The organism is Hymenobacter antarcticus (genome assembly GCF_039539545.1).
GTDB classification, from domain to species: domain Bacteria; phylum Bacteroidota; class Bacteroidia; order Cytophagales; family Hymenobacteraceae; genus Hymenobacter; species Hymenobacter antarcticus.
This window is the reverse complement of record NZ_BAABDI010000017.1, coordinates 56,592-106,620: the sequence shown is the minus strand read 5'-3', so window position 1 is coordinate 106,620 and position 50,029 is coordinate 56,592. Positions and strand designations below refer to the sequence as shown.

At 62.4% G+C, this 50,029-nt stretch carries 40 protein-coding genes; 15 read left to right on the top strand and 25 right to left on the bottom strand.

Features of this window, described 5'->3' with window-relative positions; genetic code table 11:
• Positions 1-85: 85 nt before the first annotated feature.
• From ABD819_RS13145 to ABD819_RS13135, 3 genes are all read right to left on the bottom strand, one after another.
• Positions 86-649, bottom strand: coding sequence for a uridine kinase family protein (locus ABD819_RS13145; RefSeq protein ID WP_345125068.1), 564 nt, complete (start codon positions 647-649; stop codon positions 86-88).
• Positions 650-763: 114 nt separating this feature from the next.
• Positions 764-1,357 carry an RdgB/HAM1 family non-canonical purine NTP pyrophosphatase gene (gene rdgB / locus ABD819_RS13140; protein ID WP_345125065.1) on the bottom strand — a complete coding sequence of 198 codons (594 nt, stop codon included), beginning with the start codon at positions 1,355-1,357 and terminating at the stop codon, positions 764-766.
• A 158-nt stretch (positions 1,358-1,515) separates the two neighbouring features.
• Positions 1,516-1,974 carry a hypothetical protein gene (locus ABD819_RS13135; protein WP_345125063.1) on the bottom strand — a complete coding sequence of 153 codons (459 nt, stop codon included), beginning with the start codon at positions 1,972-1,974 and terminating at the stop codon, positions 1,516-1,518.
• Positions 1,975-2,177: 203 nt separating this feature from the next.
• Here ABD819_RS13135 and ABD819_RS13130 point away from each other — a divergent pair, with 203 nt between their 5' ends.
• From ABD819_RS13130 to ABD819_RS13100, 7 genes are all read left to right on the top strand, one after another.
• Positions 2,178-2,447: a type B 50S ribosomal protein L31 gene (locus tag ABD819_RS13130; protein ID WP_168672421.1), complete on the top strand. Its 270-nt coding sequence runs from the start codon at positions 2,178-2,180 to the stop codon at positions 2,445-2,447.
• 170 nt (positions 2,448-2,617) lie between these two features.
• Complete coding sequence (locus ABD819_RS13125) at positions 2,618-3,838, top strand: GlmU family protein (protein ID WP_345125061.1); 1,221 nt, start codon at positions 2,618-2,620, stop codon at positions 3,836-3,838.
• A 2-nt stretch (positions 3,839-3,840) separates the two neighbouring features.
• A complete protein-coding gene (locus tag ABD819_RS13120; protein WP_345125059.1) occupies positions 3,841-4,269 on the top strand; it encodes a hypothetical protein in 429 nt (142 codons plus the stop codon).
• Positions 4,269-5,405, top strand: a complete 1,137-nt coding sequence (locus ABD819_RS13115; RefSeq protein WP_345125057.1) for a DNA polymerase III subunit — start codon at positions 4,269-4,271, stop codon at positions 5,403-5,405. The genes ABD819_RS13120 and ABD819_RS13115 overlap by 1 nt, the downstream gene beginning before the upstream one ends.
• Before the next feature lie 76 nt (positions 5,406-5,481).
• Positions 5,482-6,414 carry a hydroxymethylbilane synthase gene (gene hemC, locus ABD819_RS13110; RefSeq protein ID WP_345125055.1) on the top strand — a complete coding sequence of 311 codons (933 nt, stop codon included), beginning with the start codon at positions 5,482-5,484 and terminating at the stop codon, positions 6,412-6,414.
• Positions 6,415-6,532: 118 nt separating this feature from the next.
• Positions 6,533-7,183, top strand: a complete 651-nt coding sequence (locus tag ABD819_RS13105; protein WP_345125053.1) for a peptidylprolyl isomerase — start codon at positions 6,533-6,535, stop codon at positions 7,181-7,183.
• A 35-nt stretch (positions 7,184-7,218) separates the two neighbouring features.
• Positions 7,219-8,127 (top strand): SDR family oxidoreductase, encoded by a 909-nt coding sequence (locus ABD819_RS13100; protein WP_345125051.1) that lies wholly within the window; start codon positions 7,219-7,221, stop codon positions 8,125-8,127.
• 164 nt (positions 8,128-8,291) lie between these two features.
• Here the strand turns inward: ABD819_RS13100 and ABD819_RS13095 are convergent, their stop codons facing one another.
• The 5 genes from ABD819_RS13095 to ABD819_RS13075 all read right to left on the bottom strand — a co-directional run bounded on the left by ABD819_RS13095 (position 8,292) and on the right by ABD819_RS13075 (position 13,138).
• Positions 8,292-8,495 (bottom strand): hypothetical protein, encoded by a 204-nt coding sequence (locus tag ABD819_RS13095; protein WP_345125049.1) that lies wholly within the window; start codon positions 8,493-8,495, stop codon positions 8,292-8,294.
• Positions 8,496-8,865: 370 nt separating this feature from the next.
• On the bottom strand, positions 8,866-9,843 hold the full coding sequence (locus tag ABD819_RS13090) for an ABC transporter permease (protein ID WP_345125047.1): 978 nt from the start codon (positions 9,841-9,843) through the stop codon (positions 8,866-8,868).
• The gene (locus tag ABD819_RS13085) at positions 9,831-10,898 is read right to left on the bottom strand and encodes an ABC transporter permease subunit (protein ID WP_345125046.1); all 1,068 of its coding nucleotides are present in this window, start codon (positions 10,896-10,898) and stop codon (positions 9,831-9,833) included. Before ABD819_RS13085 ends, ABD819_RS13090 begins: the two co-directional genes overlap by 13 nt.
• A gap of 3 nt (positions 10,899-10,901) precedes the next feature.
• Complete coding sequence (locus ABD819_RS13080; protein WP_345125044.1) at positions 10,902-12,665, bottom strand: ABC transporter substrate-binding protein; 1,764 nt, start codon at positions 12,663-12,665, stop codon at positions 10,902-10,904.
• 62 nt (positions 12,666-12,727) lie between these two features.
• Positions 12,728-13,138, bottom strand: coding sequence for a hypothetical protein (locus ABD819_RS13075; protein WP_345125041.1), 411 nt, complete (start codon positions 13,136-13,138; stop codon positions 12,728-12,730).
• Between the two features lie 414 nt (positions 13,139-13,552).
• Between ABD819_RS13075 and ABD819_RS13070 the strand changes: the two genes are divergently transcribed.
• The gene (locus tag ABD819_RS13070) at positions 13,553-15,031 is read left to right on the top strand and encodes a hypothetical protein (protein WP_345125038.1); all 1,479 of its coding nucleotides are present in this window, start codon (positions 13,553-13,555) and stop codon (positions 15,029-15,031) included.
• A gap of 14 nt (positions 15,032-15,045) precedes the next feature.
• On the opposite strand, the gene ABD819_RS13065 is transcribed toward ABD819_RS13070, so the two are convergent.
• The 4 genes from ABD819_RS13065 to ABD819_RS13050 all read right to left on the bottom strand — a co-directional run bounded on the left by ABD819_RS13065 (position 15,046) and on the right by ABD819_RS13050 (position 20,219).
• Positions 15,046-15,381, bottom strand: a complete 336-nt coding sequence (locus ABD819_RS13065) for a hypothetical protein (RefSeq protein ID WP_345125037.1) — start codon at positions 15,379-15,381, stop codon at positions 15,046-15,048.
• Positions 15,382-15,699: 318 nt separating this feature from the next.
• Positions 15,700-17,763, bottom strand: coding sequence for an OmpA family protein (locus tag ABD819_RS13060; protein ID WP_345125034.1), 2,064 nt, complete (start codon positions 17,761-17,763; stop codon positions 15,700-15,702).
• 141 nt (positions 17,764-17,904) lie between these two features.
• Complete coding sequence (locus ABD819_RS13055; RefSeq protein ID WP_345125031.1) at positions 17,905-18,978, bottom strand: tetratricopeptide repeat protein; 1,074 nt, start codon at positions 18,976-18,978, stop codon at positions 17,905-17,907.
• Positions 18,979-19,175: 197 nt separating this feature from the next.
• Entirely contained in the window at positions 19,176-20,219 is a 1,044-nt protein-coding gene (locus ABD819_RS13050; RefSeq protein WP_345125030.1) for an acetamidase/formamidase family protein, read from the bottom strand.
• Positions 20,220-20,582: 363 nt separating this feature from the next.
• On the opposite strand from ABD819_RS13050, the gene moeB reads away from it, so the two are divergent.
• The 7 genes from moeB to ABD819_RS13015 all read left to right on the top strand — a co-directional run bounded on the left by moeB (position 20,583) and on the right by ABD819_RS13015 (position 32,221).
• Positions 20,583-21,686, top strand: a complete 1,104-nt coding sequence (moeB, locus tag ABD819_RS13045; protein ID WP_345125027.1) for a molybdopterin-synthase adenylyltransferase MoeB — start codon at positions 20,583-20,585, stop codon at positions 21,684-21,686.
• Positions 21,687-22,231: 545 nt separating this feature from the next.
• Complete coding sequence (locus ABD819_RS13040) at positions 22,232-24,478, top strand: ATP-binding protein (protein WP_345125025.1); 2,247 nt, start codon at positions 22,232-22,234, stop codon at positions 24,476-24,478.
• Between the two features lie 2 nt (positions 24,479-24,480).
• Positions 24,481-26,715, top strand: coding sequence for an ATP-binding protein (locus ABD819_RS13035; RefSeq protein ID WP_345125024.1), 2,235 nt, complete (start codon positions 24,481-24,483; stop codon positions 26,713-26,715).
• Between the two features lie 153 nt (positions 26,716-26,868).
• A complete protein-coding gene (locus tag ABD819_RS13030) occupies positions 26,869-28,263 on the top strand; it encodes a sensor histidine kinase (protein WP_345125022.1) in 1,395 nt (464 codons plus the stop codon).
• A 287-nt stretch (positions 28,264-28,550) separates the two neighbouring features.
• Positions 28,551-30,554: a tetratricopeptide repeat-containing sensor histidine kinase gene (locus tag ABD819_RS13025; RefSeq protein ID WP_345125020.1), complete on the top strand. Its 2,004-nt coding sequence runs from the start codon at positions 28,551-28,553 to the stop codon at positions 30,552-30,554.
• Positions 30,555-30,683: 129 nt separating this feature from the next.
• Positions 30,684-31,061 carry a response regulator gene (locus tag ABD819_RS13020; protein ID WP_345125019.1) on the top strand — a complete coding sequence of 126 codons (378 nt, stop codon included), beginning with the start codon at positions 30,684-30,686 and terminating at the stop codon, positions 31,059-31,061.
• A 113-nt stretch (positions 31,062-31,174) separates the two neighbouring features.
• Positions 31,175-32,221, top strand: coding sequence for an adenylate/guanylate cyclase domain-containing protein (locus ABD819_RS13015; RefSeq protein ID WP_345125017.1), 1,047 nt, complete (start codon positions 31,175-31,177; stop codon positions 32,219-32,221).
• A 152-nt stretch (positions 32,222-32,373) separates the two neighbouring features.
• Here the strand turns inward: ABD819_RS13015 and ABD819_RS13010 are convergent, their stop codons facing one another.
• The 13 genes from ABD819_RS13010 to ABD819_RS12950 form a co-directional block, all read right to left on the bottom strand.
• Entirely contained in the window at positions 32,374-35,679 is a 3,306-nt protein-coding gene (locus ABD819_RS13010; RefSeq protein ID WP_345125016.1) for a cyclic nucleotide-binding domain-containing protein, read from the bottom strand.
• 241 nt (positions 35,680-35,920) lie between these two features.
• Positions 35,921-38,461: a DUF5686 and carboxypeptidase-like regulatory domain-containing protein gene (locus ABD819_RS13005; protein WP_345125014.1), complete on the bottom strand. Its 2,541-nt coding sequence runs from the start codon at positions 38,459-38,461 to the stop codon at positions 35,921-35,923.
• 274 nt (positions 38,462-38,735) lie between these two features.
• On the bottom strand, positions 38,736-39,035 hold the full coding sequence (locus ABD819_RS13000; protein WP_345125011.1) for a hypothetical protein: 300 nt from the start codon (positions 39,033-39,035) through the stop codon (positions 38,736-38,738).
• 85 nt (positions 39,036-39,120) lie between these two features.
• The gene (locus ABD819_RS12995) at positions 39,121-40,455 is read right to left on the bottom strand and encodes a family 1 glycosylhydrolase (RefSeq protein ID WP_345125009.1); all 1,335 of its coding nucleotides are present in this window, start codon (positions 40,453-40,455) and stop codon (positions 39,121-39,123) included.
• 163 nt (positions 40,456-40,618) lie between these two features.
• Complete coding sequence (locus tag ABD819_RS12990; RefSeq protein ID WP_345125006.1) at positions 40,619-42,313, bottom strand: GMC family oxidoreductase; 1,695 nt, start codon at positions 42,311-42,313, stop codon at positions 40,619-40,621.
• A 98-nt stretch (positions 42,314-42,411) separates the two neighbouring features.
• Entirely contained in the window at positions 42,412-43,017 is a 606-nt protein-coding gene (locus ABD819_RS12985; protein WP_345125004.1) for a gluconate 2-dehydrogenase subunit 3 family protein, read from the bottom strand.
• 259 nt (positions 43,018-43,276) lie between these two features.
• Positions 43,277-44,800 (bottom strand): M20/M25/M40 family metallo-hydrolase, encoded by a 1,524-nt coding sequence (locus tag ABD819_RS12980; protein WP_345125003.1) that lies wholly within the window; start codon positions 44,798-44,800, stop codon positions 43,277-43,279.
• A 123-nt stretch (positions 44,801-44,923) separates the two neighbouring features.
• The gene (locus ABD819_RS12975; RefSeq protein ID WP_345125000.1) at positions 44,924-45,070 is read right to left on the bottom strand and encodes an MFS transporter small subunit; all 147 of its coding nucleotides are present in this window, start codon (positions 45,068-45,070) and stop codon (positions 44,924-44,926) included.
• Positions 45,071-45,105: 35 nt separating this feature from the next.
• A complete protein-coding gene (locus ABD819_RS12970) occupies positions 45,106-46,512 on the bottom strand; it encodes an L-lactate MFS transporter (protein WP_345124998.1) in 1,407 nt (468 codons plus the stop codon).
• 290 nt (positions 46,513-46,802) lie between these two features.
• The gene (locus ABD819_RS12965; protein WP_345125074.1) at positions 46,803-47,648 is read right to left on the bottom strand and encodes an SDR family oxidoreductase; all 846 of its coding nucleotides are present in this window, start codon (positions 47,646-47,648) and stop codon (positions 46,803-46,805) included.
• Between the two features lie 349 nt (positions 47,649-47,997).
• On the bottom strand, positions 47,998-48,780 hold the full coding sequence (locus ABD819_RS12960) for an aquaporin (protein ID WP_345124997.1): 783 nt from the start codon (positions 48,778-48,780) through the stop codon (positions 47,998-48,000).
• A 108-nt stretch (positions 48,781-48,888) separates the two neighbouring features.
• A complete protein-coding gene (locus ABD819_RS12955) occupies positions 48,889-49,329 on the bottom strand; it encodes a putative signal transducing protein (protein WP_345124995.1) in 441 nt (146 codons plus the stop codon).
• A 113-nt stretch (positions 49,330-49,442) separates the two neighbouring features.
• Positions 49,443-49,994, bottom strand: a complete 552-nt coding sequence (locus tag ABD819_RS12950; protein ID WP_345124993.1) for a hypothetical protein — start codon at positions 49,992-49,994, stop codon at positions 49,443-49,445.
• Positions 49,995-50,029: the final 35 nt, after the last annotated feature.

Below are 50,029 nucleotides of genomic sequence, written 5' to 3'. Positions count from 1 at the left end.
CGCCAACTCACCCGCCCCGCTGCCAAAACCGGAACCAAAATAGCCCGAATGGTCGATGCTTTATTGAACTGGCTGATTAGGCAAGTTACTCACCATCAAATAACTGTAAAAATCGTGGGGTAGAGTAGGGGGCAATAAACTGCTCGTAGGTGGGCGCTACGTGGTGGGTGTAGCGGTAGAGCACATCGGCCAGGTCGTAGCCCCGCTCGTCGCGGTCGCGGATAATGCGGCGGTGCAGCTTCACATGCTCCTGGGCATCGATGTAGACCTTGAGGTCGAGCAGCTTGGCGATTTCCTCGAAGTGAAACACGAAAATGCCCTCCACCACCACAATGGGCGCGGGCCGAAACACCAGCTCCTGCGGTACCACGCTGGCGTTGTTGAACGTGTATTCCTGGCGGCGCACCTCGCGGCCCTGGCTAATGCTGAGCACGTCGGCCGCGTAAGCCGCCGCATCGATGCTGGCCGGCAGGTCGAAGTTTTCCACGCCCATGTCGTCGCGCAGCTGCTTCTCGCGGGGGTGGTAGTAATTGTCCTGCGAAATCAGGCAAATCTGCTCTTCGGGGAAGGCCGCCAGGAGCCGGCGCAGAAAGGTGGTTTTGCCAGAGGCGCTGCCGCCGGTGATGCCAATTAGATACGGGGTGTGCATAGCAGGCAAAGGTAACGCTTCGCTTAATGAAGAATTAATAATGAGGAATGAAGAATTGGAAAATCAGCCAACCGGTTCGAACTTCCTCATTCCTCATTCCTCATTCCTCATTCCTCATTCCTCATTCAAAAATGCCAGCAGCCCCGCCACGGCCCGCCCCCGGTGGCTGATGGCGTTTTTCTCGGCCCCGGTCATCTCGGCGAAGGTGCGGCCGTCGCCCTCGGCAGGGGCAAATACGGGGTCGTAGCCGAAGCCGCCCGTGCCGCGCAGCTCCTCGGTGATGCGCCCGGCCACCTCGCCCGCGAACTCGCGTACCGGGCCATCGGCCCCGGCCAGGGCCACCACCGTGCGGAAGCGGGCCGAGCGGTCGGCCGCGCCGGTCAGCTCGTGCAGCAGCTTGGCCACGTTGTCCTGGGCCAGGCGCTGGGGGCCGGCGTAGCGCGCCGAGTACACGCCGGGGGCCCCGCCCAGGGCCGTTACTTCCAGGCCGGTATCGTCGGCGAAGCAGGCCACGCCGTAATGGTGGAGCACGTATTCGGCTTTCTGGCGGGCGTTGCCGGCCAGCGTGTCCTGGGTTTCGGGCAGCTCTTCGTGGCAGCCGATATCGGCCAGGCTCAGCAGCGTGAGGCCGGGCGGCAGCAGCGGGCGGATTTCATCGAGCTTGTGGGCGTTGTTGGAAGCGAAGCAGAGCTGGGCGGGAAGCGGCATTTTCAGGCGGGAGAATGATGACGTAAGGTATCCAACAAAAAGAACGTCATGCTGAGCTTGCCGAAGCATCTCTACCGCGCAACTAATCAGATTTAGTGTCGCGGTAGAGATGCTTCGGCAAGCTCAGCATGACGTTCTTTTTGTTGAGCGGCGCGCGACTACCGGAACATCGACTTAATGGTGCCCCACGAGCGCTGCACGGCGCTGGGTGTGCCGGTCAGGATGGTGAGGTAGGCCTGGTCGCCGTTGGGGCCGCGCACCAGGAGGCGGTAGGTGTAGGGGCCGCTGCCGGCGGCCGGCGTGGGCACGGTGTTGGTGCCGGGCAGGGCGCGGTACACGTTGATGTCGGTGAACTGGTAGCGGCGCTGGCCGGTGGGCATCACGGTGGTGACGGCCGTGTAGCTGGTTTCGTTGGACGCCTTGCGCGACAAGTCAAAACCACTCACGTCGACCTCCGAATTGACTTCCCAGTTCACCCGCACGGTGGTGCCATCGTAGGCGGCCGTGAAAAGGGTGAGGGTAGTGGCCACGGCTACGGCTACGCTACAGAGTACCAGCACCAGCGAGGCGAGGGCCGAACGGCAAAAAATACGGCGGACGAGTACAGGTTTCAGCACGCGCGACGGTGCGGCCCCAAGTGTGGGCCGGATTCAAATGTACAACGTTTTTGGAAAGCCAACAAGCTCAGGCGCACGGGGTGAGAGCGCCCGTTAGCGGGAAAATGTTGGGCCCGGGGTTGGGTATTTCCGAGCTAAGCTGTACTTTTGCAGTCCCTTCCGCAAAATCGGCAGGGTTCAACCGGTAAAACCGCACCCTCGATATGAAAAAGGACACCCACCCCGAGTACCAGGAAGTCGTTTTCCAGGACTCTTCTTCGGACTTCAAGTTCATCACGCGCTCCACGATGAAGCCGACCGACACCATTGTGATGGAAGACGGCAAAACGTACCCGCTGGTGAAAATCGAAGTTAGCTCCGCTTCGCACCCCTTCTACACCGGCAAAAACATGTTCATCGACACGGCCGGTCGCGTGGAGAAATTCCGCAGCCGCTACGCCAAGAAAGAGCAGGCCAGCGCCAACAAAGAATAGCTGCTTTCTAGCTTTTAGCCTTTAGCTAGTAGCTGTTAGCTTTTGAAAACTCCTTTCGGCACTACCGGAAGGAGTTTTTTTGTGGCCCTTGGCCACTCAAGACGCCGTAAATTTGCCCTGTTCCACAAGAAGCTAACAGCTAACGGCTAGTAGCTAATAGCTCAGAAAACATGCACATTCTGCTTTTCGACGACCCGGCCATCCGGCCGCACCTGCTGCCGTTCACCTTCACGCGGCCCGTGGCGGCGCTGCGCTGCGGCATTCTCACGCTGGCCGAGAAGTGGCAGCGGCACCTGGCCGCGCCCACTGTGGGCTACCTCACGCAGCCGTATCTGCAGGCCAAGTTTCCGGTGTGCGCCGATGGCTTTGTGACCGGCCCGGCGTTGGTTATCAACGGCGCGGTGTGCCCCGATGAGGTGCTGGTGAAGCAGGTGCAGGCGCTGAAACCCGGCCAGGGCCTGTATTGCGACGAGCTGCTGGTGGCCGCCCACCTGGCCGATGCCACGCACATTGCCGAACTGGTGCAGGATGGATTGACGGAGGAAATTCAGGTAGCGGAGCCGGTCACGGTGATAAGCCGGCCGTGGCACTTGTTTCTGCGCAACGGCGTGGAAATCCGCCGCGACTTCGCGCTGCTCACCAAAGGCCGCACTTCGCAGCCGGTGAATGACGTGCACACCATTGTATATGGGGCCGAAAACATCTTCATTGAATCCGGCGTGAAAATCCGCGCCGCGATTCTCAACGCCGAGGACGGCCCGATTTATCTGGGTAAGAACTCGCAGGTGCACGAGGGGGCTATTATCAAAGGCCCGCTGGCACTGTGCGAAGGTTCGCACATCAACGCGGGGGCCAAAATGCGCGGTGATAATACGGTGGGGCCGTTTTCGAAAGTGGGCGGCGAGGTGGGCAACAGCATCTTGCTGGGCTACGCCAACAAGGGCCACGACGGCTATCTCGGCAACTCGGTCATTGGCGAGTGGTGCAACCTGGGGGCCGACACCAACACGAGCAACCTCAAGAATAACTACGCGCCCGTCAAAATCTGGAGCCACGTCGAGAAACGCTTCGTAGATACCGGCCAGACCTTCTGCGGACTGATGATGGGTGACCACAGTAAGTGCGGCATCAACACCATGTTCAATACCGGCACTGTCGTGGGCGTGGGGGCCAATATTTTCGGGGCCGGTTTCCCGCGCACCTTCATCCCGAGCTTCAGCTGGGGCGGCGCGGCCGGGTTCGAAACCTTCAAGCTGCCCAAAGTAAATGAAGTGGCCGAGCGGGTAATGGCCCGGCGCAACCTGCCGTACGATGCGGTGGAACAGAAGATTATGAAGGTGGTGTTTGAGGCGACGGCAGATGATAGAATTTGGGAAAAGGTAAAAGGGTAGATATGCAACTCTCCGAAGAAAACCGTCACACATTTCTACTTGCAGTTCATCAGTTGATTGAGGAATACGCATCCGGCAGTGCCAATGACTTGTTGCAAGGTCGAACCGACCAGCTTGACTATCCGCCGAACGGTGGCTTTACTACTGAAGAACAAGAGTCGCTAAAGCAGCTGCAAGACAACGTGGTGCTCCAATCAGCTATGCGTAAGGTGCTTGCTAGCTGCGCTGGCGGAGTGGTTTTCGGTTTGCTGAATTTAATTGATGGAACCAATGAACCGGAACACGGCGATTGGAGTGGGGTTATGCTCGTTGATGAAGCGGAAGCTGCAGGAGGTAGCGAGTTTCTACACGATGACTTCTTCGAATCCTATTGGGACTGGAGAGAAAAGCGAAAGAATAAGGACTGGCGTTTGGACTTATTACCTGAATAATGACCTTCGCCGAAATCCCCAACCAAACCGCCGTCAAGAACCTGCTGCGCCAGTCGGTGCAGCGGCAGCATGTGGCGCACGCCCAGCTCTTTCGGGGCCGGGAGGGCGGCGCGGCGCTGGCCCTGGCCCTCGCCTACGCCCAATACCTGAACTGCGAGGCCCGCGCCGCCGATGCCGACGACAGCTGCGGCCACTGCCCGGCCTGCACTAAAAACGCCAAGCTGGCCCACCCCGACCTGAACTTCATCGTGCCCGTGACCACCACCAAAACGGTGAGTAAGGATGCGGTGAGCAGCAAGTTCATGGCCGAGTGGCGAGCATTTATTCTCGACAACCCCTACCAGGGCCTCAACGACTGGATGCAGTACATCGGGGCCGAAAACAAGCAGGGCAACATCAGCAAGGATGAGGCCGTGCAAATCCTGAAACTGGTAAGTTTGAAAGCCTTCGAGGCGCGTTTCAAAATCGTGATTCTCTGGCTGCCCGAGCTCATGCACCCCGCCGCCGCCAACGCCGTGCTGAAGCTGCTGGAAGAGCCGCCGCCCGCCACCATTTTCCTGCTTGTCTCGCACGCGCCCGAGCAGCTGCTGCCCACCATTATCAGCCGGGTGCAGCCGGTGGTGGTGCGCCCGTTTTCGGAGGACGACATCACCGCCTACCTGCGCGACGAGTACCACGTACCCGAAGTCAAAGCCCGCCAGGTGGCGCAGCTGGCTGAGGGCAGCCTGGGGGCCGCTCTGGCCAGTCGCGACTCTAACGCCGACCACAACTACTTTGAGTTTTTTCGCGACTGGATGCGCCTGTGCTTCAACTACGGCAGCAAGGCGGCTGATATTCTGAAGAAAAGCGAGGAGTTCCAGAAGCTGGGCCGCGAGAACCAGAAGGAGCTGCTAGCGTATTCCCTGGGCTTGATACGGAAGGTGTTACTGTTCGGAATCGACCCGAAATTCGTGCCGCATCTGGCCAATGGCGAGCAGCAGTTTGTTACTGGCTTTGCCAAGTTTGTGACGCCGCGCAATGCCGACCTGCTCACCAAAGAGCTGACCGATGCCCACTACCACATCGAGCGCAATGCCAACGCCAAAATGGTGTTCGTGGACAGCTCGCTGCGGCTGGGCGGTTTTTTGAAAATCTGACTGTCATGGATTAAGAACGTCATGTCGAGCGTAGCCGAGACATGACGTTCTTAATCAAGTAAAATATCCTTTTCTTATGACCCCCATTCGCCTCGCCACCCGCGCCAGCCGCCTCGCCCTCTGGCAAACGGAGCACGTTGCCAGCCTGCTGCAAGCGGCCGGTTTCGAAACTGAAATCGTGCCCATGCAAACCACCGGCGATGCAGTGCAGGACCGTAGCCTGGCCAAAATCGGCTCGAAAGGCGTTTTTACCGAAGAGCTGGAAGCCAGTTTGTTAAGGGGCGAAACGCACCTGGCCGTGCATTCGGCCAAGGATGTGCAAAGCAGCATCCCGCGCGAGCTGGAGCTGCTGGCTTTCCTGGAGCGCGAGCAGGCGAATGACGTGGTGCTGAGCTACGACGAAAACTTTTCCCTCGATAAACCCGGTATCGTGTTGGGTACCAGCAGCACCCGCCGCAAGGCCCAGCTGCGCCGCTTCTACCCCAACGCCAGCACCGCCGAAGCCCGCGGCAACCTCCAGACCCGCCTGCGCAAGCTCGAAGAAGGCCAGTTTGACGCCCTGGTGCTGGCCTACGCCGGCGTGCACCGCATGGGCTACGAGCACCTGGTGCGCCACACGCTGCCCGCCGACCAGTTTGTGCCCGCCACCGGCCAGGGCAGCATCGCCATCGAGTGCGCCGCCAGCCTGGGCGACGACCTGAAAGCCCGCCTCAAAGCCGCCCTCGACCACGCTGATACCCACACCTGCCTGTTGGCCGAGCGCGCCTTTCTGCACACCATGGAAGGCGGGTGCAGCATTCCGTCGTTTGCACTGGCCAGGCTGGATGGCCACGGCCGCCTGCGCCTGCACGGCGGCCTCATCAGCCTGAGCGGCGAGGAGTACGTGGAGGAAATCCAGACGGTGGAAACGGCCGCCGAAGCCCATGCACTGGGCGTATCGGTGGCCGATGCCGTGCTGGGGCGCGGGGGGCGCGAAATCCTGGCCAGCATCCGCGAGCACCGGGGCTAGAACTCGCCGGCGGCGGTGCGTTCCGGCGGCCCGCAGCCTGCCCGTGCCCGGAGCGGGTTGCCGCCTCAGGACAAATAACGCTATTTTTGTTTTCCACCCGCTCCAAAATATACCCGCAATGACTCCAAAAATTAGCCGCGCCGGGCTGTGGCTCCTGGCCTTGTTATGGCTGGCTGGCCCCGTATTCGCCGCTGCCAAGCCCGATAAGCCCGCCAAAAAAAGCAGCAAGGACGAAGTCGTGACCATCAGCACGCCCCAGGGCACTATTCGCCTCATCTTGTTCGATGACACGCCGTTGCACAAGGCCAATTTCCTGAAGCGCGCCCAAAGCGGGGGCTACAACGGCACCACCTTTCACCGCGTCATCGATGGCTTCATGATTCAGGGCGGCGACACCAACACCAAGGATGCCGACCCCAGCAACGATGGCCTGGGCCAGCCCAGCGAAGGCACTACCCCGGCCGAGCTCGGCCCCGGCCACCAGCACAACTACGGCGCCGTGGCCGCCGCCCGCATGGGCGGCCCGGCCGGCACGCCCAGCAGCAGCACCCAGTTTTACCTGGTCGAAAACCACGATGGCACCCACTTCCTCGACGGCATGTACACCGTTTTCGGTCAGGTAATTCAGGGCCTGGATGTTATCGACAAAATAGTCAAAGTGCCGAAAGACGGCCGCGACCGCCCCACCGCCGACGTGAAAATGACCGTGAAGGTGGAAAAGCTCAAGCGGAAAAAAATCACCAAGCTCTACGGCTACAAATACCAGTAAGGCCCGGCCAACGGGGCCCAGCGCCCACCTGAAAAATGAAGATTCTGCTCACCGGTTCCAATGGCTTGCTGGGCCAGAAGCTGGTGGCGCTATTGCGCGAGCAGCCGGGCGTACGCCTCGTGGCCACCTCGCGCGGTACCAACCGGCTGGCTGAGCTTTATCCCGACCTGCATTTCGTAGCGCTCGATGTGACCGATGCTGCCCAGGTGGAGCAGGTGCTGGGCTACGAGCGGCCCACCCACGTTATCCACACCGCGGCCATGACCAACGTGGACGAGTGCGAGCTCGACCACGCGGCCTGCTGGCTCCAGAACGTGACGGCCGTCGCCAACCTGGTGGCCGCCTGCGCCCGGCACGCTATTCACCTCACGCACCTCAGCACCGACTTTATCTTCAGCGGCGCGGCGGGCCCGCTGGCGGAAGATGCCGTGCCCGCGCCCATCAATTTCTACGGCGAAAGCAAGCTGGCCGCCGAGCAGCTGGTGCAGGCCAGCGCGGGCCGCTGGGCCATTGCCCGCACCGTGCTGGTGTATGGCGTGGCCCACCGCTACGGCCGCACCAACCTCGTGCTTTGGGTGCGCGATTCACTGCGCGCCGGCAAGCCCATCAAAGTAGTGAGCGACCAGTGGCGCACGCCTACCCTGGCCGAAGACCTGGCCCAGGGCTGCTGGCTGCTGGCCCGGCAAGCCGCGCGGGGCATTTATCACCTCAGCTCCGAGGAGCTGCTCACGCCTTATGCTATGGCCCTGCGCGTGGCCGACTACTTTGGTCTCGATGCCGGGCTGATTGAGAAAGTCGATGCCAGCACGTTTTCGCAGCCGGCCCGGCGACCGGCCCGCACCGGGTTTCTCATCGATAAAGCCCGGCGCGAACTAGGCTACCAGCCCCACACTTTTGCCGAAGGCATTGCCCTCGTCGGAACTCAAAGTGACACCAAGGGGTAAAAAAAAACCCACCGGGATAGACGGCGGGTTAAACTCAACGAGGGTAGCTAGTGAGTAGTAGATACTGAATGGGGTAGCTATAGTATACTGAATTGGTAGATGGGGTTAGAGCAGCTGTGGGGTTTAAGGAATTGGGACGGGAAATAGTGGAAGGAAAATAACAATTACGATTGGGGCCAGATACCTACCAGCAGGCCGCCTACCAGCACGGCCGTGTGGCCCAGCAGGGCTGCCTCGCCCAGCGCGCGGGGCACTATCATACCATCGGGCGTTACGAAGTCAACTCCCACAGAAATGGGGCGAACAGCCTGATTGGATGTTTTGGGGCGGCGCGGCGCGCTCAGGGATGGATAAACTAAGAGGTACATGACTACGGGTAGGTAAAAGAGCATGCCAGCCCGTCATGAAATGGGGGGTTCCTGGAAGCCAATGCAATATTACTGTCGTGTCATACCCCAAAAAAGGACACTATAGCTGAAATTGCGACATCGAAAAAAAGCTATTATTGACAAAAAAGTCTAATTGCTCATGTAAAAATAATATTTATTTTAGCGTATTATTGCCTCTTGATTATAGTAAATCATTGGTTTTAAATTGCTTGCATAATATTGCTTCAGTGAATTTGTAAAAATCCATACGCAAAAAAACAGGTGATTTGCGACATCTGTAATATCGGAGGGATTGAATAAAAGCTGGTACCTAAGCGCTGCCTTTATCAAGGGGAATAATCCGGTGGTATCAGGCCGAAACGCTTGGCCGGCGGCTCAGTTGAATAAGGCTTATAATGGTGAATGTGAGACAAATGCCCGGTAAAAAAAACAGCCACCAGGCAGTAGGCTCTTCGCGCACCGTCCCGAGTAGTCGCCCCCAGCTGGCTACCTCCGGAGACAAGCCAACGCCCAAAAACGAGAGCGTACTTTCCAGGCCCAGCAGACCGGCTACGCTGAGGGGCATGGCCGTGCGCAGGGGCTGCGACGCGTGGGGCAACGCGTGCCGGAACCAGACCCGAAAAGCTGGCAAGCCGGCCGCGTGAGCCGCTTCCACGAAGGGCAATTCCCGGGTTCGCAGCATCTGAGCCCGTACCAGCCGGGCCGGGTGCGGCCAGGCCGTGAGCGTGAGCAGCCCCAGCAGTGCCCCGGATGACAGCCCCGCCCCGGCGGCCACGGCTACCACCAGTATCAAGCGGGGAATGGTGTCGAGGGTGGTGGCTGTGCCCATGACTACGGCATTGATGGGCACGGGCCAAGTAGGAAAAGCGCGTTGTTGCAATCTGGCCAGTGCCGCCACGCCCAATCCTCCGGCAGCTAGTGCCAGGGCTACGCCCGGCATGGGCAGGCGCAGGGCCCACCACGCGCCACTGGCCGCCAGCAGCCAGTAGGGCACGGGCAGGCGGGCCTTATTGCCCCAAAACCCGGCCGCCCCGCCCGCCAGGGCCCCCAGCAGCGCCGACAGTACGGCGGCGGGCAGGGTTAGCAGCACGGCCGTGCGGGCCCCAAATACGAGTACGCTCAGTACATCGCGCCCCTGGGGGTCGGTGCCCAGCCAGTGCCCACTGGCGGTACCGGGCGGCTGGGCCACGTGGGCCAGGTCGGGCACGCCGGGCAGGTAGGGCAGGGGCAGCACCCCGGCCAGCAATGCGGCCAGCGCCACCAGCGCCAGCCAACCGCAGGCCGCCCGGTGCGGCCATGGGTGCGACGCGGAGCCTAAGCGTGCCAACGGATGCGCGGGTCGGCCCAGAAATAGAGTAAGTCGGCCAGCAGCAGCGCCAACAGCCGCGCCGTGCCCGTGAGCAGCACGCCACCTACCAGCACCGGATAGTCGCGGGCGGCGGCGGCGGTGGCCAGCAGGCTTCCCATGCCCGGCAAGGCAAACACGACTTCGACAACTACCGCCCCCGCTACCAGCGCCGGCAGCAGCTCAGCCACTTGCGTGAGGGTGGGCAGCAGGGCATTGCGAAAGGCGTGGTGCCGAATAACGGCCTTTTCGGCTAAGCCCTTGGCGCGGGCGGTGGTGGCGTAGTCGGTGCGTAGCTCGTGGCGGAGCGCGGCGTCGAGCTGTAGCGTCAGCTCCGGCAGGGCGGTAATAACCAGCGCCGTGACGGGCAGGGCCAGGTGCAGCGCATAGGTAGTGACGCGGGTCCAGAAGCCGGAATCAGCCTCCAGCGCCTGGTCGAAACCATAAGCCGGAAACCAGTCCAAGGCTTCCGGATTGGCCAGCAATAGGAGCAAGACCAGCGCCACCAGAAATAGCGGCAGCGCATGCAGCGCCGCCAGCGCGGCCCGCACGGGCCGCTGCCACCAGGGGCCAGCCGCCAGGCGGCGGGCCAGGAAAATTGCCGCCAGCACCGCCAACACCGCCGCCGTGCCGGTGAGGGGCAGCGTCAGGGCCAGGGCCTGGCCCAATTGGGCGGTCACGGCTCGGCCCGTTCGGAAGGAGGTGCCCAGGTTGCCATGCAGCAGCGCGGTAGCCCAGCGGTGGTACTGGTTGCGCCGGCCGTTCCAGTGCCATTGCCGCGGGTGCGCGGCCGGGGGGCGGCTCACGTAGAAAAGCGGCAGGCCCGCGCCAAGGCGCTGGCGAATGGCCAGGATGGTAGCCTGCTGCTGAGCGGCCGTAGTGGGTGCGCCGCCACTCAGGGGCAGGTCGGCCGCGTCGGGGGCAGCGAGGCGGGCGGCTACGCCCAGGTCGTGGTGGCTCAGCAGGAATACGCCCGAGGCCAGTGCCCACACCGCCAGCCCCGTCCGGGCCAGACGCCACAATACCAGCCAGCTCATGCGCTAAGGAAGTGGGGTGTTGGTGGCCCGCTCAATAGTAGCAGCCGTGTAGCCGGGCTTGAGGCTGTTGACGTGCAGGCCGGTGAGGCCGCGGCCGGCCGCTACGCGGGTGGGAAGAAAGAAGAGTGGAACCAAGGGAGCTTCCTGCTGCATGAGGGCCTGAAAGCGACGTAGCAACTGCGCCCGGCGACTGTCACTGTCGGCTTTCGCAATGGCTTCGATGAGCCGGTCGGCAACGGGCGAGCTGTGGCCCGTGGCGTTGCCCGCCCCGACACCCAGGGTATGTAAAATCGGTATAAAATTGAATACAAACGGGTTGCCTTTCAGCATTCGTACGTACACATCGAAGTCGCCTTCCTGCAGCGCCTGCGAAAAAGCGCCCGCCTCCGTGGGCTGAAGCAGCACCGGGATGCCCAGTTCCGCCGCTGCTGCCCGAAACTGCAGCGCCACGGTGGCATATATCTCTTCGCTGGTGCGGTAGCGCACCCTCAGCTGCAGGTGTTGCTGCGTGGTGCGGGGCCCCGGCCGGTACCAGCCCCCGGCCGGACCGGTGGTGCGGCGCCAGCCCGCCTGGCGCAACAGGCCGGCGGCGGCTTTCAAATCGAAGGGGATGAGCGGGAGGCTGTCGTTGTAGTTAATCCGGTCGGAAGGGCTGATGATGCCCACCGTGCGCTGGCCGTCGCCCAGCTGCGTGGCGCGCAGCAGGGCCGCCGCGTCGAAGCACCGGCTCAAAGCCTGGCGGGTGAGGGCATCGGCCAGCACCGGCCGGCGGGTATTGAAGCCCGCCGTGACCACATCGTGGGAAAGCGCCGTGTAAAAACGCAGCTCGGCCCGGGCCGCCGTTGAGGTGCGCAGCCGGGCAAACTCCCGGGCCGGTATGTGCGGGTACACATCGAGCTCGCCGCTCCGCAGCGCCAGCGTAGCCGTAGCCGCATCGGGAATAATGGCAAAATCGAGCTGCTTAGGCTGCGCCCGCAGCACAAAGGGCACGGGCTGCAATTGGTCGGCCCACCACTTAGCCTTGCGCCGAAAGCGCAGGTACCGGTCTTTTTTCCACTGCGTGAGCTGGTAGGGGCCGCAGCCCGGCCAGGCTCCCGGTGCCGTGGTGCCCATGGCCAGGTAGCGGTGCGCCACGGCTTGCAGGCCCGAATCGGCCGGAGCGGCAGCGGCGCGGCGCTGCAGCTCCGCCAGCGAGTAGCGTCGCAATTCCCCCTGAGGGTCGATTGCTGCTTCAGACTGCACAAAGAAGTCGCCCGAGGCGTGGACGTATTCCGGAGCCTGCCCTTGGCAAACCATCGTAAAGTGTTGCGGCGACTTAGGGTCTGCGAGCACGGCCTGCACGAAACGGTAGTGGTTTCGGATATTCTCGTTGGGCAGGCCCGGGCAGAACATGAGCTTGAGGCTAAATTCCACATCGCGGGCCTGTACCGGCCGGCCATCATCCCAGGTAGCCGCCGGCCGGATGCGATAATTCAACCGCATCAAAGAGTCGCCAACCAATTGAACCGATGGCAATGATTCGGCCAGCGCGGGAGCATAGGCGTGCTTCGGTGCATCGACCTGAAGCAGGCTGAGGGCGAGCAGGTTATTGGCATCGAAAGCCGCCGGATTGGGCTGCTGCATCGGGTCCAGCGTTTCCGGGTCGTGGGCCCAGCGTATGCGAATAGCTTCGGCTTGGCTATCCTTGGATTTACAGCCTTGCAGACAGCTGATTACCGCGGTAAAAAGCAGCGTGATAATCAGAAAATGGTGCTTTGGTCGGGACACTTATCTGGAGCCTCCTTAATCGTGGGTCGGCAGCAAGATAAGTACAAAGCATTGACGGATATCTAAGCGGCAATGTCGCCACCCCAGCCGCTGCTGCCGCCAACGGCAATGTCGCCGCCCCAGCCGCTGCTGCCGCCAGCGGCGATGTCGCCACCCCAGCCGCTGCTGCCGCCAACGGCGATGTCGCCGCCCCAGCCGCTGCTGCCGCCAGCGGCGATGTCGCCACCCCAGCCGCTGCTGCCGCCAGCGGCGATGTCGCCACCCCAGCCGCTGCTGCCGCCAACGGCGATGTCGCCGCCCCAGCCGCTGCTGCCGCCAGCGGCGATGTCGCCACCCCAGCCGCTGCTGCCGCCGATAAGGTTGGTCGTCGTGCTGATTTCAGTTGTTGGTACCTGTGCAGTACCGGTTTTGTGAGTCGCGTTGGCGTTGAGGCTAGCGAACTGGAGCAGAGCGAAGGCGAGGATATTTAGCACGATTGAGAAGGGTTAAACTGTGTGTCAGGTGTTTGATTGACACAAAGTTGAAGCCTTCTCCAGGCGCATAAAAGGACAATGTTGCGTTAAAAGCGACTTGTATATAAAATATAATTTGAGTAATTAAAAAAAGAAATAAAATATTAATCAGCCTTCGTAGGTTATTAGTAGACTTTATTTTTTGAGAGTTTCGAAAAAACGAGTCAAATTGTGACATTAAACGCCCAAAACGGGCATTCTTTGCCACAATACAAAGGTCGCGACGACACCAGGACTAAGAAAAGGAAAGAATGCCTGGTTTTGTGACATCGGTTTTTGCAGGTTATTTTTTGAAGATACCCCCATACGTGCCGCTTTACGCTTTTTATAATGAATGAAATTGCGAATTTGGCGCGAATTGTGACATCGCGTAGCTTGGCTGTTTTGCCGGTACTGGACCTGCACGGCCGGCAATCGAACAAGGAAAGTCAATTTGTGGAGGCGCTGGTGAAGGCCCCGGAGGCTACGCTGCTCCAGGTGGTGAAGACACTATATGGCAAAGCCACGACCACCAACGTGCGCACGCTCCAGAAACTGCAGTCGCGGGTGCGGGTCAAGCTGCTGAACCACCTGTATTTCCTGGACCATTCCGACCCGCGCCACCTGGTGTCGCGCCGCTATGAGCTGGAGTGCCTGGACTTGCTGCACAAAGTGAGTATTCTGTACGCCGAGCGCGAATACAAGCTCTCGGAACGGCTGCTGCTGCGGTGTCTGCGGCTGGCCGAGGCGGGCGAGTTCACGCAGTATGCCGTGCAAAGCGCCCGCATGTTGCGCAACCTCTACATGGAGCAGCGGCAGCCCATTCCGTATAAGAAGGTAACTAAAGTGCTGGTGCGGGCCCAGCAGGTGCTAGCCTGGGAGGACGAAGCCGAGCAGCTGTTTGCCGATACGCAGCTGACCCTCAGCGGGACGGTGGCTGCCCGCCGGGCCGTGCTGGCGCTGCTCCCCGACCGCATCGCGCAGGTTGAAACCCTGAACCGGCGGGCGCGCAGCTTCACCACCTTCAATATTCTGTACCGCCTGCGGCTGGCGTATGAGGAGCAGCAGGGCAACTACCAGGAAATTATAAAGGCTACGGCGGCGGCCTCGCGGCGCCTGCGCGATGGCAAGCTCAACGCCCGGCGGTTTGATATCCGCTTCAACCACTTCATGAGCATTTATGCCTACCTGCGCGGCCGGCAGCCGGTGCAGGGCCTGCACCTGGCCGAGCAATACGTGCGGGATTTTCATCAGTCGTCCATCAACTGGCTCTACTTTGAGGAGCACCATGTGCTGCTGGCCCTGCACGCTCAGCAGTATGAGCGGGCCCAGCTGCTGCATTTGGCAATCAGCAAAAACCCGGTTTACCCAATGCAGCGGGCGGCCGCGCTGGAGCGCTGGGACTTGTATAAATCATACATCGATTTTGTGCTGCCCCCCCAGCGCGTGCTCACGCCCCGGCAACGCCAGATGGCCCAGTGGGTGCTGCAATTGCCCGAGTACAGCCGCGACAAGCGCGGCCACAACGTGGCTATTTTGGTGCTGCAGGTGCTGTATTTCCTGCGCGAGCGCCGCCTGGAAGAAGTGCTGATGCGCCTCGAAAGCCTGCGCAAGTACCAGCAGCGCCACCTCAACGAAGCCACCATGCTGCGCAGCCGCTTGTTTCTGCGCCTGTTGCAGGTGATTGTGGAAAAGAACTTCGACGCGGGCAAGGCGGCGGCGCGCGGCCAGACCCTGCTGCAACAGCTGAAGGACACGCCGCCCCCTGGCGAAGCTTTCGCGGAAGTCGAAATCATTCCCTACGAGCACCTGTGGGCGCTGGTGCTGGGCCTGCTGCGCGACGGCCCACCCGTGGCCGCTGAGGCCGGTGAGTAGCCCTGCCAACAGCTTTAGGAGAAAAAGCCAGCGGCTGCCATTTTCACCGATATACCGCCCTGGTAATGACCTACCCACAGCTGGCCGGTGGCGGGCTCTTCGCGCAGCGACACCACAAAGTCCTCGGCCAGCCCCTCTTTGGTGGTGAAGGTGACGAAGCGGGAGCCGTCGTAGCGCACCAGCCCATCGCCGGTACCCAGCCAAGGGTAGCCCTGCCGGTCCTGCAGCAGCGCGTACACAAACGGCGGCTGGAAACCCTCCGTCGGCCCAAACTGGCGTAGGTACGCCTGCTGCGCAGCGGCGGGCCGCGCCCAGAACAGCAGCAGCGCCAGTAGCGCCAGCAGCAGCAAGCCCAGGCGGCGAAGGTGTAAGTAGCGGAGAAGTAGTTTCCAGCAGCAGAGCACGTCCGACTAACTCAGCAGTCGGTTGGTGCCGCAAGGTAGAGTGCCTGATTTACTGGCGGCTGGTATTCCGATTATCGCGGCCGACGGCGCGGTGAAATCGGGGTTTTGCTCGACAATAATGTCTTCTCTAGAGCAGTTTCCGAGTCGGCGTACATTTTTGAAAACAGTTAAAAGTTGAGAGTTAAAAGTTAAAACCCCCTATGTCTGAGCTTTAACTTTTAACTCTCAACTCTGTACATAGACCTGGAAACCGCTGTAATGCTTCTACTTAGCCGTTACTTTAAACTCGGTGCGGCGGTTGAGCTGGCGGTTGCCCTTGGTGGTGTTGGGTACCTCCGGCTTCGTTTCGCCGTAGCCGGCCGCCGTGAGGCGGGCCGCCGCGACGCCGTGCTGCGTGAGGTAGGTGACCACGGCCTGGGCGCGGCGCTGGCTGAGGTCCTGGTTCATGGCGGCTTCGCCCACGTCGTCGGTGTGGCCGGCCATTTCCAGCTTCAGGGCGGGCGTTTCGGTGAGGAGCTTTTGCAGGCGCTCCAGTTCGGCGGTGCTTTCGGGGCGCAATGTCGCCTTGCCGGTATCGAAGAAAATATTACGCAGCACGATGGTGGTGCCTATTTCCAGCCGTTTCAGCGGAATGTCTTTCACCACTTCGGCAAAGGCCGCGCCGGCGGGCAGGTCGAAGTTCTCGGAGTGGAACAGGTAGCCGTCCTGCCGCACCACAATGCCGTAGTTGGTGCCCGAAGGCAGACTCACGAGGTATTTGCCCGAAGTCGCGTTGCTGCGAAAGTTGGCAATAGTCTGGCCGCTGGTGTTGTCGACGAGGTCGATGGCCGCGTCCAGCGGCTGGTGGGTGGCATCGTCGGTCACGGTGCCTTTCAGGATGGTGACCTGGGCGGTGGCCACGGCCACGGCGGGGGCCAGCACGGTTTGCTTCACCGGAGCCAGGCGCGAGGCCAGTAATTGGTCCTCCTCGCTCAGCACGGGCTGTTTTTCGGGGCCGAGGAAGGTGATGCGGTAGATGTCCTTCGCGCCCAGGCCGCCAGGCCGGTCGCTGGAGTAGTAGCCATGCCGCCCCGAGGCCGAGGTCACGAAAAACACGTCATCGTCGGGCGTATTGATAGGCCAGCCGAGGTTCTCCGGCTCGCTCCACTTGCCGTTTTCCAGCACCGATTTGAAGATGTCGTAGCCGCCCATCGAGTTGTGGCCTTCCGAGGAGAAAAACATATTTTTGCCATCGGGCTGCATAAAAACGCCCTCTTCGCCATAGGCCGTGTTGATGGCCGGCCCCAGATTCACGGGCGTGTTTTTGCCGGCCAAATCCACCTTGTAAATGTCGGAGCCGCCCGCACCGCCTGCCCGGTCGCTCACGAAATACAGATACCGGCCATCGGGCGAGTAGCTGGCCGACGTTTCGTGGCTGTTGGTGTTGATGCGGCTGTTGAGGCGGCGGGGCTTGTCCCAGGTCGTGCCGCCGAGGGTGGCTTCGAGCAAATCGCCGCCGTTGGTGCCGGCGTACACCAGCATGCGCTGGCCATCGGGGGCCAGGCCCACGGTGGCATTGTGGTCGTCGGTGTTCACGGGCGTGCCCAGGTTGGTAGCCGCGCTCCAGGCCTTGCCACGCCAGGTGGCCTGGTAAATATCTTCGAAAAAGCCGTTGCCCTCGGGGTCCTTCTTGCCGCCCGTCGAGCCCGCCCGGCGCGAGGTGATGAGGATGGTCGACTCGTCGGCCGATACCACCGGGCCGTAGTCCGAAGCCGAGGAATTTAGCTCCGGTCCGGCGTTGTCGATGAACACGCGGGTGGGGCGGGCCATCAGCTTCTGACCGTTGCGACACTCCAGAATACGGCGCTGCAAGTCGTTTGCGGTGAGGGATTGGGCGTCGCCGTTGCGGGTGTTGCTGCCCACCGGCTGGGCCTGCTGGTATTCGGCAATGGCTTCGGCCCACTTGGCGCTCAGGTGCAGGGCGCGGGCCAGCAGGTAGTGGGTGCGGGCATCGGCCGTCACGTCCAGCTTGGCAGCTTTGCGCAGGTAGGGCAGGGCGGCGGTTTTGGTGGTGGAGTTAAGGTAGCAGTCGCCGATTTTCACGTTCAGCGCCGCGTTGTTAGGGTTGAATTCCTGGGCGGCCAGAAAGTGCGGCAGCGCCTGGGCGTAGCGCGGCGGGTCGGCGCGGTATTCTTCGTCGCCGGCCTTCAGCTCGCGCATGGCTTCGCGTAAGCCTTCTTTGTTGTCGCCAAAGTTGTCTTTGGTGAAGGCCGTGCTTTGCGCGGCGGCGGGCAGGGCCGGGGTGGCGAATAGCAGGAATAGGAACAGCAGACGGATAGGTAAGGACATAATCATCGAGAAAAGAACGTCATGCTGAGCGTAGCCGAAGCATCTCTACCGCTTCGTTGCAACTGGTTTGATTACTTGTGCAGTAGAGATGCTTCGACTACGCTCAGCATGACGTTCTTATAAAATCTGGTTTGACAAAAACTACTCCGCTGCCTCGCCCGCGCAGCCGGCGGCGGCGGCGTAGCTATTGCCCACGGTCAGGCCCAGCTCGGCGGCTTTGCGCCAGTCCTGGCAGGCCTCATCGGCCTGGCGGAGCATTTCGCGGGCGTGGCCGCGGTTGAGGTAGGCTTCGGCATAGTCCGGTTTTAGCTTGATGGCGGCACTGGCATCGGCGGCGGCATCGGCGTACTTTTCCAGCTTGAGCTGGGCGGCGGCGCGGTTGTTCCAGGCGTAGGCGTACTTCGGGTCGAGCTGCACGGCCTGGCTGAAATCGGCGATAGCGCCCGCGTAGTCCTTGTTTTCGAAGCGGGCGCTGCCCCGGTTGTTGAAGGCAAGCGCGTTGTCGGTTTTCCGGGCGAGGTAGGTATCATAGTCCTTCAGGGCCTGAGGCAGCTGGCCGGTGCGGCGCTCGGTGGTGGCGCGGTTCAGCAGGGCGGGCAGCAGGTCGGGCTGCAAAGTCAGGGCTTGGGTATAATCCTGCGTGGCGGCGGCGTAGTTGTTGAGTTTCTGCTGGGCGCTGGCGCGGTCGTGGTAGGCATACGCCAGCTTGGGGTCGGCCTTGATGGCCCCGTCGAAATCATCGCGGGCGGCCTGATAGCTGCCTTTCTCGAAGCGCAGCACGCCGCGGTTGTACCAGGCCGGCGCGTAGTCGGGCCTGGCTTTCAAGGCTTCGGAATAGTCCTGCTCGGCTTCGGCGAGGTGGTCCTGGGCCTCGTGGGCGCGGGCCCGGCCGAAATACCCGGCGTAGTTGCCGGGCTCCAGCTTCAGGGCCTGGTCGTAGTCGGCCAGGGCCTGCGGATATTCTTTCAGCTCGTAGCGGGTGGCGGCGCGGTTGGTGTAGGCGGCGGCAAAATCGGGCCTGGCGGCAATGGCCTGGTCGAAGCTGCGGAGCGCCGCCGGGTAGCTTTGGGCGTTGAAGCTGGCCAGGCCGCTGTTATAGGCTTTCTCGGCCAGCTGCGGGCCGGGCAGGGTGCTGGCCCGCACGGTATCAACCTGCGCCTGCGCGGCGAAGGACGTGCCCAGCAACACGAGAAAAAGTAGAGTATTTTGCATCATAGCCAGAAGATACTTCGAACAGGCAGCGTAGATAACGAAGATATTGGATTTTTTGATTTCAACTGACAAATAAGATAGAACGTCAGGCCGATATATAATAACGTCATGCTGAGCGCAGCCGAAGCATCTCTACGGCAGCAGTAATTATTTACTCTCGCGGTAGAGATGCTTCGGCTGCGCTCAGCATGACGTTCTTTTTACTTCTCCTTCTTTGCCGTCTTCACCTTCCCAAAAAGGCTCTTGGGCAAAATCATGTGCGCCCCGCGGGTGCCGTCTACCACCTGGGTTACTTCGAGGTCGCCGGCCGCGCTGCACAGCATGTAGGCATCGTCGCGGCTCAGGTGCTTTTCCGTTACCAGAAAGGCAATCATTTCGCGCACCGCGTCCTTGGCGGCCAAGGTCAAATCCTCGTTCAGGCCCATGCTGATGTAGGCGGTGGGGGTTTCGGCGCGGGGCAGGGTGAGGTGCAGGTCTTTGCGCACGATGAACTGCAGCGTGCCCGTGAGCGAGGTTTCCAGGGCCGTGATATCGACTTCGCCGTTGCCCTGCGCGGCGTGGCCGTCGCCTACAAAAAACAGCGCTCCCGCCGCGTGTACCGGCAAATACAGCGTGGTGCCGGCCACCAGCTCTTTGTTGTCGAGGTTGCCGCCGTGGATGCCGGGCGGCGCGCTGTTGATGCGGCCCGCGGCGGCCGGCGGAGCCACGCCCATGCTCCCAAAAAACGGCCGCAGCGGAATGTCGATACCCGGCAGGAAGTGCGCCACCATCTTCTTTTCATCGAGCGGAATGATGCGCATTTTGGCGTAGCCGAAATCCTCCGGAATGAAGCCGCTTTTGGCCCCAAAGGCGTTGTAGGCGTAGGGAATGGCTAGTTTGACGGATTGAATCCGAACTTCCAGCACGTCGCCCGGCTCGGCCCCTTCCACGAAAATGGGACCGGTTAGGATGTGCCCGCCCGGCCCCTTATTGGTGACGTGCTCGGTGATGTCGCGCAGGGCCGGCTCGACCTGCGCGGCGGGCAGGCCCGCGCCTTCCAGCCGGGCCGGGGTGGAGGTGATGAGCGTGTGCACCGTCACGGTTTCGCCCGACTTGATGCGCAGCACGGGCGGCGCGGCGGCATCATAGTAGCCCCAGGCGGCCGTGGCGGGCGTGATGGGCAACTGGTGCTGGGCCCGGGCAGCAGGCGCGAGGCCAAGTACGAGCAGCAGATAAACGATGGCAGGAGGCAGATGGCTTTTCATGCCGACAAGGTCGCACCGGTTACCGCAAATAGGTGGTGAAGTGGGTGAATCAGTATTCCCGCAAGCTCATTAGTGGCGTAATTGCGCTTTGAGAGCACTAATTAAAACCATTTTATTATTATGTTAAATCGTAAAAGACGCGTAAACGCGCTATGGTTCTGTTTGATTTTACCAGCCCAGACCGGCAAATATAGTGCGTTGGCAGTGCTGGCAATGCGGGCTGTCGTCTCATTTTTTGGCTGCAAGCCCGGCAGCGGGCAGTTGTTGAAGCCAGGTGGGCGTATTTAAAATGAAATTGCCGCTTGTCTGCATCAAGCCGCTTCCAAAACTGTTTAGCCATCGCCATTCTGCTGCCAAATCCACATGCTTCCCGTCGAACCAACCCTCTCCGCCGCCGAAACCAACCGCTACAGCCGGCACCTGCTGCTGCCCGAAATCGGCCTGGCCGGCCAGCAGAAGCTGAAAGCGGCCCGTGTGCTGGTAGTGGGCTGCGGCGGCCTGGGCAGCCCGGTGCTGCAATACCTGGCCGCTGCCGGGGTAGGCACCCTGGGCCTGCTCGATTTTGATACCGTAGACGACAGCAACCTGCAGCGCCAGGTGCTCTTCGCCACCGCCGACGTGGGCCAGCCCAAAGCCGCGGTAGCCGCCGAGAAGCTGCGCGCCCAAAACCCGTTCATCACGCTGCACACGCACCAAATACTGCTTTCGGCGGCCAACGCGCTGGCCCTGTTTGCCGGCTACGACCTGGTGGTGGACTGCTCCGACAATTTTGCCACCCGCTACCTCGTCAACGACGCGTGCGTGGTGCTGGGCAAGCCGCTGGTGTTCGGGGCCATCTTTAAGTTTGAGGGCCAGGTATCGGTATTCAATTACCAGAATGGGCCTACCTACCGCTGCCTGCACCCCGTGCCGCCCGCCCCCGGCGATGCCCCCAACTGCGCCCAGATTGGCGTGTTGGGCGTATTGCCCGGCCTCATTGGCACTATGCAGGCGAATGAGGCGCTAAAAATCATTCTGGAAATAGGGGAGGTGCTGAGCGGCCGCCTGCTGTTGGTCGACGCTCTGAGTATGCGCTTCCAAACCATTCGTTTCCGGGCGGCGGCGGCCAACCAGCAGCTCACCGCGCTGGCCGATGACTACGCGGCTTTCTGCGGCGAGGCCCCGATGGCAGCACTGGCAGCGCGCGCCCCCGAAATCAGCGCCGACGACCTGAAAGCGTGGCAGCACAGCGGTCGGCCGCTGCTGCTGCTCGATGTGCGCGAGCCGCACGAATATGCCCGGCGCAACATTGGCGGGCAGTTAGTGCCTTTAGGCCAGCTGGCGGCGCACCTGGCCGGGCTGCGCCCCGAGGTGCCCGTGGTGGTGCATTGCGCCAGCGGTATGCGCAGCCAGCAAGCCGCGCAGCTGCTGCTGGCCAATGGTTTTGCCGAGGTGTACTCGCTCCGTGATGGCCTGGCCGATTTCTAACCGCAGGGGCCTGATAATGAGCTACTGGAAGTGTGCTGCCCGCAATGAAAGTAAGCAAAATCTGTGTCCTAATACCCTGAGTATAATTTGCTGAATAATTCATAAAATGGTAGTTGCAGCGCGACTTCATAACTGCTAGCTTTGCAAGGAAAGGACTAAATAATATGAATTCCATACAAAAATTCAAATTAACAGTTCAGATTATCATTTAAACGTCCGTTTTGCCGCTGGTTGCTCATTTTCACAATGCTCATTGGTCTGCTTATCTGCTGCTTACCTGCCTGGCAGGTAAGCGCCTTTGGCGAACTGACATCACCAATATTGATATTAAGCCATCTTTGCGCCGCAAAAGAATCGGCTTGCTACCAACTTGAGGCGATTGCGGGAACTGTCGGTACCGAATTTTCTCTAAAGCCAAGCGCCTTCCACCTCTCGCCAGTCATGACTTTCTACCACCCACATAATTGGCGCGAGCAGGCGCGCGAAATGCTGTGGGGTAGCGGGGCTGGCGTACGGCATGGCCATCCTGTAGCGTTGGTTTGCTCATGAAATGGATTTTCACAGCTCTGGCTTTTTGGCTGTTGAATGGGCCATTGTTGGCGCAGCGGCGCTACTGGGATGCGGATTACGATTCGCTGGCCCGGGTGCTGCCGCAGCAGCGCGCCGATACGGCCCGGCTGCGCACCGTGCTGCACCTGCTCGACCTGCACCCCACCAACCCCCAGGCTCTGCCGCTGCTCGACCAGCTGCTGGCCCTGAACCAGCGCCTGCAAACCGTGGACGAGGCACCCTACCGCCGCCTGCGGGCCGGCCTGCTGCTGCGGCAGCGCGGCACGGCCGATGTCGCGGCCCTGGACACCATGAAGGCCGCCGTGGCGGCCTTCGACCGGGAAGGTCGGCCCATTCCGTGGCTGCTGATGGACCTGGTGGTGTTCTACAACCGCCTGAACCAGATGGCGGCCCGCAAGCAGTACTACGAAGAAAAACTCGCCTATTACCAGCTACGCCGCGCCACCGAGAACATCGCGGCCTGCTACGTATCGCAGGCGGCCTACTACCGGCGGATGGGCGACTACAACCGGGCCATCAACCAAAGCCTGCGCGCCGTGGATACGGCTGAGAAATTTAGCCGCACGGTCTACATCAACGAGCTACTGGTGACCGGGTCTATTTACGCCGACTGGGGCAACATCGGCAAAGCCGTGCAATACCTGAATCAGGCCCGCGCCCTGCCCGAGTTCCGGCGGGTGCAGGGCACCAACCGCGTATTTACGTTTCTGGCGTTGTCGGACCTGTATTTGCAGCAGCAGCAGTACCCGGCGGCGCTGCGCTCGGCCGATTCAGCCCTGGCGGCCCGCTTCACCGATGGCTATGAGCGCCGCATGAACGAGGCCTGCGCGCTGGTGCGCAAGGCGGCGGTGCTGCTGCAAATGCAAGTGCCCGACGGGGCGTTGCCCTTGCTGCGCCGGGCCCAGCACATTGACGATTCGCTGGACCTGCCCATGTCGGCCAAGCCCGGCGAGTTTGAGCTGGACGCGACCTGGGCCCAGTACTACGAAGCCCGGCAGGACTACGCCCGCGCCGAGCAGCACTGGCTGCTGGCCTACCAAAAGGCCAACGTGGCCCGCCTCGACAAGCTGCGCCCCAGGTACCTCAAGCAGCTGGCCGCTTTCTATGATGGCCGGGGCAATCCCGCGCTGGCCCAGCGCTATGCCAAGGCCTTTATCGCGCACACCGACACGTTCAATACCGCCCAGCGCACCTTTTACGTGGCCCAGTACGAAAGCGAGCGGATTGAGCAGGCCCAGCTGGCCCAGATTAACAACCTGCGCCAGGCCCAGGCCGTGCAGGCCGTGCGCCTGCGCCTGGGCCGGCGGCTGCTGCTGGGGGCGGTGCTGGCGGTGCTGCTCATCTCGGGCCTGGGCGTGTTTATCTACCGGCAGCTGCAGGTGAACCGGCGCACGCTGGTGCGGCTCCGTCAAACCCAGGGCCAGCTGGTGCAGGCCGAGAAAATGGCGTTTCTGGGCGAGCTCACGGCGGGCATTGCCCACGAGCTGCAAAACCCGCTCAACTTCATGAAAAACTTCGCCGAAGTCAGCACCGGCCTGGTCGACGATATGCACGGAACGGAGCGCCCCTCTGGTGCTGGCAGCGACGGCCTGAAAGCCGAAATCCTGGTTGGCTTGAAGCAGAACCTGCAGCAAATCAGTCAGCACGGCCAGCGGGCTTCGTCCATCATCAAGGACATGCTGGCCCACTCGCGGGCCGGCACCGGCGAGCGCCAGCCCACCGACCTCAACGCCCTGGCCGACGAGTCGCTCACGCTGGCCTACGAGGGCCTGCAGGCCCAGGACAAAGCCTTTCATGCCACCCTAAGCAAAGACTTTGACGTCCAGTTGGGTGCGGTTTCGGTGGTGAGCCAGGACCTGGGCCGGGTGCTGCTCAACATTTGCACTAATGCGCTGTATGCCGTGCGCGAGCGCCAGCTGGAAGCCGCCCTGGCAACCACCGGCACATTGGCGGCTGACTACGAGCCCACCGTGAACGTGAGTACCCGGCGGCCCGGCGGTAAGACCGTAGAAATCCGGATACGTGACAATGGCAACGGTATTCCCGCCCACTTGCAAGCCCGTATCTTTCAGCCCTTCTTCACCACCAAGCCCGCGAATGAGGGCACGGGCCTGGGGCTGTCCCTGAGCTATGATATCGTGACCAAGGGCCACGGTGGCACCCTCACGGTGGCCAGCCGCGAAGGCGAAGGCACCGAATTTCTCATTACCCTGCCCGCCTAACTGTGGTTCATCTACTTGTTCGAACGCTGGTAGTGCTGGCGCTGCTACTGGGCCTGGCGCCGCGCCACGCCGCCGCGCAGGCCGCGCCCGACACCGCCAACGCCGTGCTGCGCACCGTGCCGGCCGCCGGCACCGTGCTCGACCACGGCTGGAAATTCAAGGCCGGCGACGACCCGGCCTGGGCCCGCCCCGATTTCGACGACCGCGCCTGGGCGTCCATCAACCCCAACCAGCACCCGCAGCTGCTGACCCAGGTGCGGGCGGCCCGCATTGGCTGGCTGCGCCTGCGCCTGCAGGTGCCGGATAGCCTGCGTACCCGCGCACTAGTGCTGCTTTTTCAGCAAACCTGCGCTTCCGAGGTGTACCTCAATGGCCGCTTGCTGCACCGCTACGGGCGGGTGAGTGCCGTGGCCGGCCAGGTGCGCCCCGCCGGCTTCACCGCCGACCCGCTGGAAGTGCATTTCAGCGGCCCTACTGAGCAGGTGCTGGCCATCCGGTTTGCGCCCTGGCCGCCGCTGGCGTGGTTTAAGGACAACATCAACTTTATGCGCGTGCGCATCACGGGCCTGCCCGGCTTGCTGAAGCGCAACGTGGAGCGGGCAGTGGGCCCGGTGGCCAATTTTGCCACCTTCGCGGTGTTTTTGCTGCTGAGCTTGCTGCATTTATCGTTTCTGCGCTACAACCCGGCGCAACGGGCCAACTTCTATTTTTCGCTGTATGCCGGGGCCGGGGCGCTGGGTTTTCTGGCGCTGTACGGCGGGTGGCAGGTGCAAGGCATGGCCAGCACGCTGGCGCTGGGCATGGTGGGCGATGTTTTTCTGCTGATGAGCTATGTGTGGGCGGTGCGGGCGCTCTACGCCCTGTTTGAGTACAAGCCGGGCCGCACCTACACAGGCCTCTGGGTGGGGCTGGTGGTCTGCCTGGCGTTGAGCGAGTTCACCCAGCTCACCTCGTATTCGGTGCTGACGAGCTATTCGTTCGCGTTTTTCGGCTTCGTGGCGCTGGCCAGCGCCGAGCAGCTGCGCCTCACCATGCGGGCGCTGCGGCAGCGCAAGCGCGGGGCGGGCATCATCGCGGCCGGTTTTGTGGGGGCGCTGGTGTTTGCCTTCATCTACGCGATGCTGATTATCACGCAGGCCCAGATTTCCTTCCGGGTATCGTCGTCGCTCGTGGCCCTGATGGCGCTGGCCCCGGCCCTGAGCATTTCGCTGTTTCTGGCCCGCGAGTTTGCCCTGAACAGCGAGCTGCTGCTCGTGAAGCTGCGTCAGGTGCAGGACCTATCGGCCCAGACGCTGGCCCAGCAACAGGAAAAGCAGGCGCTGCTGGCCGCCCAAAACGAAGTGCTGGAGCAGCAGGTAGCCGCCCGCACCGCCGAGGTAGCCGGCCAGCGCGACCGCGCCGAACAAGCCCTCGGCGAGCTCAAAACCACCCAGCACCAGCTGGTGCAGGCCGAGAAAATGGCTTTCCTGGGGGAGCTCACGGCGGGCATTGCGCACGAGCTGCAAAACCCGCTCAACTTCATGAAGAACTTCGCCGAGGTGAGCACTGATTTGGTCGATGGCATCGACGGCGAACGGCACGACCCAACCCAGGGCGCGGGCCTGGAAGCCGAAATTCTGGTTGGCCTGAAGCAGAATTTGCAGCAAATCAGCCAGCACGGCCAGCGGGCTTCGTCCATCATCAAGGACATGCTGGCCCACTCGCGGGCCGGCACCGGCGAGCGCCAGCCCACCGACCTCAACGCCCTGGCCGACGAGGCGCTCACGCTCGCTTACGAAGGCCTGCTGACGACCGACAAGTCCTTCCGGGCCACGCTGGCCCGCGAGTTTGACCCGGGCCTGGGCCCGGTGCCGGTGCTGCCGCAGGACCTGGGCCGGGTGCTGCTAAATATCTGCACCAATGCGCTGTACGCCGTGCGCGAGCGCCAGCTGGAAGCCACTTTGATGATAACCGCTGGAACGCCAGCAGCTGACTACGAGCCCACCGTGACCGTGCGTACCGGCCGTGCCGACGGCCCCACGGTGGAAATCCGGGTGCGCGACAATGGGGTGGGTATGCCGGCCCATGTTCAAGAAAAAATATTCGAGCCGTTCTTCACCACCAAGCCTACCGGCGAGGGCACGGGCCTGGGCTTATCCATGAGCCACGACATCGTGACCAAGGGCCACGGCGGCACGCTCACGGTGCGAAGCCGCGAGGGCGAGGGTACCGAATTTCTCATCACGCTGCCCGCATAATGAGGCATTAATGGTACATTTCGTGCAGATGCCCGGAGCCGGAATTTCTTCCGGCGAAAGGTTTCGGCGGAAACAGTCAAATTTGCGGCCTGTGCCGCATTCTCGGAGATGTTTTCGAGGCTGAAATAATCTACCCATACTTTCTATTCTGCTATGAGTCAATCGGCTGGTTACGGCGAACTGATTATTTCAGCTTTGGTGGCCGTGGGCATCGTGCGGGGGCTGAGCAAATTTCTGGACCTGCCCCAGCGCCTGCCCCGCTGGCACCGGCTGCTGAACTATATCTGGGTGCCGGCGGCGGCGCTGTTTCTGGTAATGGCCGTTTTCAAGCTCCGTTCGCCGCTGATTGGCGAGGGCTACTGGCTGCTGGTATTGTTTCTGCTGTTGGCCGTGCTGCTGGCCTTGCGCCACTACCGGCCGGCCCGCACGCTGCTGTTTGCCATGGCCCCATTCGTGGTTTATAAGGCGCTTGAGCTGCTGCTCGATGATAGCAACGGCAAATTACCCAAAGCCTACGACGCCTTCATGGACACCACCCAGGGCTTCGTGCTTATCTGGCTGGTTACCTTTATTTTCATTGCCCGCAGCCAGAAAAAAGCCCTGGAAAAGGAGCGGCTGCTGCGCGAGGAAGACGAAAAAGCCAAGCACCTAATCGAGGCCCAGAACGTGGAGCTGGAGCGGCTGGTGGCCGAGCGCACCGCCGCCCTCACCACCCAGGCCGAGGAGCTGCGCGGAGCCCTCACCGAGCTGCGCACCACGCAGGCCCAGCTGGTGCAGAGCGAGAAAATGGCCAGCCTCGGCGAGCTCACGGCCGGCATCGCCCACGAGATTCAAAACCCGCTCAACTTCGTCAACAACTTCGCCGATGTGAGCGTGGAAATGCTGGACGAGCTGCGCGAAGAACAGGCCCGCCCCGAGCGCGACCTCGACCTGGAAGCCGAGCTGCTGCGCGACATTTCCCAGAACCTCCAGAAAATTCATCACCACGGGCAGCGGGCGGCCAGCATCGTGAAGGGCATGCTGGAGCACAGCCGCGCCAGCACCGGCGAGCGCCAGCCCACCGACCTCAACCACCTCGCCGACGAGTACCTGCGCCTGGCCTATCAGGGCCTGCGGGCCAAGGATAAATCCTTCAACGCCACACTGGTAACCGATTTCGCGGCCAACCTGCCCCAGGTTGAAGCCGTGGGCCCCGACCTGGGCCGGGTGCTGCTCAACCTGTTCAGCAACGGCTTTTATGCCGTGCGCCAGCGCCAGCTGCGGGGCGAGGCCGGCTACGCGCCCACCGTGAGCGTGAGCACCACCAGCCAGGGTGATGAGGTGGAAATCCGGGTGCGCGACAATGGCCTGGGCATCCCGGAGGCGGTGCGGCAGAAGATATTCCAGCCCTTCTTCACCACCAAGCCCAGCGGCGAAGGCACCGGCCTGGGCCTGTCGCTGAGCTACGACATTGTGACCAAAGGCCACGGCGGCAGCATTACCGTCGACTCGGAGGAGGGCAAATACACCGAGTTTCTGATTAGCTTGCCTATTAATCCGGCCGGGTAGCTGTTGAGTCTTTATAAAGCGGATTCCAGGCCATTTAAGGCATTAAAAATGAATAATTGAAAATGAGATAATCAAGTTCTTAATTTTTAATTATTCATTTTTAATTCCTTGAATAAGCGGGCCCTCCACTTGCCTGCTTATCGGACTACCACTGTTGCTAAATTGGTGCCCGAAGCTGCCAGCGCCCCCTGCCAGCGCAAACCTGCAGCACAGCCACCCGGTTGCGGTGGCGCGGGCGGGTGCCGACAGACTGTGAATGTCCAAGCATGTATCTAAAAATTAGTGTGTTGATAAGCTGCACTCATCCCCTGTTCGCCTGGCGGATGGTGCGGCGGGTGGGTTTACTAGTGGTGCTGGCCGGGCTGCTGGCCGGGTCGGTAGCGGCCCAGCCAGCTTCCATCCCCGCCCAGAGCCGGGCCGTCGATAGCCTGACACACCTGCTGGCGCGTGCCCAGCCCGATACTACCCGCGTGCTGCTGCTCTGCCAGCTCAGCGACCAGCTCTGGACCCAGCGCACCGACTCGGCGGCCGTGTATGCCCGCAAGGCGCTGGCGCTGGCCCGCCGCACGGGCTACCGCCGGGGCGAAGGCGCGGCCCTGAACCGCCTGGGCGCGGCCCTGCGCGAAAGCAATCTGGCCCGCGCCCTGGAGCTGTTTCAGCAGTCGCTCCGCATTGCCCAGGTCACCCACGACCGCGCCCTCGAAGCCCAGAACCTGCGCAGCATCGGCATTATCTACGTGTATTTGCGCGACAAGCGCCAGGGCCTGGCGTACTATTTCCGGGCCCTGAAAATTGGCGAGCGGCTGGGCCATGAGCGCCGCATCGTCATCGAGCTCAGTAACATTGGCCTGGCCTACGACCTGTTCAATCAGCTCGATTCGGCGCGGCTGTACCAGGAGCGGGCCTACGCCCTGGCCCGCCGCCTGCACACGCCCACCAACTACATTCTCTACGGCCTGGGCAACGTGGCCCGCAAGGAGGGGCAGTGGGCGCAGGCCCGCCAGTTCTACCAGCGCAGCATTGCCGAATCGAAGGTGGTGCACCACCTGCGCAGCAGCAATTTTGCCTACGTGGGCCTGGCCACGCTCTGCCAGCAGGCCGGCCAGTCCGATTCGAGCATCTACTACGCCCGCCTGGGCTGCCAGGCGGCGCAGGTCAACGGTTTTCTGCGCGGCGTGCTCAACGCCAGTACCTTATTGACCCGGAATTTCAAAGCCCGGGGCCTGGCCGACAGCGCCCTGAAGTACCAGAGCCTGATGCTGGTGATGAAGGACACGCTGTTTGGGCAGGAAAAGGTGATGCGCCTGCAAAGCCTCAACTACCGCGAGCAGCAGCGGGCGCAGGCCGCCGCCGCCAGTCAGGCGGCCCTGCGGGCGCGCTACCGCACCTATGCCCTGGTAGCGGGCCTGGTGGGCCTGCTGGCCCTGGCGCTGCTGCTGGGCCGCCACGCCCGCCAGCAGCAGCGCGCCCGCGAAGCCCTGGAACAGTCGCTGGCCGAGCTGAAAACCGCGCAGGACCAACTGGTGCAGCGCGAGAAAATGGCCTTTCTGGGCGAGCTCACGGCGGGCATCGCCCACGAGCTGCAAAATCCGCTCAACTTCATGAAAAATTTCGCCGAGGTGAGCACCGACCTCGTCGACGACATCAACGGGGAGCGGCGGGGGCCCGCCCGGGCCGCCGGCCTGGAGGCCGAGATTTTGGCCGGCCTGAAGCAGAACCTACAGCAAATCAGCCAGCACGGGCAGCGGGCCACCTCCATCATTAAAGACATGCTGGCTCACTCGCGCTCCGGCACCAGCCAGCGCCTGCCCACCGACCTCAACGCCCTGGTCGGGGAGAGCCTGCGCCTGGCCTACCAGGGTTTGCTGGCCAAAGACAAGCAGTTTGAGGCCCAGCTGGAGACCTTGCTCGCCCCGGACCTGCCCGCCGTGGCCGCCGTGCCGCAAGACCTGGGGAGGGTGCTGATAAATCTGTTTACCAACGCTTTTCATGCCGTGCAGGAGCGCCAGCGCCAGCTGCCCAACGCCGCCTACCGCCCCGAAGTGAGCGTGACGACGCGCACCGTGCCAGCCGGGGTCGAAATCCGGATTCGCGACAACGGCACCGGCATGCCCGATGCCGTGCGGCAAAAAATCTTCCAGCCCTTCTTCACTACCAAGGCCCTGGGCGAGGGCACGGGCCTGGGCCTGTCGCTCAGTTTCGACATCGTGACCACCGGCCACGGCGGCACCCTGAGCGTAGAAAGCGCGGAAGGCGTGGGCACCGAATTTGTGGTTACGCTGCCGACGTAGCGCGAAGCGGTGCTTCGCGTCCCCGCGCCGTTGAAGCCGCCCGAGTGGCGCGTGAACGCGAAGCGGTGCTTCGCGCTACGGCCCGCCGCACTTAACTTTGGTGCTATTCGCTTACTGAAAACATTTTTCATGCAAATTCTGGTTGTTGATGACGAAACGGACGTGCGTGACTTGTTCATGCAGCGGTTTCGGCGTGAAATCCGCAGCGGCGAGCTGAAGTTCAACTTTGCGTTTTCGGGCGAGGAAGCCCTGTTTTTTTTGCGGGCGCACCACTCCGAGGTCCTCATCATTCTTTCCGATATCAACATGCCCGGCATGAGTGGGCTGGAGCTGCTGGGCCACGTAAAAGAGGAATTCGAGATGCCGCCCACCACCATGATGATGATTACGGCCTACGGCGACGATGCCAGCCACCGGCAGGCCATGGAGCTCGGAGCCAATGACTTTTTAGTTAAGCCGCTGGATTTTTCCGTACTCAAGAATAAGTTATTGCAATTGAAATCCTGACATGCCACGTCCGGAGTATTCCAGTAAGTAAGTGGTTCGGATTGATGCCGTCGCACGCCATCCGCCGGGCGTGAAAACGCGCCAACCGCCCTGCTTCCTCAACACTCGCTGCTATGAAAACGAAAATACTGGTGGTCGACGACGAAGCCGACCTTGAGCTGCTTATCCGCCAGAAGTTTCGGCGCAAAATCCGCGAAAACGTCTATGAGTTCGTGTTCGCCACCAACGGGCAGGAGGCCATCGAGCGCATTGGCGAACACCCGGATATCGACATCATCCTCAGTGACATCAACATGCCGGTGATGGACGGGCTCACGCTGCTTTCGCTCACCCATGCCCAGCACCCGGCCATGAAAACGGTGATTGTGACGGCCTACGGTGACCTAGCCAACCTGCGCACGGCCATGAACCGCGGCGCGTTCGACTTCGTGATTAAGCCCGTCGATTTCACCGATTTGGAGCTCACCATTGAGAAAACGGCCGACCAGGTGCGCCAGCTCCGCGACACACTCCGCGCCATTCAGGAAAACAATATCCTGAAAATGTACGTCGACGAAACGGTGCTCAACTTCATGACCCGGCCCGACTTCAAGAACCGCCTGCTGGCAAGCGAAACGGTGGACGTGACGGTAGCCTTCATCGATATCTGCGGCTTCACGTCGATGTCGGAAAAACTGAGCCCGACCGACGTAGTGGGCCTGCTCAATAACTACTTCGACCTGATGGTGAAGGAGGTGATTGCCCAGGGCGGCTACGTGGATAAGTTTATGGGCGATGCCGTGATGGCCGTGTTCCGGGGCGAGCACCACCTCGACCGGGCCATCGACGCGGCGTTGTCGGCACGGGCAGTGCTCCAGCAGGATACCACCCCGCTCCCCGCCGGCTTCGAGTACCGCCCCGAGGTTAGTATTGGAGTGAATACCGGCGAAGTCGTGTCGGGCAACATCGGCTCGGTATCGCTCAAGCGCTTGGATTACACCATTATCGGCGATGTGGTGAACCTGTGCCAGCGCCTGCAGTCCTCGGCCAAACCCGGTCAGATTATCATCAGCGAAGCCGTGTATCTCAAAGTGAAAGAGTCCTTCAAAGGCCAGTACGTGAGCGAGGTGACCCTAAAAAACAAGGCCGAGCCCGTGAAAATCTACGAGGTGATGGAGTAGCAGCGGTGAGGCATTTTCTTAATGACTAAAAGAACGTCATGCTGAGCGAAGTCGAAGCATCTCTACCGCGCAAGTAATAATTACTGCTGCGGTAGAGATGCTTCGCTGCGCTCAGCATGACGTTCTTTTTCGTGCCCATCAGGGCAACTGTGCTACCGCGCCAGCGCGCGCATCTTCTCATTCTGCTGGCGAATGCGCTGGCACAGCATCCGCAGAATGTTGCGGAGCACCTCGCCCCGCTCCTCCATCAAATCGTAGAAATCCTCCTGGTCGAGGCGGAAGGCCAGCACCTTGCTTAGCGCCGCCGCCGAGGCCGACCGCGGCTCGGCATCAAGCAAAGCCAGCTCGCCAAAAAAGTCGCCCGGCCCGAACGTAGCCAGCTGCTGGCTGCCGTTGAAAATGCCCACCTGCCCGTCGTGGACCACGAACAGCGACGTGCCGATGTCGCCCTTGGCGAAGATTTCCTCGCCCTCGTAGAACGTCACCTCCTTCATGATGGGCACGATGCTGCTCAGGACGTTTTCGGGCGTTTGCGAGAACAGGGCCGTGCTTTTAAGCAGTACTACCCGCTCCAGGGCGGAGATTCGGGCTTCGGAAGCGGGAGAATGACTCATGGCATGGGCGTGAAAAGGAGGGGCGGAAACAGTGTGGCCCGTGCGGGCGGCCAGGGCCCTGGCGGCCAGCTGGGCACTTTCGGCCACTAGCGCGTTGGGCGACTGCAGGTAGGGCTGTAGCAGGGCCGCCGCATCGGGCTGCGTGGGCTGCCAGGTGCGCAGGGCCACGCCCAGCGTCCAGGTGGTGAAGGAGCTGTGGCCGCGCCGGAGCAGCAGCACGGGCAAGGGCTCGGTGAGGGTAGCGGGATGAAAAACCGGCCGGGCCACCGCCATCGTCCGGGGAGCGCCACTGCCGGACCGCGCCGGCCGCAGGGCCCGCACCAGCTGGTCGTGGGCCGTGATAGTGGCAAACAGCTGGGCTTTTTCCGCCACGGAAGTATCGTCGAGCAGTGCCTGCAGGCCCAGGTACACCGGGCGCGGAATCAGGTTGTCGAGAATTTCGAGGGCATTGGCCTGGCGCTCGCGGGCGGCGTGGGCCACGTTGCGCTGGGCCGTGGCCACCAGCTCGGCATCGTAGAGCTGGGCCAATAGGCCAAACACGCGCTGGTGCAGCAGCATCAGCTCGTAGCCGACGGCCGTGTGCAGCGCCGGCCGGTGGTCGGCGGCCAGACCGCGCAGCAACTGCGCCGCCAGGGAAAATTCATCGCGCAGCAAGTGCTCGAAGATGGGCGCTTCGCCGGGCACGGCCGGAAACCGGCGCAAGGCCCGCAGCGCCACCCCGCGCGAAAACAGGTTGCTGCCCTGCGCCAGCGCCACCAGCGCCGCCCGGCTGGCGGGCGTGTCGAGGCGTTCGAGCACGGTGGCCAGGCGGTGCAGGTGAATTGGGCTGGGCGAGTGGTGCAGGGCCTCGCGCACCAGGGGCACCATGGCCGGCCCCAGCGCCACCAGGCTGTCGGCGGCGGCCTGCCAGCGCTGCTTCTCGCCGAGGGCGGGTGGCAGGTGGTAGGCCAGCCGGGTGTGGGGCAGGGTGCCAATGGCCGTGAGCGCCGCGCTGGCCAGGTCCGGGTCGGGGCTGGCCAGGCTGTCATCAATCAGCTGGTTCTGGGTTTCGAAGGGAAAAAACGGGAGCAGCGCCAGCGCCGTCCGGCTGGTGACCGGAGTCGGATTTACGAGTAACTGCCCCAGGTTATAGTGCGCGGCCTCGTGTTCGGGCCGCGTTTCGAGGCAGCCCCGGATGGCTCCCTGCCGGGCGGGCAGGTCTGCGCTGGCCAGCAAGCTGGTCACGGTGGCCATTTCCGGGTCGGCGGCGGCCAGGAGGTGGGCGGCGGCTTCGCGCACGGCGGCGGCGGGGTCGCGCAGGGCCAGGGCCTGCAGGGCTTCGGGGGGCAGCGGGCGCACTTCGATGGTGGTGAGCAGAGCCAGGCGCACCCGCTCGTCGGCGTGTTCGAGCAGGCTGGGGGCGTGGCCGGCCAGGGCTTTGGGGTCGCGCTGGCGCAGCCAGGCCACGGCATTGAGCACCTCGGGCGGGCGCGGACTTTGCAGGTGCGCCAGCACTACCTGCAGGGCCGCATCGGGCAGGGCCAGCTCGGCGGTTTCGGCAAAGCGCCGGCCCAGGCCTTCGCGCAGCTCGGCGAGGTAGCTGTGGTAGGTGCGGCGCAGAAACAGCAGCGCCAGCAGCAGCAGGGCCCCCATCCAGGCAAGCGGCAGCCAGCCATCGAGCAGGCCACTGTAGCGAAAGGCGAAGAACAGCAGGCCCGTGAGGCCCATGCCCAGGGGCTCGTAGAAGCCTTTGGCCAGGGTGTGAGCCGCCAGCCGCTGCTGCGGGGCCAGGGGCTGAAACAGAACCAGAAAAACGGGGTCGAACACGCTGCGGCGCAGCACTTCGAGCAGCAGGTACAGGCCGCAGAAGTAGATGAGCAGGCCCGTGGGGGTGTAGCTGCTCACGGCCTTAATTATCCCGAAACCCAGCAAGAAGCCCAGCGCTACCAGCGGCAGCAGCCGCAGCGACCACTGCACGCCATAGCGCTCCAGGGCCTGCCGGCTCACCAGCAGCTTGAAGAACATGGCCGCCAGGTAGGTCAGGGCCAGTATCCAGCCCACCGATTGGGTGACGTCGGCCGAGTCGTGAAACTTGTGCTTCACGTTGACAAAAAACATGTACTCGACCCCGGTGAGCGCCGCCGCGATGGCCAGCAGGCTGAGGCACATGGCCAGCACCAGCTCGCTGCCGCCAAACAGCTGCCGGGCCAGCTGACCTGGCTGGTGCTGCGGGGCACGGGCCGGCCGCGCCGCCGCCTCCACTACGTGCGAGCGCAGGGTGGCGCGCAACGCAAACAGGGCGCCCAGGTAGGCCAGAAACGACACGCCCAGCAGCACGGGCAGCTGCGCCTCGCCGTGGATGAGGGCCGCCAGCACGGCCCCCAGGGCCTTGGCCGGCATGTCGCCCGAGCTGATGATGCTGAACAGGCGCTTGCTCTGCCGCACATCAAACACCACCGCCGATACGCCCCAGAACTCCAGATTGGTGAGCAGGTAAATGACCCGGTAGCCCGCCATGATGGCCACGGCCGCCGCCACCGAGTGGCCCACCACCACCAGCACGCCCAGCACGCCCGTGAGGGCCACCACGGCCAGCAGCGCCCGCACGGCCAGCTTTTTCAGCAGATAGTGGTGCTCAAAATGCGTGTACACCTTGCCCACGGCCATCATGGCCAGGGCCCCGGCCACGTAGCCCAGGGGCAGGCTGTGTTCGGGGTCGTGCTCCAGCAGCAGCACGTTGGCCGCCACGTACACCAGTATCGAGCCGATGCCCAGCAGGAAATTGTGCAGCAAAAAGAGCCCCACGGTGCGGGTTTCGCTGGCTTTGATGCCAAACAGGCTTTGCAGAGAGGAGGCGGAAATCATGCGAAAGAAGGAGGCTTTGCCAACGGGCACGGCCGTAGCCAAAGATAAGGAAGCCGGCTAAGTAACAGGACAACGTAGGCCAGCAGCCACGGCGATGCAGATGCCTCTACCGAAATAAACCCCGCAATTGTGGCCAGGCCTTGCACCAGGATGCAGCAGGCGAAAGCTCATAAAACAAGCGCGCCTATCCTGCCGAAAAGTGGCGGATGGGCGCGCTGAGACTAGCCAGGTGAAAAGTACCTTACAAGCGGAACTGCGCCCCCACCTTGATGCCAAAGTTGTTGGTGTCAGGCCTGTCTCGGTACGTGAGGCGGTGGATGAAGTCGACCCGCAGAAACTTGAAAATGTTTTCGACCCCGTAGCCCACCTCCACATAAGGAATGGAAATGGGACCGGGCAAGTCCGGAGTATCGCCGTTCACGCGGCGGCTTCGGTCCGATAGCTTGCCGTAGAGCACGTTGCCAGTCGCCACAAAGCGCCAGTTCAGGGCCCGGATGCCGGGGATGGAGTTCAGGCCCAGGCCTTCAAAATGGTGGTCGAGGCGCAGCGTGGCCGAGCGGTCGGTGACGAACTCAAAGTAGTTCATCAGGTTGAAAGCGTTGGCGTTGTAGAACGGCGTCTGGTTGCCCAGCGGGGTTTTCAGAATATAGTAGGGCAGCGCCGTGGGAATGTAGCTGGCCTCGGCCCGGTAGTTGAGGCGGCCCAGGTAGCCCACCGAAACGCTGTGCGAAATGGACAGGTTGAACTTGTGGTACATAAAATCGCCCTGGGTCCAGTCGATGGCCCCCAGCGTGTAGCGGAAGCCAAATACCGGCAGCCGCTTCAGGCCCACGGGGCGGCGGCGGTTTTCGTTCTGCACCAGGTTTTCGTCGGGGGCGTAGCGCGACTCTGAAACCAACTCGCTCAGATGCAGTATGTTGGAACCAGGTTCGTCATTGACGGGTGGCCCACCGTGAATGGAGTGGCGGCGAATATCGAACAGCGGATTAATGTTCTGATAGCGCAGGGTTAGGGTTTGGGTGAAGCCGTGAAACAGGTCGCGCTGCATGCTCAGCGAGGTGAGGTCGCGCAGTACCGGCCGGCCCTGGCGGAACCGGCCCCAGCGCGAAGCGGCCACAAACAGGTTGTTGTTGTCGAGAAAGTCGTTGTCGAGCAGTGCGGCCTGCTCCACGTCGTGCCTGAATTCGCCCGAAAACACCGTCCAGTGACGCCGTTCGGCGATGTAGTTGACGCGGACTCCGTACTTAAAACGACCATCCAGGGTGCCGTAGGCCACGTAGGCTTGCGTGAGCCAGTCGCGACTGATGAGGGGCGTGGTCCGAAAGCCAAACCGGAAGCGGTTGCCCTCCAGGTCGTTGCGGGAGTAAATGGTAGAAATAGGCCCCAGGTCAAGTTTTCCTACGCGCTTGTAGCCGTTCACCAATAGCTCCACCCAGTCGAGCACGTTGCGCACCGAAGGCAGCTGCTTGGCCGAGTCGAGCACGGCAAACGTCTGGCGCTCCGACAGGCTGAGGGTGTCGGGACGGTGCTGGTCGAAGTAGCCGCCGCCCGCGCCGCCCTGCGGCAATCCGCTCAGCAGGTCACTACCCGAGCCTTTTTCGGTGGGCTCCATCAGCGACGACACGATGGGCTGGTCGTAGAACCCGGTTTCGGCGTGCAGTTGGTTGCGCACGAAGTTGCTGCTCACCGTAGTGAAGCGCACCAGCATGGCGGCCTGCTTCTCGTAGGGCCGCACACTGAGCACCAGCTTGGTACGGGTGGGCAGGCCCGGGCCCTCGGTGGGCGGCGTGAGCTCCTGGGCAATGCGCAGGTCGCTCACGAAGTTGATATTGGCGTCGGGGCTGGCCACTACGTCGATGCGGCGCAGGGCGTAGCCCTCGGCCGTAACCCAGATGGTGCCCTTGAAAGCCAGGTCGTGGCTGCGCCTGGGCGTCACGCCAATACGATAGCACCAGTCCTTGCCCACGAATACCGAGTCCTGCAGCTCGTACTCATAGGTAGCGCGGCCGCCTTCGGCAATGGGCGAGATGAAGTCCTTGCCCAGCACGTTCTGCCAGTTGGGGTAGAAGTCGAAATTTTGAAAATTCGAGCCCAGCATTTGCGAAAGCACCGAGCCTTCGCGCGGGCCCACGCCGCGCATCTGCTTGTGCAGTAAGTCTTCGCGGCGGCGAATGGGGGCGTTTTTTTGATACACCCGCGAGCTCACTTCGGAAGCAAAAATGGGCAGCGGCGCATCGGCATCGGTGGCGGCGGCGGCTCCCTGGCGCACGGCCAGCGCCCGGATATCCTTGATAACCTTGCGCCTGGTCATGCTGGCCGGCAGGTCAATCAGGCTGGTTTCGATGCGGTTGTAGGAATCGTACTCGGCGGCTTTCAGCGAAAGACGGCCGTTCTCGGGCTTGTGCTTCTGCACTTCGCGCAGGATGCGGAAGGCGGGATTTTCGGGCTGGCGCGACGACACCACCACTTCGGCCAGGGCCACGCCGCCGGTCTTCAGGCGAAACAGCACCGTCTGCACGGCCGCGTCGCTGAGTTTACGTCGCTGCGTGGCAAAGCCCATGGCCGAAGCCGCGATAGAGTCGGGAGTACCCGATACGGCCAGCTTAAACTTGCCATCGGCATCGGCCGTGACGCCGGCACTGGTGTTGGGAATAAAAATGGAAGCAAACGGCACCGGTTCACCGTTGGTAGCTTCCACTACCTGGCCACTGATAATAATACGCTGGGCGGCAGCTGGAAATACCCACAGGCATACCAGGAGCAGCGGAGCAAGAAATTTCATAAGCAGTATAAAGAACCCAAATGCGAGACCTGTAGTGGTCCGGCAATTTACGCAAAGCGTAGGAGCCGCCCAAGTAGTTCCTTATCAAAAATTGGAATTTTTTAGTGAAGAATTAAACCCAGCGGGTAAACGGTTGTCGGGGGCCGGAGTGCAATTTGCCCGGAATTGCGGCAACGGCTCTGGTTGGCACCTTTTGCCCTGAATAGCTTTCTTGGCGGTAGGCATAAAAAGCCTGCTGAATAAACCCATAAGCCGCTTCCGGCTGCGAATTTGCTTACGCTATTTCCGCCGCGGCACTGGCCCCGGCCAGCCAGATGGTGGTGCCGGGCGGCAGGGTTACGGGCGCGGCAAAATCAAGCAAGAGGCCGCGGGTAGGAATGTTGCTTTCCTCAGAGCGGGTGATTTCTTCCACTGTGGCGTACGCGGCGTGGCGGGTGCCATCGGGCAGGGCCGCCACCACGGCCAGCGCGGTGTGCAGGGCGTAGGCGGCCAGCAGGGGCGTGGCCGCCTGGGGCAGCGCCAGCAAGCCCAGGCCGGGCAGGGGCCAGGCGGCGGCCACGCGCATTAGGAGCATAGAAGTTGGCATGAGGGCGGCGGTCACAATAAGCACCCCGAAAACGGGGCGTGTCCGGCGGGTAAAAGCTACGCCGCCCCGCCGTTTACACCTCTACCTTGAGCGTGGCCGGGGCAGTAGTTATCTCAAACAGCTCGCCATGGGGCACGATGGTAATCTGGCCGTACTCCTGAAGCAGCATTTTGTAGGCGTCGGCCACGGGGCGGGGCTTGCGGTCGAGGTCGTAGAGGCCGCAGGCATTCACGGTACCCACTTTGCGCTCCAGGCCAATGTTCCAGTCAATCTGGTCGATGAGCGAATACCAGGTGAAGCCCAGCACGGGTACGCCTTCCTTGCGCATTCGCAGGATATTTACCCACTGTTTCCAGAGCCAGGTAGAGGCCTCTTTGTCGCCGAGGGTGTTGGTTTCGGTGTGCATCACCGGCTTCTTATAGCGCTGATAGTAGTCGCGGGTAATGTTGTACCAGCCCAGCACGTCCATGCTGGTCACGATTTCGCCATTCGGCAGCATAATTTTTTCGTTGCGGCCGTAGTAGTCGTTGCCCATCACCTGGTAGCCGGGCGGCTCACCGGCCATAAACCAGTCGTACTCGCGGCGGGTCAGGCCGTTGTCGTAGAGGTAGTTCAGCACGTCGCCTTCGGGGTGATGGCCGTAGAGCAGGTCGAGGGAGGAGAAGCGCATCTTGTTCTGCATCTGCACTTCGAAGGTGTGCTCGGCCCGCAGCTCGTGGGTAAATTCGGCCGACTCGCTCTGCACGATGATGCAGTCGGGCCGGTGCTTGGCAATGCGCTGGGTACCCATGATGCTGGCGGCCACCAGGTGCTTCAGGGCTGTCACAAAGGCCTTGTCCGACTTCAGCTGCTCGTTCCAGATGCCGTCTTTAGCGCTCATCTTGGCCGTCACGTAAATCTCATTCACCGGCGTGTAGTAGCGCACCCAGGGGTAGCGCTTGGCCACGGCCTCGCAGTAGGCCGCAAAATGCACCGGCAGCTCGGGATTCTGGAAATTGCCCAGCCAGTCGGGCACCCCAAAGTGCATCAAATCCAGAATTGGGGTGATGCCCAGGCGCTGCATCTCGGCCATGGCCAGGTCCGCGAACTCCCAGTCATACTTCGTGGGGCTGAGCTGAATTTTGTAGTACGGCAGGCCGTAGCGCAGCACTTTCAGGCCCATTTCCTTCACCAGGCCCAGGTCCTCTTTGTAGCGGTTGTAGTGGTCGCACTCGGCCAGCAGGTCGCGGCGGGTTTTGCCGTTATCAATGGTCGGGTAGCTGCACTCGATGCCGGTGGCAAACATGAAGTTGTTGGGTAGGCCGGTGGGCAGGCCGTTGCCGTTGTGCCCGGTGGCCCCGCCAAACTGGTCGCCTTCGTAGTTGCCGTCGCCGAAATGCTCTTTAATTTCTGTGAGGAAGGATTTCATGGGGTTTGAATTATGATGTCAAAAAGGAACGTCATGCCGAGCGCAGCCGAGGCATCTCGCGTGCAGCAGTAATTCAATCGTTAGCTACGCTGACCTCCGGTTCAACGATGCGAGCGAGATGCCTCGGCTGCGCTCGGCATGACGTTCCGGTTGAGTAACGGCATTACCCATCCCGCCGCTGTTGTTGCTCCAGAAACTTATCGGCCGTGCGCAGGCTCAGCGCCATGATGGTCAGGGCCGGGTTCACGCTTAGGGCGCTGGGAAAAGTAGAATTGTCGGAGATGTACAGGTTGGGTACGTCGAAGGCGCGGCCGTTGGCGTCCACCACCGCGTCGTCGCCGCTCAGGCCCATGCGGGCGGTGCCGATGACGTGGGCGTAGCGCCCGAAAGCCCAGATGTCGGTGGCTCCCGCCGCTTCCCAGATGCCCCGCATAATTTTCTCGGCGTGGGCATTCATGCGCTGCTCGTTTTCCTGGGCCGTGAAGTGCAGGCGCGGCTTGGGCAGGCCCCGGGCATCTTTTTCCTCGGCCAGCTCCAGGAAATTGTCGGCGTGGGGCAGGCAGTCGCCCAGGATATTGATGCCGGCCACATGGTTGAAGTTGCGCATGTAGTCGCGCAGGGGCTGGCCCCACAGCTTGCGGCCCCGCGCCACCTGCCCGGCAAACGTCACCGGCATCACGCCGATGCTTTGCAACAGGTAGCCGCCCGCAAAATCAGCGTCTTTCGGTCGGTGGGTGTCCTGCGAAATCAGTCCGCCTGGGATTCCCTTGTTGGGCCGCACGGCATCCTCAAAAGTACCCCACACCTGCACGCCGGGGTGCGCCATCAGGTTGCGGCCCACCTGCCCGCTGGTCAGCGCCAGCTCGTTGAGCAGCAACAGGCGCGGGGTTTCTACCGAGCCACCGCACAGGAACAGGTGGCGGCAGCGCTGGCGCAGCTGCTCGCCGTTCCGGGTGTACACCACGCCCGTCACGAAGCCGCGCTCGTCGCGCTCAATCTCGGTCACGAAGCTGTTGGGACGAATGTCGGCCCCGTGCTTCACGGCCAGCGGAATAAACGTGACGTCCATGCTGGCCTTGGCCCCGTTGGAGCAGCCCGCCTGGCAAAAGCCGCGATTGGTGCAGGCCTCGCGCCAGCCCACGCCCTCCTGGTAGTAGCGGGCCGAAAGGGCCGCGTTAGCCGCCGGCGACGTCATGATACCCAGCTTGGCGGCTCCGCGCACCATGAGCTGGGCGGCGCTATTCAGCGGCAGCGGGGCCAGCGGGTAGCCCTTGCGCCGGGCGGGGCCCCAGGGGTAGGGCGTCGGCCCCGAAATCCCCAGAAAACCTTCCAGCTCCTCGTAGTACGGCTCCAGCTCTTCGTAGCCAAACGGCCAGTCCTCGCCCCGGCCAAAGTCGCGCTTCAGGTGCAGGTCGTCGGGCAGGGGGCGGGGCGTGTAGGCGGTATAGTGCAGCGTGGAGCCGCCCACGCCGGTGCCGGAATTGTTGCGGCCCATGGCCAGCGGGTCGTGGCCGGCGGCCAGCCGCTCATCGTTCCAGAACAGAAAATCCTGGGCCTGCTCGTCGGTGGCGAAGTCTTTTTTGGCATCGTGCCAGGGGCCGGCTTCCAGGGCCACCACCTTCAGGCCGGCCATGGCCAGGCGGGCCAGCAGCGGGGCGCCCCCCGCCCCCAGCCCAATCACCACGCAATCAACTTCATCGGCCTCGGCCGGAATGGATTGGGGCTGTTCCTGGGGCGTGTCGACGGGGGCCGGGGCGGGCGCGGGCTCGTCGGCCATCAGCGCCCGCAGCAGCGGGTCCTGAATTTCGGGCATTACTGGGTTGAGGACACCTTCTTCGAGGATTTCTTCTTCGGGCATGGTAGCAATGGGTGAATGAGTGAATGGGCAAATGAGTGACTGGCCAAGAGAGTGAAAGAGTGCAGACGCAATGGTCATTCACTCATTCGCTCATTCGCTCATTCACCCATTGCCACTTCCCGTTCCTCGCGTTCGTTAAGACCGATTTTCGGCCAGGCGGGCAGGTCGGCCATGCCCACGTAGCCGATTTCTTCCTGGGCCAGCGGGTGGGCGTAGTAGGTGGCGGCCAGCTCAGCCAGCAGCTCTTCAAAGAAGCGGCCGGCATCCAGGGTTTGCCAGGTGGGGCCCGCCGGGTGGCCACCGGCCAGCGTATGCAGCACGGCATCCTGTTGCGCGGCTTCCAGCGCCATAAAATCAGCTTGAAACTGCGCCTGCGCTATTTCCTGAATGCCGCCCAGCCCCATGCGGTAAGCCTCGCGGTCGGGGGGCAGGGCATCGTAGCGCCAGCCGTCGGCGCGGCCTTCGGCCAGGCGCTGGTCAATGGCGGGGGCCAGGGCAATGGGCTGAGTCGGTCGGTCGGGCTGCGGAAAAAGGCGGCCAGCCACGGCTTCGAGCAGGGCAAAGGTTTCGGGGGCCAGAAACTGGGGCGCATACGCTACCGGCGCATCGAGCCGCGCCAGCAGCGCCGCGCGGGTAGCGTCGGAAACGTGAGCGGTGTCGAGCAGGGCGCGAACGGTGCCGCTGGGATAAGCTGGTGAGGACATAGCAAGGGAGCAACTGATGCAGCACCGCACTACACGGTTCCGCTAACAACTCCTTACGAGCAAAATCTTCCCGGCGGCTTACTCTGGCAGCTTTTAGCAGGTGTAATTCTGAATAACCGCTATTACGGCAGAGACTTTATCCGAACTACGCAGGCGGTGGTAGCGCGAAGCGGTGCTTCGCGTCCCCGCGCTATTTGGCTGATTCTACTGGCGCGGAGACGCGAAGCACCGCTTCGCGCTACACCAGTGAACAATGCTATTATTTCATCAGCATAATCGCGGCCATGGTTTCGATACCATCCCAGAGGTTGCCGAGGCGAATGTTCTCGTTTTCGGCGTGCTGGTTGTTGTCGTAGTTGGCCACGGGCACCGTGACGGTGTGGGCCCCCAGTTCCTGCTCGAATACGCGCAGCGGCAGGGTGCCGCCCATGCTAGGCAGCTGCACTATCCGGTCCGGGGTCGTGGTTTGCACGGCGGCTACTACCTGGCGGGCAATGGGTAAGTCGAGGCGGGTGCGCTGGGCGTTTTCGCCTTTTTCAGCGTTCACCTGCACCAGCAGCGGGTACTGGGCGCGCTCGGCATCGGTGGGCTCGGCCGCCACCACGTGGTAGCCCTGGCGCTCGATGTGGCGGACCACCTTCTGCACCTGGCGCTGCGCGTCGTTGCCGAGCACCAGGCGCAGGTCCAGCACGGCCGAGGCCACGGTGGGAATGACGTTGGCCGCCTGCGCGCCCACGTTGGCGCTCTGCATACCATTTATATTGAGGGAGGGCTGATTGAGCAGCTCCACCAGCGACTGCCCGGTGCCGTAGGGGCGGGCAAAGCCCAGCTCCTGCCGGATGGTTTCGTCGAGATTGGGCACCTGCGCGAGAGCGGTTTTCTCGGCCGGCGTCAGCGGCGTCACGTCGTCGTAGAAGCCGGCCACGCGCACCCGGCCGGTGCTATCGGTCATCGAGGCCAGCAGGCGGGCCAGCGCCAGGGCGGGGTTGGGGGCCCAGTTGCCGTAGTGCCCGCTGTGCAGCGGGCGGCGCGGGCCATACACTTTCAGGCTCATGTTCACATCGCCCCGCGCGCCGAATACCACCTGCTTGCGGCCCGACTGGTGCACCGGCCCGTCGCAAATCACCCACAGGTCGGACGCCAGCAACGCCTTGTGGCGGGCCAGAATCTCGCCCAAATGCGTCGAGCCCCGCTCTTCTTCTCCCTCAAAAAAGAATTTCACGTTGACCTTGGCTTTCAGCTTGCTGGCCACCAACGCCTGGTAGCCGGTCAGAATAGCCATCACGCCGGCTTTGTCGTCGGAGGCGCTGCGGGCGTACAGCCGCCAATCAGGATTGAGGGGCTGGCCCGCCGCTGGGCGGCTAGTGAGCTGGCCGCCGCGGTCGAGCGGGCCGGTGGCGAGCACTGGCCGGAAAGGTTGAAGGCCCTCGCGCCACTGCGCGGGGTTCACGGGCTGGCCGTCGTAGTGCGCGTAGAAAATGATGGTGCGCGTGGCCCCGGGCGTGCGCACCTCGCCAAACACCGCTGGCGGCACGCCCGGCGTGGGCGCCGCCAGCAGCCGTGCGCTGATGCCGCGTCGCTGCATCATGCCCTGCACAAACAGGGCCGTGCGGCGCAGGCTGGCCGTATCGGCCGCTACGTTTGGGATGGCCACCAGCTGCTCAAATTCCGTGAGCAGCTCCTGCTCGTGGGCCTGCCGAAACTGCCGCACACGCTGCATAGGGTCGGTGGACGGGGTGGCTCCCAGCCCCGCCAGCAGGGCCAGCGCAAATAGCTTTTTCATAGTCGCAAACTACAGGTATTTCGAAGCTGAGGGACTGGCTTTAAGCGAAACGGAATCAGGCCCAACAAAAAAGCAGCCGACCCAGGGCCGGCTGCTTTCTCAAAAGAACAAAGCGAAAACGGGCTATTTAAACAGCGCCAGTGCTTTGATGAAGGTTTGCGACACGCCCCAGGCCAGGGGGATGCCCACGAATAGCCAGGCCAGAACTGCCGAGCCGCCGGAGCCAGCGTCCGTGGTGGCGGGAGTAGAAGAATTTGGTTGCGGGTTCATATCAAAATCAAGTTAGAAAGTGAGGAATGGGCGTTCTAGTGGCCTGCCGAAGCCCCCGTGACAACTCCTTTAAAGGCATACCGCTCGTTCACGGCCGTAACCAGCATGTTGGCGATGAAGCCAACTACCAGCACCCCGGCCATGGTGTAAAACACGGTTTGGTAGGCGGCGGCCCCGGTCAGGCCCTTCGCTTTTTGCTGGTCGTGCAGGTAGTTCACCAACAAGGGTCCTACTACGCCCGCCGTGCTCCAGGCCGTGAGCAGGCGGCCGTGAATGGCTCCTACCTGCATGGTGCCGAACAAGTCGCGCAGGTAGGCCGGGATGGTGGCAAAACCACCGCCGTACATGCTCAGAATCACGCAGCACACCACCACAAACAGCGTGAGCGAGGCGCTGGCCATGAGCGTGGGGGCCAGGGCGTAGAGCCCAATGCCGAGGCCAAAGTAAATCATGTAGGTAGGCTTGCGGCCCAGCTTATCCGACGCCGACGACCAGAAGAAGCGGCCCAGCAGATTGAACAGGCTGAGCAGGCCCACGAAGCCCGCCGCCGCCGCCGCCGTCACGCCCCGGCCCGCGCCCATGTTGGCGTCGGAAAAGGTCTCCTGAATCAGTGGTGAGGCGGTTTCGAGCACGCCGATGCCGGCCGTCACGTTGCAAAGCAGCACCACCCACAGCATCCAGAACTGCGGCGTTTTGATGGCATTGTCGGCGTCTACGTTCGAGCTGGTGATGAGCGCGCTGTGCTGGGCGTTGGGCACGTAGCCCTCGGGCTTCCAGCCCTCGGCGGGCACCCGAATGGTGAACACGCCGAACATCATGAACACCAGGTAAATAAGGCCCATCACGATAAACGTGGGCGCTACGCCCATCGGGGCCACGTCTTTGAACTGCGCCATGAGGGCCACCGCCAGCGGCGAGCCAATCATCGCGCCGCCACCAAAGCCCATGATGGCCATGCCCGTAGCCACGCCCGGCCGGTCCGGAAACCACTTGATGAGCGTGCTCACCGGCGAAATGTAACCGATGCCCAGCCCGATGCCGCCCACGAAGCCGTAGCCGAAATACACCAGCCAGATGCTGTGCAGGTGCACGCCCAGCGAGGCAATCAAAAAGCCGCCGCCGAAGCACAACGCCGAAGCCAGCATGGCCTTGCGGGGCCCCACACGCTCCAGCCACTTGCCAAACACGGCCGCCGAAAGACCCAGCAGCACAATAGCGATGGAGAAGATAACGGCCAGCTGGCCCGGCGTCCAGTCCAGCACGTCGGGCTTGTCCACGTTGCCGCTGATGAGGGCCCCCATGGGCTTTTTGAACACGCTGAAAGCATACGCCTGCCCGATGGCCAGGTGAATGGCCAGGGCCGCGGGTGGTACCAGCCAGCGGTTGTAGCCCGGGCCCGCCACGGTGCGGCTGCGGTCAAGCAAAGAGGAATTTTCGGTCATGAAAATGTGAGAATAGAAGTGAACAGATACGTGTGAATGAGGAGATACACCGCTTCGCCTAAAGCCCATGCCCCCAGCGAGTGGAAAGGTAACGGGCTTTTTAACAGATTGATTACCCGGAAATGTGAAATGTTGCTAAACAACTATAGCTGGTCTGGGTGAAGAATGACGCTTTGCCTAATGAAGAATGAGGAATGAGGAATGAAGAATTGGAAAGTGGGCCTACAGGTCCGAAATTCCTCATTCCTCATTCCTCATTCCTCATTCCTCATTCCTCATTAAGCGAAGCGTTACTCGTCGCTGCTGAGCTTGCCGCCGGTAACGTGGACCAGGCTGCCGGTCATAAACGAGCCGTCCTGGCTGGCCAGCAGCACGTACGCGGGCGCAATCTCCTCGGGCTGGCCGGGGCGCTTGAGGGCGACTTCGTGACCAAACTTCTCGATTTCGGCCAGCGGCATGGTCGCCGGGATGTTGGGCGTCCAGACCGGGCCGGGCACCACGCAGTTTACCCGAATGCCGCGCTCGCCCAGGTACAGCGCCAGCGACTTGGTGAGGGCATGAATGCCGGCCTTGCTGGCCGCGTAATCCACTAGAATCGGAATGCCCGTGATACCCACGATACTGCCCGTATTAATGATGCAGTCGTCCTTTTTCAGATGCGGAATCGCGGCCTGCGCCATCCAGATATACCCCAGAATATTGGTGTCGAAGGTGCGCCGAACCTGCTCTTCCGGAATATCCTCGAACTTCTCCTGGCTCATCTGAAAGGCCGCGTTGTTCACCAGAATGTTCAGGCCGCCCAGCTCGGCGCGGGTGCGGCGCACGGCGTGCTTGCACTGCTCCGGGTCGCGCACGTCCATTTGCAGCAGCAGGCACTTACGCTTCTCCTTTTCCACCAATTGCTTGGTTTTCTCGGCATCCTCCACATTTTCGTTGAAGATGATGGCGACGTGGGCACCTTCCTTGGCAAAGGCAATGGCCACGGCCCGCCCAATGCCCGAGTCGGCCCCGGTGATGATGGCGACTTTGTCCTTGAGCTTGCCGGCGGCTTTGTAGTTGGCCAGGTCCGAATCGGGCTGGAGCTTCATATCGGCCTGTTTGGCCGGGTAGGGCAGCTTCTGGGCGGCGGCCTTCATGTCTTTGGCCGTGGGGCGGCGCTCGGCTTTGGGGGCCGGGGCTTTGGGGGCGGTGGGCTTTTTGGGCGCGGGCTTGGCGGCGGCAGTGGGCTTTTTGGGAGGCATAAGCAGGTAAAATAAGTGGCTGCATCTTCTTACGGAAAAGCGCGCAAAGCGGCGGTTGTCCGCCCCAGGCGCTGTTGGGCATGGGCCGATGCGCCCGTTCCCGCCCGTCGGGGTTCCCATTCCACCAAATCGCGCCCGGCCAGCCAGAAGCAGCAAGCCGAAACCCCCAACCACGCCGTGGTTGGGGGTTTTCGACACACCACCGGCAACTGCTCAGCCGCGGCCGAAGCCTGGCCGCCGGGCATCAGCCTGGGTCAGGTTCAGGGTATTGGGGCGGACGGGCGGCGGGGTACCGATGTCGGCGATAGCGGCCATAGCCCCACGCCGTGCCCCACATGCCCACCAGCGGCCCCACGAAATACAGCCACAGCGCGGGGGCCTGCCCCGCCGCCACGGCCGTGCCCAGCGTGCGCGCCGGGTTCAGGCTCATGCCCGAGAGCGGGGCCTCCACCACGATGAAAACCGCCAGTAATGCGCCCACCAGCGCTCCCGCCCATTTTTTGAGCCGGGCCGAGTGCAGGGCCACCAGCAAGGCCAGCATCAGCAGGGCCGAAATAACGGTTTCGGCGACCAGCGCCACGGCCCAGCCGTGGGGGCCCGCCAGGGGCCGGGTGGTGTTGTAATGAATGAGGGAATGGCCAAACCACGGCCCCAGCAGGCGCGCCATTGCCGCGCTCGCCGCCAGGGCGCCGCTGAATTGCGCCAGCCCGTACCAGAGCGCGTCCACCGTTTGAACGTGGCCCAGCTGCCAAAAGCCCAGGGTCACGGCGGGGTTGAGGTGGGCTCCCGAGCGCCGGCCCCACGGGGAGTACGACAGGGCGGCCACCAGCGCCCCCATCACCACGCCCAGGCCTATGCGCTGCACCCACTGGGGCCCCAGCGCCCGCGCCACTGCCGATACCGGATGATGGAACACCACGGCCGCGCCGCCGGATACGGCCACAAAAACCGCCAGCCCGGCCGCCTCGGTCAGATAATGCCGCCAGTGGCGGCGCAGGGTCAAAAGCATATCGGCAACCGAAACCATGAAGCAAGCGCGGAGGTGGTGTCCATGGCAACGCAAAACCACCGGCAGGGTTAGCCAATGTTCCTTAATGCGAAGCGGCGGCTAACGAGTAAACGGGGCCCGGCCCGCTCATTTAAACTCGTTTCCGCAGTGGAAACAGTGGAAGCGGTGGCCGCGCACCGGAAACCGCAGCAGCACCGACAGCAGCCCCGACCAAAACCCATACGTATTGCGCGTGGCCGGGCCATAGGCCACGTCCGATGACCCGCAACGGGGGCAGCGCGGGGCCACCGGGTCGGGGGCATCGGCGGCGAAGGAGGCGATATCCGGGCCGGTAGCCAGCGGCACAAGTTCCTCACGCAGAATTTCCAAGGCCATTTCCGCATCGCGCTGGCGCACATGTAGCCGCACGCCCCCCGTGATGGAGCTGTAAAGCGGCATCATCGACACCAGGTTCTCATTGCTGAGAAAGCACGGAATGCCCGCCGCCTCCAGCCGCGTGCGGGCCAGATTGGCCGCCATCGGCTCGTAGTACGATTCGAGAAAAACGACGGACTCGGGACGGGACACAGGGGAGGAATTAGAAGTTAAGAGTTAGGAGTTAAGAGTTAAAAATTGAAATCGCTCTGTTAGCTCATAATTCATAATTTGTAACTCTTAACTTCTAACTCACAACTCTTAACTCATTTAGTGGCCGCGTTGATGCCCTGGGCGGTGTGGCCAGCCTGCAGGGCCACGAACTCGGCCTGCCGGGCGCGCACGCGCACTTCGTCGCGGGCCGGCATGTCCATCCGAATCTGCTTCACCTGGTCGTTCAGGCGCTGGTACACGGCGCGGGCGTAGTCCCAGTCGCGGTCGGTCCAGGTGGCGCGTTGGGCGCGGGTTTCGCGCACCAGCTGGCCGTAGGCGGCGGGCAGGTCCTGCGGCGTGAGGGCGTTGATTTGGCCGTTGTAGGGGCCCATCAATTTCGCCTCCATGGCCAGCTGCTGGCGCGGGTCGAGGGGCCGGGCGCGGCGCAGGCGGTTGGCGGCGTCGTAGCGGGCGGTGGCTTTGCCCACGCGGGCCAGCTTCTGCGCCGCGGTGCGGGTAATCGTATCCAGCTCGCGGACGCTTTCGCGGGCCACTTCCTGTCGCTCGCGGGGCGTCGAGTCGCAGCTGGTGAGCAGTAGTGCGGCTACCAGCAGGCCCGATAGTCTGGTAGGGGCCGCTGCTGATTTTTCAAACCGAAGTGTCATTCCGTAGGGCAGTAAGGTGAGGGGCTAAGTAGCTG

Excerpts from the sequence above, each read along its gene's own strand:
- ABD819_RS12980 (WP_345125003.1), bottom strand. The coding sequence starts at position 44,800 with ATGAAAAAGCTATTTGCGCTGGCCCTGCTGGCGGGGCTGGGAGCCACC.
- ABD819_RS13145 (WP_345125068.1), bottom strand. The coding sequence starts at position 649 with ATGCACACCCCGTATCTAATTGGCATCACCGGCGGCAGCGCCTCTGGC.
- hemC (WP_345125055.1), top strand. The coding sequence starts at position 5,482 with ATGACCCCCATTCGCCTCGCCACCCGCGCCAGCCGCCTCGCCCTCTGG.
- ABD819_RS12950 (WP_345124993.1), bottom strand. The coding sequence starts at position 49,994 with ATGACACTTCGGTTTGAAAAATCAGCAGCGGCCCCTACCAGACTATCG.
- rdgB (WP_345125065.1), bottom strand. The coding sequence starts at position 1,357 with ATGCCGCTTCCCGCCCAGCTCTGCTTCGCTTCCAACAACGCCCACAAG.
- ABD819_RS13010 (WP_345125016.1), bottom strand. The coding sequence starts at position 35,679 with ATGATTTCCGCCTCCTCTCTGCAAAGCCTGTTTGGCATCAAAGCCAGC.
- ABD819_RS12960 (WP_345124997.1), bottom strand. The coding sequence starts at position 48,780 with ATGGTTTCGGTTGCCGATATGCTTTTGACCCTGCGCCGCCACTGGCGG.
- ABD819_RS12995 (WP_345125009.1), bottom strand. The coding sequence starts at position 40,455 with ATGAAATCCTTCCTCACAGAAATTAAAGAGCATTTCGGCGACGGCAAC.
- ABD819_RS13060 (WP_345125034.1), bottom strand. The coding sequence starts at position 17,763 with ATGTCCTTACCTATCCGTCTGCTGTTCCTATTCCTGCTATTCGCCACC.
- ABD819_RS13040 (WP_345125025.1), top strand. The coding sequence starts at position 22,232 with ATGAAATGGATTTTCACAGCTCTGGCTTTTTGGCTGTTGAATGGGCCA.
- ABD819_RS13100 (WP_345125051.1), top strand. The coding sequence starts at position 7,219 with ATGAAGATTCTGCTCACCGGTTCCAATGGCTTGCTGGGCCAGAAGCTG.
- ABD819_RS13105 (WP_345125053.1), top strand. The coding sequence starts at position 6,533 with ATGACTCCAAAAATTAGCCGCGCCGGGCTGTGGCTCCTGGCCTTGTTA.
- ABD819_RS13005 (WP_345125014.1), bottom strand. The coding sequence starts at position 38,461 with ATGAAATTTCTTGCTCCGCTGCTCCTGGTATGCCTGTGGGTATTTCCA.
- ABD819_RS13030 (WP_345125022.1), top strand. The coding sequence starts at position 26,869 with ATGAGTCAATCGGCTGGTTACGGCGAACTGATTATTTCAGCTTTGGTG.
- ABD819_RS13125 (WP_345125061.1), top strand. The coding sequence starts at position 2,618 with ATGCACATTCTGCTTTTCGACGACCCGGCCATCCGGCCGCACCTGCTG.
- ABD819_RS13020 (WP_345125019.1), top strand. The coding sequence starts at position 30,684 with ATGCAAATTCTGGTTGTTGATGACGAAACGGACGTGCGTGACTTGTTC.
- ABD819_RS13000 (WP_345125011.1), bottom strand. The coding sequence starts at position 39,035 with ATGCTCCTAATGCGCGTGGCCGCCGCCTGGCCCCTGCCCGGCCTGGGC.
- ABD819_RS13050 (WP_345125030.1), bottom strand. The coding sequence starts at position 20,219 with ATGAAAAGCCATCTGCCTCCTGCCATCGTTTATCTGCTGCTCGTACTT.
- moeB (WP_345125027.1), top strand. The coding sequence starts at position 20,583 with ATGCTTCCCGTCGAACCAACCCTCTCCGCCGCCGAAACCAACCGCTAC.
- ABD819_RS12990 (WP_345125006.1), bottom strand. The coding sequence starts at position 42,313 with ATGCCCGAAGAAGAAATCCTCGAAGAAGGTGTCCTCAACCCAGTAATG.
- ABD819_RS13085 (WP_345125046.1), bottom strand. The coding sequence starts at position 10,898 with ATGAGCTGGCTGGTATTGTGGCGTCTGGCCCGGACGGGGCTGGCGGTG.
- ABD819_RS12985 (WP_345125004.1), bottom strand. The coding sequence starts at position 43,017 with ATGTCCTCACCAGCTTATCCCAGCGGCACCGTTCGCGCCCTGCTCGAC.
- ABD819_RS13120 (WP_345125059.1), top strand. The coding sequence starts at position 3,841 with ATGCAACTCTCCGAAGAAAACCGTCACACATTTCTACTTGCAGTTCAT.
- ABD819_RS12975 (WP_345125000.1), bottom strand. The coding sequence starts at position 45,070 with ATGAACCCGCAACCAAATTCTTCTACTCCCGCCACCACGGACGCTGGC.
- ABD819_RS13130 (WP_168672421.1), top strand. The coding sequence starts at position 2,178 with ATGAAAAAGGACACCCACCCCGAGTACCAGGAAGTCGTTTTCCAGGAC.
- ABD819_RS13115 (WP_345125057.1), top strand. The coding sequence starts at position 4,269 with ATGACCTTCGCCGAAATCCCCAACCAAACCGCCGTCAAGAACCTGCTG.
- ABD819_RS13095 (WP_345125049.1), bottom strand. The coding sequence starts at position 8,495 with ATGTACCTCTTAGTTTATCCATCCCTGAGCGCGCCGCGCCGCCCCAAA.
- ABD819_RS12970 (WP_345124998.1), bottom strand. The coding sequence starts at position 46,512 with ATGACCGAAAATTCCTCTTTGCTTGACCGCAGCCGCACCGTGGCGGGC.
- ABD819_RS13055 (WP_345125031.1), bottom strand. The coding sequence starts at position 18,978 with ATGATGCAAAATACTCTACTTTTTCTCGTGTTGCTGGGCACGTCCTTC.
- ABD819_RS12965 (WP_345125074.1), bottom strand. The coding sequence starts at position 47,648 with ATGAAGGCCGCCGCCCAGAAGCTGCCCTACCCGGCCAAACAGGCCGAT.
- ABD819_RS13015 (WP_345125017.1), top strand. The coding sequence starts at position 31,175 with ATGAAAACGAAAATACTGGTGGTCGACGACGAAGCCGACCTTGAGCTG.